The sequence below is a fragment of the Leclercia adecarboxylata genome, assembly GCF_006171285.1.
Lineage (GTDB): Bacteria > Pseudomonadota > Gammaproteobacteria > Enterobacterales > Enterobacteriaceae > Enterobacter > Enterobacter barmai.
Window position 1 is genome coordinate 56,749 of sequence record NZ_CP040889.1, and the last position, 56,076, is coordinate 112,824.

Genomic DNA, 56,076 nt, shown 5'->3' on the forward strand with positions numbered 1-56,076 from the left:
TCCAGTCGTTTCTTCGAGTGCTCGCGGGCCTTTTCCTCTGTCATCTGAATAATCAGCATGTCAGACGGGTCGCAGACCACGTTATAAACCACCCACCCGTCAATCAGGCCTATAGTCTTACCTGTTCGCGCCGGGCCGACAAACACCACTGCGTCATACTCGCGCGACGCCAGGCAGTTCATTGGCTCAAGTACATACGGAGCCAGGTTCGGATCCCAGGGAACGGAGTTACCGGCGCCCATTGGCACGCGCATAAATTTACTGACTGCATCGGCCACCAGCATGCGGCGTGGGGCACGAAGTATTCCAGGGATATCCTTGCGGATCCCCCGGGCAGATGCCCGCTTCGCCATCAGTCCTCCTCTGGCTCGTCCTCCTCCGGTTCTGCGTCCAGAACGCGCTGCGCAATCTGGTCGCGAAGGTCATCAATAACACTCTGTACCCGGCTGATAGCCGAGGGGCTCATGGCGCAGTCACGCTCCAGAATGTCCGGCAACGTTTCCAGCACCTGCACCACAGCTTTTGCCATGACAGAAAATTCACGGGCCACCTCATCAGCCGGGATTAGCTGGCCGGTATCCTGCTCGAATTTGAGCCGCTCGTTTTCCGCTTTCCAGTGGGCGAGCCTGTCCGAGGGCGTCATATCTTCGGCGCTGGACGCGACGACGGGCGCCATCAGCTCGGTCAGCACATCGGTGATGAGATAGAGTTTGAGTTTGTTGTTACTGCCCAGCGCAGGCTCGAGTTGCTTAAGCCTGGCGGCAACGGTCTGGCGATGAACGCCGGTGATCCCTGCCAGCTGATTAATGTTCAGCTTCAGGGTGGAGAGTTCCTGGTCCATGATGGTGAACACTTTTTGAACGATTCGACATCATTGCAAAACGGCACTGTTAAAAATCATACAGTTATGCACATGATGATGATGACCCTGGATCACGAAAACTAGCCGTTTTCCGCGTGCCCGCCGCCTCGTGGCAGGCCACCCCTCCGGGAGGACCCATTCAAATGAGAATGATTATTACTTTAATTTATTAAGGGCTGGACTGACGACGGTGAACAGCTTGAGCGGTCGCATTACCCTCTCAGAATCCAAGCCTGACACGGCCTTCAGCGTCGTTAGGGTTAGTCGTGATCCATGCAGTACCAGCCAGGACGTTATCATCCGTACCGTCTTTCGCGCTGCTGGTGAGCTTGCCATCCTTCGTCAGCCACAGGCGGGCACCACGCTGCCAGGTTTCAGCTGCCACCTTTGGTAATACAAACACCCCGGTCATCATCAGAACGCCATCACTGTCGACAGCAATATCATGCTGAGCAATACCAGTAATCGCACCCACAATAACCGGCTGGCCCGAAACCACTGCTTTTGTGGTCCCTTTATGCCAGTCCATCGTATTGCCATCCTGATAGTAGTTCTTTGCCATTTTGATCACCTTTTAAAGCGCTAAAAAAGCCCCGACTAAGCGAGGCTGTGTTTTATCCCCTAGAGGGTATATTTGCGATTTATCCCCTATAGCCATTACGATGGGTCTGCCCATGGTGATGGCGCCTGAGGAAATTCTTAATGACCCACGCTTACGCTTGTTGTTAGGCGCTTCAGTGCCAGACTGTACAGGACTCTGATGCGGAGAATGCCAACTCCGGGGAAACATCAATAAAAAGAGAAATGAAACTGAGACTCCTGCAGCCCTCAAATGAGGGCTTTTTTTGACCATTCGGTCATTAACCGCTTCGCTTATGAGATATGTCCTATAACCACCTACGGTTAGCAATCACATAATAAATCCGTAACGAATATGCACTTGCATGCCCTCACGAGCAGACCGGATTTCCTGCCCATGAGGGTTTTATTTTATGAATACCGATTTGATTGTGATAAATGCATAAAAAATAATGAACAATCACTGGTGTAATTAATTTTAATTGTCCTTATCTGATATATGCAAAAAAACATACCCCTGCCTGAATTAATTACCGAAGCTTAATAATTGCCGCCTCATTGATTAATATTCTTATTATCAACCGCTAAAGCTTTACCTTTAATATTTACCACACTAAAAGCATGGTTTATATTTTGTATGCCATTAACAAAAGGATGTTATCCATGCTTAAAAATGTAAATCTAAAGGTTATATGTCCATATTGCGGCAGTCCGTTTCTGACGATGCCCAATGACTTTGACTTTGATTTTGAAACTAATTTTGCTGACGTCAGTTGTGTCGAGTGTGGTCGAGAAATTAATAAGGACGATGTTGTTCAGCAAGATATAGCGGAAACAAGAAAACGTGATGATGAAACCATGAAGGCCATTTTTAAGGGAACCATGTGGGACCGTAAATAACTCTTAATTTATCTGTCTTACCCATAACTTGCTGGCGACCACTGTAAGTGGTAGTGGCGCCTTTTAAACCAGCCGATTAAATCCTCGTAACCTTCGCTTGTCGCTTTCTATCACGCACCATGGTCCCATTATCAAGCCCACCCGCAGATGAGCTTTGGAATGGCTACTTCTGGCAGTTCGCTTGCCACGCTTTGTTGTGCGCCAGGATGTCTTTCTTCGTCTGCCGGTCCAGCGCATCAATGTCAGGATCCGTAAGGTAGATTGGCTTTACCCAGTCACACGCAGTATCAACCACCACTGGGGCGCTTCCACGAGTCATGCAGCTCGCGATCAACATCGTCATCAGGCATATGGTTAACAGTCTGCTGTACATTGCTGGCCTCTTTCGTTGCTTCTACCCTGCGTTCTGCTGCTGCGACCGTTGCCGCGGCGTTATCTTCGGTACGCTGCTGATCAGCTTTTGCTTCCGCTTCGCTGGTGCCGCGTGAATGGCCTAATCCAAATGCGCCAGCGATAGCAGCGATCACCGTTGCAGCCAGCCCGATAATCATTTCGATACCCATTGTGACCTCACACCAGCACGGATTTTGCCAGGTTGAACAGGGTGCGCCGTTTATCCAGGCCGTTACGTCCGCCATTGATGATCAGCGTGACGCGCTCTACATCGCCCGAATAAAGCAGGCAGCCGTGGGACACGTAAAACCATGCTGCTGTTCGCGCGGCATAGACATCCTGCTCCAGCAGCTCGGGGTGAGTTACCAGATCCAGCTTCAGCGCCTGACCGCAGTTACGGTAGTTGCTGAGGCCTGTGATCTGCTTCAGACCGCGGCCCCGGTATTTCCAGCCGTCACCAGCCACCTGATTTCCCAGGTTCTTTCTACCCCACTCTCCGCCATAGACCAGATTTGCGATCGCTTTCTGGTTAGCTGGCTGCGTGGCCGTTCTGCCGAGGGCGGCAGCCTGTTGCGCTGTAATGCGGTGCTTACCGAACACTGACACCAGACTGTCTGCCGCATAGTTCAGGTTTTCCACCAGCCGGGCAAAGCCACCGGACTCATGGCCCATCTGAGCGATCAACATGGCCTGATCGAGCGGCGCGGTAATGCCGAACTCTTTCATAGCTGCGTTGATATGCGAATACCAGCGCGCAGCCATCCCGGCGCTGAGGTTAGCCGCCTTCTGAAATTGTGTTTGGTTCATTATTGCCTCAGATGATCAACCAGCCGCGCAACGTTGCCTCTGACGGCCACAAGCACGGAAAGGAAAATGACGTTGGCACCAATGGTGGCCCACGATGAATGAGGATATATGCCGCACAGATAGGCTAACGGCACCGCGCTGTACGTGACAGTAATCAACCACGCCAGGCGGGAAACCCACGGTCGATGTCGTGAATCACCCCGGCGGTAAAACATTAGAGTCAGCACTACGCCGGCGCAGAGTAGCGCGTTGATAGTTGCTGTAGGGTCATTTAGAACCACCAGAACCTCCCCGGCGCGTTATCAGCGCCACCAGCGAGCCGACATCCTGGTTATTCAGGAACGTCAGGATTTTGACGGCTAATGCAGAAACGATAACGGCACCAATGGCGTCCAGGGGTTTGTCGCTGTAACCGGTCAAGTTAGCCAGCTTCGACCCGACTAAGCCAGAGCACAGAATGCCAGCGATATAGGACACGATAAAATAAGCAAGTCGGCGTGCTGCGCCGAGGTCTGCGGCTGTGGCGATGTAGAATACAGCCCCTGCAAACGCGCCAAAAACCACACCGTAATCGGTCCCGGTCAACAGTCCATAAACGCTGGCACCCGCCAGAGTGCCACCGGCTAACCCCGTGCCGGAAATTGGATCGGACATTGGTCCCCCTCAGTGCTATGGTTCCTCTCAATATGAGGGGAGTAAGGCCGCCAAGCGCATCAGATTTAAAATTGAAACTCAGATATGGTGATCTCAATTGCATGGCGATAAAATAAACGGTCCACTATCGAATGGAGCGATTCATGATTTTTCTTCGAACAGAAAATGGCAGCGAAAAAGTTGGTGACTGGGCGTTAATCACTTCTAGACCAAACTTTGTAGCCAAAATAGCAAAAGGCGATCATCAGTTTGAGGAGATTATTGGTTACTATCAATTTAAGGAAGAAATCCACTGTAGTTTAACTGGATGTAACCAGCCACACCAGATGGGTTACATCGTCAAAACCTCAAGCGGTATAGAAACCAACATCGGCAACAAATGTGGAAAAAACGAATTTGGAGTTGAGTTCGGCGAAAACGTTCTTAGCTTCAATAAATTCATGCAACTTGAAACGAACCGGGAAATTATTAGTATCGCAAAAGAAAAGTGTGATACCTGGCAAAAAAATATAGAAGCGCTACGAGGCCTCAAACCCACTATTGATTATCTGTCTTTTGCTATCGAAAAGAGTAAAAACTCCAATTTTTCTGGCAGGCTTGGAGCCGCAGAAATCCGCCTTTTAGAAAAAACGCAGACTGGCGTTGTGACTCTTTCTGAAGTTGAAACAGATAAGAAGACCAGGACCATTCTTTTTGCGATGAATAAACATATGCGTGAATCGGGTGAGGCTACGAGTGAATACGACATGGGGAAAGTATCATTCAGCCACGTACTGTTACCTGAGAATAATATTCGCAACTTATTTGTATCAATAAATGAAGATCTAAAAAAAATTCGCGCCATTGGTCTATCAACAGCGCCAAGCCCTGAGATTGCTGAAGTTGCAAGAATCGCCGACACAATTGAAGAACGAATCAAGCAACTAAAAAACCTAAAACATCAAGTCAGCAAGTTCTTAACTAAAAAGAACCTAATGCCTATAGCCAATAAAATAAAATACTCTACGACAGCAGAAGAAATTGAGTTTCAAAACTTTTTGGACTTTTTAAATTGGCTTAAATAATGAAAAAGCCCCGAAAGGGGCTTCTTGTTGAAATCTTTTAGGCGTTACTTCGCATGATTAGAAGCATACACGACAACTTCGGACAAAATCAAGCTTTGTGTTACTAAAAACCTAAACTTTGCTGCTTTCTTCCATTGTACTGGTAGCCCTCTGAAATTCCTTAGCTGCTTTCCCTTCCTCCTGCTGACAGATGACTACCAGCGCGTCCAGAAATGGCTTCCAGTTACGGGTCCATGTTCTCACGTGCAGATCAGGGACGCGCTTCAGTATCGCTTTATAGGCAGCAGTAGACGGTACCGCAGAGAATCCGTTTCCACTGCAGCGCTCACAGGTTTTAAACACCGGCGCGCCGCGCTCGCTTGTGGCTTTGCGATCGAGTACCTCTCCTTTACCACCGCACCGACAGCGGGCGCTAATTGCGCCCTTGCCTTCGCAAACGTCACAGACAGACGGTACAACCTCTGTTACCTCTGTCCACTGCTCCCAGTCAGACGGACGAACGGCACGAGAGCGACTGGCCCAGTATGGCGCTTTACCCCAGGGGTACGAAACCTTGCGTGTAATCTGCTCGCGAGTTGTTCGTCCGGTACCGCCGCAGCTGTTACACGGCGCGCAGGTGGCCGCCGAACGGGAATACTCTGCAAAGGCGAATTGCGCCAGAAGCTGCATGCACCAACCGAACTCTGCACCCGCTGCTTTACGCACGTTCTTCGGTGCGGAATCCATTGCATGACGGGCCAGCGCCTGAACCGCCATCTGCTCATCCGTTTTGCTGATCCCGGCCTTGCCGAAGAATGCCGCCAGGCCGAAACTCGCACGGCTGCTGGTGGTGCCGATGGCCGCCATAACGTCAGTGCCAGTGAGGCGATCCGGTGATGTACCTTTCACACTGTCGCTGATGTGCATTCCCTGAGGGCTGAAATGTTTGAGTGATGCTTCCAGTTTCATGCGGCCACCTGCTGTTTTTTATAGAAAACCATTTCACGGACCTGATCGCCGTTCGTGAGCATGTCGTTGAAGTCTCCGTTATCCGGCCAGTAGATACTGACTTTCTCCAGATCGTTTTTTGCCAGCAAATTGGCATGGGCGCATTCCATAGCAGCCGCTAAACCAGTCGCGCTGTTGATGTCACGGTCTGCGAAGATGATGAAATTCTTCACGCCCGCCGGTACCCGGAATTTCTTCATAAATCCGCTGGTCATGGTTGCCCAGGTATTTACGCCGAAGATCTGGTGCGCTGACAGGGCTGTTTCGATGCCTTCGGCGATGCCAAGCGTGCTGGCAACAGGGAACATACGGATCGCCACTGAACGGGCGTGATCCAGATAATTGTCCTCTTGCAGGGATTTCTGACGCTTTGCGCTGGTGCCGATGTCGGCCTTTTTTGAGCCGTCCAGAAGCGTCTGATGCAGATAGCAAAGCTCACCTTTATCATCAGTTGCCAGAGAGTAGAGGGACTGGTACACGCGGCCATCGTGACGCTGCTTATCATTGAAACGGATAGCTTCAGTCGGGAGCTTATAGATACCGCGCGCATTGAGGTAATCGGCACCAGTGGTCCCACGCAGCGGTGCCAGTTTGGAAAACTTGCTGAGCACCCTTTTACGCAAGCTGCCTGCGCTGGTGGTGACCGGTATTTTCAAACGAGTGAAGGTGTTGCCGATCAGCTCGTCGATTTCACGACAGATCTCATTGAAGGGTTTACCCTGGGTTTGCGTAACCAGTTTCAATCCATCGCCGCTGCCGCAGGTACAGATCCAAGTGCCGGCACCGTCACGGTCATCGATACGGAATTTGCCAGTTGAGTCACATAGCGGGCATTTGCCTTTGAAGTGATTTTTACCGGTGATCGGCGGCAGTCCGTAATGTTCAAAAATCATGGCCCACTGGCCCTTTGCTGCTTCTGCCGTCTTCATGCTCGTTTTCCTAACTGCTGTTTGATTTCTTTCATCTGGTTTCTCGCCAGCTGAATTCTGGTCGGCTCAGGCTGGCATTCTTGCTGCGCCTGCGCTTTCTCGCGCTGCTTAGCAAAAGCGATCTGTTTGTGCCTGATGAAGTTCGAAACCGTAGGGGTGATGTCCATCGGGTAATCGCTCAGGCCGTTTGGCCACTCCCCGAAACGCTCATGGAAAGTGTGTTTGCACCAACCATCGCTTACGGGCTTTTTGCCCAGCGACTGGCGCTGACGCTGGTAAAACTTAATCTGGCTCCACCAGGCCTGTTTCTCGGCCTTAGTTGGCTGACGCTGCTCGTTGCCCAGCTTTTTCAGTTTGCGCCCGGTGTCGGTATCGATATCTTCACCGCCCAGCGGCTTGTGACCGCATTTCGGGCAGACGTAGACGCCAGCTGGTTTCATGTAGTGGCATTGCGAGCATTCGTGCGGCCGCTTCTCTTCGCGTTCTTCAGCAGCCCGGCGCGCGCTTTCATCCATTCCGTCTGATTTGCCCGGGAGGTCGTCATACTCGATAGAGTCCGGGTAACCGAGGCGATGTACGGTGCCGCTGTGATCGAAGATGAGGCAGGATTCTTTACCCGGCGCGGCGCGAAGACCGCGGCCCAGCGCCTGCAGCCAGCGAATTTCGCTTTTGGTTGGCCTGGCGTAGATGATGCAACGAACGTCGCTGTCGAACCCGGCCACAAGAACACCCACACTCACGATGATTTTCGTGGCGCCAGTCTCGAAGCGATGAATGATGGTCTGGCGATCCTCCACCGGAGTGTCAGCGGTCATCACCTCGGCATTAACCCCAGCCTGGTTAAACTGGATGGTCAGGAAATTGGCGTGGGCAACGTTCACGCAGAACGCAATAGTCGGCAGGTCACGGCCATTCTCCAGCCAGTTCTGGACGATATCGCCCACCAGCGTGGAACCGCACATGATCTCCGCCAGCTGCGTCTCGTTGTAGTCGCTGCCGAACTCCAGTGATGAGGCCGTTCTAACGCCTTTCAGATCCGGTTTAGTCGGTGCGTAAAACTCGTATTTGCTCAAATCGCCGCGCTGGATCAGCTCGCCGATGGTGGTCGGCTTAATGAGCCGGTCATAGTATTTACCCAGGAACGGCGAAAATGGTGTACCCGACAGGCCGATCACTTTCACACCGCTAGCGCGCAGGCGTTCGATGTCCTGCAGGATGCGCTTTTTACGCAGGTGCGCTTCGTCGATAATCAGCAGATCGATGTTGTCAGGGAATACGCGGCGAATAAGCGTATCGGCGCTAGCAATCTGGATTTTCAACGACGGATCGTAGTTTGGATGGTCTGCCCATATGTAGCCGATTTCGTCACCCGGTAATCCATATTCAACAAAGCGGTTTGCCGTCTGACCGATCAGGATGGTGTATGGCGCGCAGAACAGAACGCGCTTGCCGCGGCTGACGAACCCGGCAACAATGAAAGCGGCCAGCCCTGTCTTGCCGCTACCGGTCGGCGAGTACACCATGAAGGTGTCGTTTGCCTTCCAGTCCCGGCGCAGCATATTAAGCGCGCGTTCCTGTGCAAAATTCGGTGTGATCGTCAGCTGCATTGTGCTGCCCCCGCGGTGATGAGATAATAATTTTGTGATGTGGTTTTCATAGATTCCCCTCACATGGCTGGCGGCCTCCCCAAAGGTTGCCAGCCTCCCTTCTGAATCAGCTCCCCTGAAATTCACTCTTCCAGGAAGAACCTTCCTCGTTTCTGTACGCTTTCAGCTTCCGTACTATCTTGCTGATACAGCGCTTTTTGTGGTTCAGTCCTTAAGACTGAGATCTACCTAACCTATGGATCTCTCCTGTTGGAAAAGGACCTATTCCTTCCCCTGCACCCAATCCCCCCTTTCCCCCCTTTCCCTCTTCCCCATAAAAACGTACTACTTTCCTAGTACAAATGGGGGTGAGGTTCTGGTGGTTGCCAACCTGAGCAGACACCTTTAAGCCTGCATCTGTCCGGGTACCTTCAAACCCGAAACAATCAAAAACGCGCTTGCGTTCCAGCCAAGGGAGGTTCGGCGGTATACCCCTGTAAAGCTCTGCCGTGATTTCTAACGAACAGGCGAAGCCGTGTGTTTGCTTTGTGCCTTGCCCGGTTCTCCTTGCGGTAAGAAACCAGCTCAGCTTCATACGATTCCTGGTACACAGCCGCATAACGCTGAATTGCTTTTTGTCGTGCGGATGGTGCCAGGGTTAATAGCTGCTGCTTAATCCATTCCGAATCTGCCTGGCTATGGTTGTCAGGCATAACCAGGTGCTCATTACGGTTGATATCCATCAGAGCTAAACCTTTCGGGATAGAGGATCTGAATTTCTGTCAATTCTGCGTCGAACAATTTGGCCAGCTTCTCAGCAACTTCTGGAGAAGGCCTCTGTATACCTCGCTCCATTCGACTAAGATTACCGGGGTCGCACTTAATGGATGATGCAACCTCCTGAATGGTCATCTTTGCTTTGAGGCGAGCTTTGCGTAGCGGTGTGAACATGCGCATAACTCCATTTGTGTTTTAGACATAATATGCGTCACAAACATATTATGCAAGTTGAGTTGTGTGAGTTGCAAAATTATGTATAAAATACAAATTAAATAACATTTGGCGGGGGTGCTTCGATGAACGTAGGGCAACGGATTAGAGAGCTGCGAAAAGCAAAGAAAATGACTATAAACCAGCTGGCGTCCCTGACTGATTGGGATGTCGGCAACATTTCACGGCTCGAAAGAGGTATGCAGGGCTACAGTGAAGCCAGCCTCAAAAAAATTGCCGAGGCGTTAGAGGTTCCACTCTCCGAACTATTTTCTTTCCAAGATAAAAAAGATACTGTAGAAACATACAGTATCAATTCACTTTCGTCGGAAAGGAGAAGGGACGTGTATCGGGTTGATGTAATGGACGTTTCTGCAAGCGCTGGCAATGGGAACTCTACCCGCGACTTCATCGAAGTTATTAGTTCGATAGAGTATGTTACCGAAGAAGCAAGAAACCTCTTTGGCCACAGGCCAGCAAATCAGGTCAAGCTCATTAACGTTCGCGGCGATAGCATGCAGGGCACAATCGAGCCTGGTGATCTCATTTTTGTTGATGTCGGTGTCAACCATTTCGACGGTGACGGCATATATGTTTTTGATTTTAGCGGCGATCTCTTTGTAAAACGCCTTCAGAAAATCAAAACTCAACTTCACGTGCTTTCTGACAATCCGCTGTATAGAGAATGGCAGATCACTGATGAAGAGATGGATATGCTCCACGTTTGCGGCAAGGTACTTTTAAGCCAATCACAACAGTTCCGACGCCACGCGTGACCCATCATCCCCGCACATACTAAAGAGCCTTCCGGCTCTTTTTTTTGCTTTTGAAACATATCTTTTAAAGTCAGGAAAACAGTTGGTTATACCCAAAATATGTTTATCACGCATAATTATGTTTGACAGACAATTTTGGTGATCGTATGCTTATTTCATCGGCATACAACGGAGTTAACTAAATGACCAGCGAGCCAACTACTAAAAAGTTTTACCAATTAGTTGATATCGAAGATTTTCGATTCAGTAAAGATTGCTCTCATATTCATTACGGTGATATTGCATCTGATTGCGATACCAAAACGACTTCAATCTTTGAAGCAATAAATCATCTCAGTTTAAGTATTTTTAGTTTGTCAGAAGAGGAAGCAATTAATAGAGACAAAATCCTCAGTCTCACCTGCGTTATCGCTGATCTTGCTGAACTCGGCGTTGCGACAAATAAAATATCTCATGCAGCTTCATATCTTTCTGGGTTAAAGGATGGGAATCATGGCGCATGAAATTTCATTAGAGCAGGTAGCTGAGCGAGCGCATCAAGCGGAAATTATTTGTCGAATGATGGAGTCTTATCCTGACAGAATGGCTGATTCCGAAGTGATAGCGATTGCCTCGCTACTGCGCAGGCTCACAGGCGATGTATGCGCTTGGTTGATTGAAGAGCAGGCTGTTAAAGTCAAAAACAAATAACCACACCGATAATTTAATCTGGAATAAATACAGCTTTATCGCTGGGGAATATTACATCCTTTTTATGGGTTTTTATTATGGTAAATAAAGCCGCTTTTAAAACAGCACAATTAATGCGCAGCGCTGGATATTGGCACATCGCCAATCTCTTTTTAAAGAAAGCATATGGGAGATAAGTTATGTCTATTCAAGAACGACAAGATATTCAGACGCTGAATATCAAAGCAGAACAACTCAATTTCCTTATGCAAACTATCCATGCCCATCATAAGGATTTCGATTGCTACCAGCTTGATGGCCTTTTAGGTCTGGCTTATGACCTCGCTGGCTCCGTTTATTCATGGACCGAGAAAGAGGAGAAAATTGTACTGGCGAATGAAGACGCGCAAAGAAGGATTATTTAGATGGATAAATTAATCGAAACATACCGCCGTCGAATTCTTAAAACAGCGTTACTCCGCCACCAGCGTAAAACCGGTAGTAACTGCATCATTATTAACCAGCCAAAAGGAGAAATAAAAACTATCGAATTAACAGAGATTCTACTCGATGGCCTATTGAGCAGATTTGAAAAACAGGCCGTGAGCGAATTCGGAAATATTGAAGGGATTAAGGCGGTCAGGGGAATTTATAGCAGCGCTGTAGACGTGAATGGCCGCGGTGAGTTCCTGACGGAAAGCGGCAAAGAGTTAATCGACGATCTCATTGCAGAACTGGTCGATTTTGCCAAAAAGCATAAACCAGCAGCTGCGGAGGCTAAGCATGATCAGTCAACAAAATGTTAGCCAGAGTGGTCGCCCGGTTCTGAACGTAGATCTGCATGTTCTGCCTGACTTCACTGGCCGCGTCGTTCTCTACATCGAAAACGGCCAGGTTAAATGTGATCGGCGGTTATCTCCCGACGAGCATATCTGTGCTTTGGACACGTTTATTGAAATGGCTCGTGATATGGAGCTGCGGATCGCGGAGGTGAAAAGTGGCCCTGACTGCAATTCGAATTCCTGAGTGGATTCATCTTAAAGCTGCGCACGTCCTGCGCCAGTTTAGAGCCAGGCGGATTCACCCCTGCCGCATGCATGGCTCCGGGAACCTGAGCCTAAAGGTAAACCACCGCTGGCGGCTACTTTCCCGCGATGGGGGCCGGAACTGGGAAGTAATGAGCCATGAAACTTATAACCGGGAGAAAGACAGATGATCGACAACGATAAAGACAATGTGAAGCAGCTTGTTAACCGACTAAAGGAAATGCAGGAACAGTCCGGTACGCATATCCCAGCCTGGATGCTTGATGAAAATCGTTATGGGAAGGGTGAGCTGACAGATGAAGAACAGCATGAGTGGGCAGAAACCGTCGTCCAGTCCATGCGCGGGACGGTCGCTCTGCTCTATCTCCTCAGTTGCGAAAACCGCTGGGGACTTCGCAACGGCGAATACCAGTTTAAAACCGGGGAGTTTGCTTTCGGCTTAACGTGGGAACTCATCGAAAATCTGCTTGTTGAGCATGTAGAAGGCGCGCTGATCGAACACAAGCCCAAGGAACGGTATCTGGCTGTGTTCCAGTTCTACAGCGCCAATTATCAGCGCCTGAAAGAAGATGGTAATTCATGGTTCACAGCCTTTCTCGACGAGATGTTTGTGGATCTTGCAAATCGCCTTCGCCCAGGCGAATCGGCACCCGTTCAGCACATTTTGCATTGAGGATAATGACGATGAACACAGTAACCATCAATAACAAACAGCTCCCGGCAGTTGAATATCGCGGCCAGCGCGTTGTGACTCTGGCAATGATTGATGAAGTCCACCAGCGCCCGGAAGGTACAGCTCGTGCCGCGTTTAACCGTAACCGCTCACACTTTATTGAAGGTGTGGATTTTCTTGAATTGACTGCGGACGTAATACGTACGGAGTCACTATCAGAGGTTTTTGCCGCTCGTACTGCCAAAGGCATCATTCTGTTCGAGTCTGGCTACCTGATGCTGACGAAACCTTTTAATGACGACCTGGCCTGGCAGATTCAGCGCGAGCTGGTTAACAGCTACTTCCGTACTCACCGACAACAACCCCTGACCGAAATCGAAATGATCGCCGCGATGGCCGCCGACGCAGTTCGCCAGCAGAAGCGCCTGAATCATGTGGAAGAGCAGATCGAAACAGTAACCGAAGCTGTAGAGAATATTAAGCGTGGCAACATGCGTGCAGGCTATGTCGGTTATCGGCAGGTGGTCGCCAAAAGTGGCATGACTGACTCGAAATGCCGCAACCTGGTAAACGCCTACCGCATCCCGACAGACACGCACGAGTTCATGACGCCAGATGGCCTTCTCTCCCGCCGCGCCATCGTGGAACTTGAGCCATTTATGGCAGCGTTCCGCCAGATGATGTCCGAAGCGGAACCCCGGGGCACCCGCTGGTATCACCCAAAAATGGGTTTGTTTCAGGCTATCGGGTGGGAGGGTTAACAGTGACGAGCAATGATATCTGTCTGCCAGCTGGTTCAATCGAGCAGGCCCACCAGCAGGCGCTGACATGGGTGTGTGATGCATACCTGTTTCACCTGGTCTGCCTGCACCGTCGGCCCGTATATCGCCACCAGTACGGCGACATCTCGCTTAATCAGCCAGCTCTGCGGGGCTTTATTGATTCATACCTCACTGATAGGGGCTGGAGCGTGGAGCGCCGACGGGCGCATTACATCAATATTCTCGATCTCATCAAATACATGCATCGCAGCAATTCTGATTTTATCGACTGGGGTACGGTGCCGGTCCTTACGTCGAGAGGGATCCGCTGGATGAATGCCTGCTTCTCCCGCCTGGGCGAAATGGTTAACAGTTACGGTGGCTGGGAAAACGTCGTCAGGGTAAGCGATGAGGTTAAGCGATGAAACAGTTCATTAACTCATTTCTGATCGCCATTCTTCTGGTGTTCATCGTGATTGGTACGTTGATTGAGTACACATTTTTGGCAGATTTCTGAGGTGAATCATGCGTAATACATCGGACATCGTTCTCCTGGTCCCGAACGACTGGGTCTGTGAAAGCGTACTTATCGCGGTAACCGGGCTTAAGCCCGGAACTATCCTCCGGGCCAGAAAGGAATGCTGGATGGTCGGCCAGGAATACGTGCACGTTTCACCGGACGGGAACCCGAAACCGTCCAGCGAGTGCATGTACAACCGCAAAGCGGTCGATGCATGGGTGGACTCGATGAAAAACAAACAGCCCGGGTGATTTGATGCCATGAAAAAGGTAAGCTCAGATCGCTCTTGGGCGTCTGGAGGAATCAATGGATAAGTTTGACTATCCAACAGGCGTCGAAAACCACGGCGGCTCGTTGCGCATCTGGTTCAGTTACAAAGGTAAGCGTGTCAGGGAAAACCTCGGTGTCCCTGACACCATTAAAAACAGGAAGATCGCCGGGGAACTGCGGACATCGGTATGTTTCGCTATCCGCACAGGGACGTTCGACTATGCGTCAAGGTTCCCCGAATCACCTCATCTCAAAACTTTTGGGATAGGTAAGAAAGAAATCACAGTGAAAGAACTTGAAGAAAAGTGGCTGGATCTGAAAAAGATGGAAATTTCTTCGAACGCCCTCAATCGCTATGAGTCGGTCGTAAGAAATGTAGTGCCGAGGATCGGAGGGGGTCGGCTGGTAGCCTCGGTGACCAAAGAGGAACTGCTGTATATCAGGAAAGATTTACTGACCGGTCACCAGACGCCAATGAAGGGGAAGGCCCCGGCGAAGGGACGAAGTGTTGTTACCGTGAATTATTACATGACAACAATCGCCGGAATGTTCCAGTTTGCGGCTGATCACGGCTACTTAGAAGCGAATCCGTTTGAAGGTATTAAGCCGCTTAAGAAAGCCAGGGTAGAGCCAGATCCGCTTTCTCGTGACGAATTTATCCGTCTTATTGATGCATGCCGGCATCAACAGACGAAAAACCTGTGGTCACTGGCAGTGTACACAGGGGTGCGTCACGGGGAGCTGCTCTCCCTGGCCTGGGAGGATATCGATCTTAAAGCGGGAACAATAACAGTACGCCGCAATTATACGAAACTGGGCGAGTTCACTCTACCAAAAACTGAGGCCAGCACGAACAGAGTGATTCACCTGATAGAACCCGCGGTTAGCGTCCTGAGAAATCAGGCTGAAATGACAAGGCTGGGTAAGCAGCACCACATCGATGTTCAGTTGCGCGAGTATGGCCGAACCGAGCGGCATGACTGTACCTTTGTCTTTAACCCTCAGTTAGTCAGGCGCAGCGAGCAGGTGGGTTTTGTTTATAAGGTCGATTCGATAGGTGACTCCTGGGACGCAGCGGTTAAGCGAGCAGGCATTAGGCACAGGAAAGCCTATCAGTCGCGTCATACGTACGCATGCTGGTCATTGTCCGCTGGAGCTAACCCCAGCTTCATTGCCAGCCAGATGGGCCACGCTAGCGCCCAGATGGTGTTCAATGTGTACGGAGCGTGGATGGCTGACAGTAGCTCAGAGCAAATAGCGATGCTCAATCAGAAACTGGCCGCCTTTGCCCCATCAATGCCCCATAGCCTACAGGGGAGCGATGGGGCATTATTAAAATCAGTAAGTTAGTTAGCGTTACCCCACATGTTAACTGTGTGGAGGGTAATACCACGCTGTACGCGCTGCCTAAACCTGAGGTGGTGGCGCGCTGGCGGGAGCAGACCGGCGACGACTTCCGCTTCTGCTTTAAATTCCCGGCCACCATCTCCCATCAGGCCGCGCTGCGTAACTGCGACGATTTAACCGCCGAGTTTTTCACCCGCCTGTCGCCGCTGGCCGACCGCATCGGACAGTACTGGGTGCAACTGCCTGCCACCTTTGACCCGCGCGATCTGCCCGCGCTCTGGCAGTTTCTCGACGCCCTGCCCCGGGAATTTACCTACGGCGTAGAGGTCCGTCATCCTGAGTTCTTTATGAAAGGCGAAGCGGAGCAAGCGCTTAACCGCGGCCTGCACGAGCGCGGCGTCAACCGGACGATTCTCGACAGCCGTCCCGTTCATGCCGCCGTTGCGCATAACGAAGCCATCATCGAAGCGCAGCGCAAAAAACCGAAGGTGCCGGTGCATGCGGTGATGACCGCCAGTAATCCGATGGTGCGGTTTATCGGCAGCGACAATATGCCGCAAAACCAGGCGCTGTTTGCCGTCTGGCTGCAGACCCTGGCGAAGTGGGAACTGACCGCCACCCCCTATCTTTTTTTACATACTCCCGATATCGCCCAGGCGCCGGAACTGGTCGATGCTCTCTGGCAGGCCTTGCAGGCCGTGGCGCCGTCCATTGGCGATGCCCCCACTATTCCGCAGCAATCTTCTCTTTTCTAATCTCAGCCCCTATCATATGAAATGCCATCTGCCAAAAAACAGGGAGTTTGTATGGTTTGCGCGCTGTATGCGGTGCTGGGTGCGTTACTGTTAATCAAGTTTTCGTTCGATGTTGCGCGCCTGCGGATGTTGTACCGCGTCTCTTATGGCGACGGGGGTTTCTCTGAGCTGCAAACCGCGATCCGCATTCACGGCAATGCGGTGGAGTACATTCCGGCGGCGCTGATTTTGCTGTTGTTTATGGAAATGAACGGCGCGGAGACCTGGATGGTGCATGTCTGCGGCCTGCTGCTGATCCTTGGACGCCTGATGCACTACTACGGCCTCCATCAGCGCCTGTTCCGCTGGCGTCGTTCCGGCATGAGCGCCACCTGGTGTTCGCTTGTGCTAATGGTGCTGGCTAACCTGTGGTATATGCCGTGGGAGTTGGTTTTCTCCCTGCATTAGCGCACAATACGCCCCTTTATTTTTCCCGGATTTTTACGTTATGTCAGATCGCGACACGCTTTTTTCTGCGCCTATCGCCAGTCTGGGCGACTGGACCTTCGATGAACGGGTGGCTGAAGTCTTCCCGGATATGATCCAGCGCTCGGTCCCCGGCTACTCCAATATCATCTCCATGATCGGCATGCTGGCGGAACGTTTTGTTCAGCCAGATACGCAGGTCTACGATCTGGGATGCTCGCTGGGCGCAGCCACGCTGTCGGTTCGTCGTAACATCAAGCACGACGGGTGCAACATTATCGCCGTAGACAACTCGCCGGCGATGGTCGAACGCTGCCGCCGTCATATCGACGCCTGGAAAGCGCCTACCCCGGTAGAGGTGGTCGAGGGCGATATTCGCCATATCGAAATTAAAAACGCCTCAATGGTGGTGCTGAATTTTACCCTGCAATTCCTGGTGCCCGAAGATCGTCAGCTGTTGCTGGACAAAATTTATCAGGGGCTGAACCCCGGCGGCGCGCTGGTGCTGTCGGAAAAATTCAGCTTTGAAGATGCCACCGTCGGCGAACTGCTGTTCAACATGCATCACGATTTCAAACGCGCCAACGGCTATAGCGAACTGGAGATCAGCCAGAAGCGCAGCATGCTGGAGAACGTGATGCTGACCGACTCGGTTGAGGCCCATAAGGCCCGCCTGCACAAGGCCGGCTTCGAGCACAGCGAGCTGTGGTTCCAGTGCTTCAACTTTGGCTCGCTGGTGGCGCTGAAGGGCGGTGACGCATGATTGATTTCGGTAACTTTTATCAGCTGATTGCCAAAAACCACCTCTCCCACTGGCTGGAAACCCTGCCCGCGCAGATCGCCGCCTGGCAGCGTGAGTCGCTGCACGGTCAGTTTAAGCAGTGGAAGAATGCGGTTGAATTTCTGCCGGAGATGACGCCGTATAAGCTGGATCTGCTGCACAGCGTGACCGCCGAGAGCGAAGAGCCGCTGAGCGAAGGCCATAAGCTGCGTCTTGAAAATCTGATGCGTAACCTGATGCCGTGGCGCAAAGGGCCGTTTTCGCTGTACGGCATGCAGATCGACACCGAATGGCGTTCAGACTGGAAGTGGGATCGCGTCCTGCCGCACCTCTCCGATTTAACCGGGCGCACCATTCTCGATGTCGGCTGCGGCAGCGGCTATCACATGTGGCGCATGATTGGCGCGGGCGCGCATCTGGCGGTGGGCATCGACCCAACCCAGCTGTTCCTCTGCCAGTTCGAAGCCGTGCGCAAGCTACTTGGCAACGATCAGCGCGCGCACCTGCTGCCGCTGGGCATTGAGCAACTCCCTGCCCTGGCGGCGTTCGACACCGTCTTCTCAATGGGCGTGCTCTATCATCGCCGCTCCCCGCTGGAACACCTCTGGCAGCTGAAAGATCAGCTGGTCAGCGGCGGCGAACTGGTGCTGGAGACGCTGGTGGTTGAAGGGGATGAGAACACCGTTCTGGTGCCGGGGGATCGTTATGCCCAGATGCGTAACGTCTACTTTATTCCGTCGGCGCTGGCGCTGAAAAACTGGCTGGCGAAATGCGGTTTTGTGGATATTCGCATCGCGGACGTTTGCGTCACCACCACCGAAGAGCAGCGCCGTACAGAGTGGATGACCACCGAATCGCTGGCCGAGTTCCTCGACCCGAACGACAGCAGCAAAACGATCGAAGGTTATCCGGCCCCGGTCCGTGCGGTGTTGATTGCCACCAGGCCGTGATTTTTGCCGGGTGGCGGCTTCGCCTTACCCGGCCTACAAAACAACATCTGCCATTTTATCCGAAATATTTCGAGTTGCAGCAAGGCGGCAACGCAGCGAATCCCCGGGAGCTTACATCAGTAAGTGACCGGGGTGAGCGAGGCAGCCAACGCCGCTGCGGCTTGAAATATGAAGGATAAAGGATAAAAAAAGGCCCCTGTTGAAATTGCAGGGGCCTGGTACAAACAAGCATCACATTGGGCGACATGATGCGCGGTAAAAACTGGTTTTAGCGGCGATACTGCTCGATTATCGCCTTCATTCGGGCTACCGACTCTCCCTCAACGCCATAGCGGGAATATTCATCCGCTTCGGCATCAGTCGACATCGACAACCCTGTATTGCGATAGCGCATGGGTGATGGCCACCATTTCCCGGCCGAGCTGTGAAGCTCTTCAACCCCTGCCTGTAAAAACGTCTCCAGGTTGGCGGCGCGAACGCCAGCACCCGCCATTATTATTGGAACACCTGATTGCGCTTTTAGTTCCTTAATTAATGAAATACCTTTTTCAGCAGACGACTGCTGGCCGGATGTCAGCACACGCGCCACCCCCAGTTCCGCCAGCTTTTCAAAGCCTTGCTGCGGATTGATGCACATATCGAAGGCACGATGAAAAGTTACCGCCATCCCCTGTGCGGCGGCCATAATCTGGCGCATACGCGGCATATCGATGTCGCCGTCTTCATCCAGCAGGCCGGTCACCAGCCCCGGATACCCCAGCTCTTTCACAAGGGCGATATCCTCGAGCATGGCGTTAAACTCGCCGCTGCTGTAGCAAAAATCCCCGCCGCGGGGCCGGATAATCGGGTGAACCGGAATACGCACCGCCTGACGCACCGATTTCAGTACGCCATAAGACGGGGTCAGCCCACCCTCTTTCGGAGCGGCACAGAGCTCAATACGATCGGCACCCTGCTCCTGCGCGGTCAGGGCACACTCCATGCTGTAACAACAGATCTCAAGCAATGCCATAAAGCCTCCTTATTCTTCGCTGGCGACAATCTGCTCGATTGTCCAGGGGTGAAACTTCACCGTCACGTTGCCGTCGGTCACCGCCAGGGTGGGATTGGGTAGACGCTCATGCTCCCCTTTTGGCGAACTGGTTTTCACAAAGATCCCGGGCTGGCTTAACCCCTCGTCAGAGAGCAGCGCCAGGGCGCGGGCATTCAGGGTATCCGGGTCGCCGGGCAGGACGATTTCGATATGCTCCCAGCCTTCGTGCGGGTAGCGTTTTTCACCCGGCCAGGGCAGCTCGACCACAGTAAAGCGCCAGTGGTCGACGCACACCGGCTCGTGCAGCTTAAACAGGCAGATGGGACGGCCATTGATGATGTTTTCCGAGAGCAGCTCGCCGCACTGCTCAAACCCGCGCCGCCAGCGTTCCGCAGTGGCGTTCTGGTGGCAGCGCAGGGAGATGTGGTCCGCCGCGAGCGGGGCGATATCCAGACCCAGGCGAGCGGAAAGCGCCGTAAAGGCGTCGGTGAAACGCGGTAAATCGGCTGCAATGTCCTGCAGCTCGTCAACAGATTGCCAGTTCGCCATCGTTAATACTCTTATCGTCACGCAAAAGCGTTAATTTACTCTGTTGCCCGCCTGCGACCAACCGCTGATTTGAGCCAGTGCTGACGGCAACGGGCAATTGCAGTATACTCCCGGCCTAATTTCTTTAACTGATGCGACAGCATGATGGTCGCGTCAAAAATGTAAGGTATCCCGGTGAATATTCAGGCTCTTCTCTCAGAAAAAGTCAGTCAGGCACTGATTGCTGCAGGCGCACCTGCAGACTGTGAACCGCAGGTTCGTCAGTCAGCGAAAGTACAGTTTGGCGACTATCAGGCCAATGGCGTGATGGCAGTGGCTAAAAAACTGGGCATGGCGCCGCGACAACTCGCAGAGCAGGTCCTGACGCATCTGGATCTCAAGGGTATCGCCAGCAAAACCGAAATCGCCGGTCCGGGCTTTATCAATATCTTCCTCGACCCGGCTTTCCTGGCGCAGAACGTGGATGCCGCGCTGCAGTCCGACCGTCTGGGCGTGGCGCAGCCGCAGGCTCAGACCATCGTTGTCGACTACTCCGCCCCGAACGTGGCGAAAGAGATGCACGTCGGCCACCTGCGCTCCACCATCATCGGTGACGCCGCGGGGCGCACCCTGGAGTTCCTCGGCCACAACGTGATCCGTGCGAACCACGTCGGCGACTGGGGCACCCAGTTCGGCATGCTGATCGCCTGGCTGGAGAAACAGCAGCAGGAAAACGCCGGTGAGATGGCGCTGGCGGACCTCGAAGGCTTTTACCGCGACGCGAAAAAGCACTACGACGAAGACGAAGCCTTCGCCGAGCGCGCGCGCAGCTACGTGGTGAAACTGCAGGGTGGCGATGCCTACTTCCTCGAGATGTGGCGCAAGCTGGTGGACATCACCATGTCTCAGAACCAGATCACCTACGATCGTCTGAACGTGACCCTGACCCGCAAAGACGTGATGGGTGAAAGCCTCTACAACCCAATGCTGGCCGGTATCGTGGCCGATCTGAAGGCCAAAGGCCTGGCGGTCGAAAGCGAAGGCGCGACGGTGGTGTTCCTTGATGAGTACAAAAACAAGGAAGGCGAACCGATGGGCGTCATCATCCAGAAAAAGGATGGCGGCTTCCTCTACACCACCACCGATATCGCCTGCGCCAAGTATCGCTACGAGACGCTGCATGCGGATCGCGTGCTCTATTACATCGACTCCCGTCAGCACCAGCACCTGATGCAGGCGTGGACCATCGTGCGCAAAGCGGGCTACGTGCCGGATTCCGTACCGCTGGAACACCACATGTTCGGCATGATGCTGGGTAAAGACGGCAAGCCGTTCAAAACCCGTGCAGGCGGCACCGTGAAGCTGGCGGATCTGCTGGATGAGGCGCTGGAGCGTGCCCGTCGTCTGGTGGCCGAGAAAAACCCGGACATGCCTGCTGACGAGCTGGAAAAACTGGCCAACGCCGTCGGTATCGGTGCGGTGAAATATGCGGATCTGTCCAAGAACCGTACCACCGACTACGTTTTCGACTGGGATAACATGCTGGCGTTTGAAGGCAACACCGCGCCGTATATGCAGTATGCCTATACCCGCGTGCTGTCTGTCTTCCGTAAAGCTGACATCGATGAAAGCGCGCTGGCCCAGGCGCAGGTGACCATCACTGAAGATCGTGAGGCGCAGCTGGCGGCGCGTCTGCTGCAGTTCGAAGAGACGCTCTCCGTGGTCGCCCGCGACGGTACGCCGCATGTGATGTGTGCCTATCTGTACGATCTGGCAGGCCTGTTCTCTGGCTTCTATGAGCACTGCCCTATCCTCTCTGCCGAGAGCGAAGCGGTTCGCAACAGCCGCCTGAAGCTGGCGCAGTTGACGGCGAAGACCCTGAAGCTGGGTCTGGATACCCTGGGTATCGAAACCGTAGAACGTATGTAACATCTTTACCCGGGTCAATGCCTGATGGCGCTACGCTTATCAGGCCTACAAAACCCGGTAATGAAAACAATAAACCCGGCGAAAGCCGGGTTTATTGTTTTGTAGCCCCGGTAAGCGCAGCGCCACCGGGGAATTTCCACCAGATCAGAAGAATTTCCGCAGATATTCCGTCAGACACAATATCGCCATCGCCTGACCGTACGGCATCGAGGTCAACGGGATCTGGCGATAGAACTCCAGATCGCTACCCATCCCGGTACCAAACGAGGTTTGCAGCAGCTCACCTTCCGGGGAGATGTTTTTGACAATCCCGCGAATGGCTTTTTCAGCCACCTCAGCATACTCCGGCCCCACGTAGCGCTTGCGCACCGCTTTCAGGATCCCGTAGCTGAACCCTGCCGTGGCGGACGCTTCCAGGTAGGAGTTCGGATCGTCGAGCAGCGTATGCCACAGGCCGCTCTCGTCCTGGCACTTCGCCAGCGCGGCAATCTGCGCATTCAGCACCTGCACCAGATAACGGCGCACGGCGTTGTTTTCCGGCAGATCCACCAGCTCGAGGAAATCCGGGATCACGATAGTCAGCCAGCTGTTGCCGCGCGCCCAGCGGGCGTTTGCAAAGTTATGCTGACCGTCGTAACTCCAGCCGTGGAACCACAGGCCGGTCTCCCTGTCCATCAGGTTCTGCACGTGCAGCAGGAACTGATACACCGCCTCTTCCACATACTCTGGCTTGTTGAGCAGTTTGCCAATTTTCGCCAGCGGCAGGACGGTCATCATCAGGGTGTCGTCCCACATCTGCTGGTGGTTCTCTTCCGCCAGGGTGATGTGCTGCATGCCGCCATGATCGGTGCGCGGCATCTCGTTCATCGCCCACTCGGCCCAGCTCTCCAGCCACGGCAGCCAGGCCGGGTTGCGCGTCTCTTCATAGCGATACGCAAGGGTCAAAAACGGCGACATGGTGTTGACGTTTTTGGTCGTGGCCCCTTCGGCAAAGCGATCGGCAAACCAGCTGTCGATGATGTCGCGCATCGCTTCATCCCCGGTCTGGCAGTAATACTGCCAGATGCCGTAGAGACCGACCCCGTGGGTCCACTCCCAGCCCGCCCAGCCTTTGGTGTCGATTACCCGCCCGTCGTCCAGCCGCAGTAAAAACTCGCCGGTTTTATCGTGAATGTTCACCAGGTTATGCGTCACTTTTTGGATCAGCGTTTTCAGCTCATCCCGGGCGATAAAACGCTCTGGCTGACGCAGTAACGGGCTATGTTTGACAGGCCAAACCTTCATAATCTTAACCTCTGTTGTATGTCGAATTCAGTGGAGCACGTTCTTTCAGGGACGGTGCAGCGGGCTTATTACGATTCAGATAACCGATGTTGTTGTTACCCCACAGGCAGTCGTAAGGCATACCGGCTAGCATCTCAACCGTGGCGCGGGCCTGCGGTGTCGCGGTCTCCGGCATTGCCCGGCCAGACTCACGCATTTTGGCCGTCTCTTCACGCAGCGTGCTGTGCGTCTGTAAGTTCAGCTTGAAGCGCAGCGACACCAGGAAGCCGCAGATCAGCACCAGGATAGTGCCCACGCTCAGGATCATCAGAATGGTGTGACTTACCCCTTCCGGCTGCACCTTCTGGCCGCTCACGAAGCCGGACATCTGCATCACAATCCCCACCAGCATGATGGCACCCGCCTGGGAGGCCTTACGGGTCAGGGTCATGATCCCGGCGAAGATCCCTTCACGGCGCTGGCCGGTGATGACTTCATCCACGTCAGCAATATAGGTGTAGGTGTTCCAGGGTACGTAGTTGATCCCGCCGCGGCCGAGACCCGCCAGCGCAGAAACCAGCAGCAGCAGCGCGTAGATGTCGCTCATACCGGCATAATAGAGCCCGGCGTAAGACATGGAGGCCAGCCCAAACAGCACCACTACCATGCGGTACGACGGCGCAGGTCCAAAGCGGATGCACAGCGGGATCATGGCGATAACGGCGAGGAACTGGAAGATAGCCATGGTGCCCAGCAGGTTGGAGGCCATGGAGGCTTCCTGCATCAGGACGAAGACCACGTAATAGGTGAAGACCGCGTTGAAGACGTCCTGGGCGATATAGCCCCCGAGGTACATCCCCAGATGCTGACGGAAAATTTTGATCCGCAGTGTGGAACTCAGTTCAACGAACAGACGGTTCAGGCTCTGGCCGAGGGTCAGCTTTTTCTTCTCCTCTTCGGCGCGCAGCGCGGCTTCGCTCCACTCTTCACGAGGACGTTCCCAGGTGAAGAACCAGACGAAGGTCAGCATCAGGGCGCAGAGCACAGAGAACACCAGGCTGGCGTAGAAGAAGGAGACGGCGTTGTCTTTACCGAAGTGGGTCAGGAGAATACCCGGCAGGAAAGAGGCCAGAATCGCCGACATCTGCGCCATAGAGATACGCGCGCCGGAGAATTTGGTTTTCTGTTTGAAATCGTCGGTCATCTCCGGCACCAGCGTTTCGTACGGGACCAGAATCATGGTGTAGACGATATCGAAGATCAGATAGGTCAGCAGGTAGTACCAGAAGCCCATATCCCCGACCCACATCAGCGAGTAGCTGAAGACGCACGGGATACCCAGCAGGATAAAGAACTTACGGCGGCCAAAACGTTTGCCAAGCCAGGTGGTGCCAAAGTTATCGGTCAGAAAGCCCATCAGCGGACTGACGACGGCATCAAGCACCCTTGCCGCCGCGAAGATGAAGGTGGCCTCAATCGGCGTAAGGCCGCAGAAGGTCGTGTAGAAATACAACAGCCAGGCAGCGGTCAGCGCTGTGGTTCCCGCCCCGAGAAAATCGCCCGATCCGTAAGCAAGATAGTTCGCGAGTCCAATTTTACGTGTTTTGATTACCGTCGACCCTGTAAGTTTCAGATGACTCCCGGTTAACCCGGAGCTAACGGGAGTGACTACAGGGTTACAGTAAGAGTATCGCTATCGGGATACCTTTCTGTTTCTGCCATCACGACGGGGCAACTGGCAAAAATGCAAAGAGATTTACTACGCGCGTCACTCTTTTATAAAACAGCGTTTCTCTTGCTTCAAAAGGCGGGGTCAAAAATGAGAGCCAGTCATCAGAATGGCCTGATAACTGGCGAAAAAGCGGGCATTTAGCGGTAATTCACAATCACTTCGTTACGCTGGACCTTCAGAGCGGGGATCAGGCGACCGCCGCCGGGGACTTCCCAGATAAAGCGCAGCGGCTCTACGGCGGGCACGTTATTAAAGGCATTTGTCGTGCCGCTGGCCCCGTCCAGTTCGGTGCAGCGAGCCTGGGAGCAGAGCCGCACCCTAAGCCCGGCGGGGATCGGGCCATTCAGCTCGTAGCGCCAGGCCACCAGGGTCATCAGGCCAGACACCGGCTGCTTCGCCGACAGCGGGCGTGACGACGCCGCCACGCCACGGTTGGTGAGGGTCAGGCCGATACTGCTGTCCTGCCATGCCCCCTCCCCTGCGGCCTGAGCCATCATCGGCAAAACCAGTACCCAGAGTAATTTACGCATCACTGGCCTCCAATGCTGGCGGTCATGCGGATGTGGCGATTGTCCGACAGCTCCATATTCGACAGCACCACCAGCTGTGTCAGGCTGCGGCGCAGGAAGCGCGAGAGCAGCGGACGCAGGGCGTGATTGACCAGCAGCACCGGCGGTGCGCCGAGCATCTCCTGACGCTGTAACGCCTCCTGGGTTTGCGCCAGCAGACGATCCGCCAGCCCCGGCTCCAGACCGCCGCCGCCCTGCAGCGCCTGCAGGAGCAGACGTTCAAGCGGCGTGTCGAGGCCAATAACCTGCACTTCGCCGGTGCCCGGGAACCACTGCTGGGTGATGGCGCGGCCCAGCGCCACGCGCACCACCGCCGTCAGTTCGTGCGGATCGTTTTGCAGCGGCGCATGTTCGGCCAGGGTCTCCAGAATGGTACGCATATCGCGGATCGGCACTTTCTCGTCGAGCAGGTTCTGCAGGACCTTGTGCAGCGTGGTCAGGGTCAGGACGCCCGGAACCAGATCTTCGGTCAGCTTCGGCATCTCCTGGGTCACGCGATCGAGGAGCTGCTGCGCCTCCTGGCGGCCAAACAGCTCTGCCGAGAACTGGCCAATCAGGTGGTTAAGGTGCGTTGCCACGACGGTACTGGCTTCCACCACGGTATAGCCCTGGATTTGCGCCTGCTCTTTCAGGGCGCTTTCAATCCAGATAGCCGCCAGGCCAAAGGCCGGGTCAATGGTCTGTTCACCCGGCAGCGTCCCCGCCGCGGTGCCCGGGTTAATCGCCAGCCAGCGCCCCGGATAGGCGTCACCGCTGCCGATCTCAACCCCTTTCATCAGGATACGGTAGCGCGCAGGAGGCAGATCCATATTGTCGCGGATATGCACCACCGGCGGCAGGAAGCCCATGTCCTGGGCGAATTTTTTACGGATACTGCGGATACGCCCCAGCAGTTCGCCGTCCTGCTGGAAATCAACCATCGGGATCAGGCGATAGCCCACTTCCATGCCCAGGGAGTCTTCCAGCTGAACGTCATTCCAGGTGGCTTCCACCGCCTGGGTGTTTTCCGGCATTTTAACCGGTGCAGGCTCGCTCTTCGGTTTGGTTTCGCGGCCACGTATCCACCAGGCCAGCCCCAGCAGCGCGGCGGTAAACAGCAGAAAGACGAAGTTCGGCATGCCCGGCACCAGGCCCAGCAGACCGAGAACCCCCGCCGACAGCATCAGCACGTTCGGGTTGGCGAACAGCTGAGTCACCATTTGCTCGCCGACGTCCTGATCGGTGGCGACGCGGGTCACGATCACACCGGCTGCGGTGGAGATCACCAGCGCCGGGATCTGGGCGACCAGGCCGTCACCGATGGTCAGCAGGGTGTAGCTCTCTGCCGCCTGCCCCATCGCCATCCCGTGCTGGAGAACCCCAACCAGCAGGCCGCCCACCACGTTGATCACCATGATCAGGATCCCGGCGATGGCGTCGCCGCGAACAAACTTACTCGCACCGTCCATCGAGCCGTAGAAGTCCGCTTCCTGGGTCACTTCGGCACGGCGTTTTTTCGCTTCATCTTCGCCAATCAGACCGGCGTTCAGATCGGCGTCAATCGCCATCTGTTTACCGGGCATCCCGTCCAGCACGAAACGCGCGCCAACTTCTGCGATACGCCCCGCACCTTTGGTGATCACCATAAAGTTGATGATCACGAGGATGATGAACACCACGATCCCGATGGCAAAGTTGCCACCCACCAGGAAGTGGCCAAAGGCCTCAACCACCTTACCTGCCGCAGCGCCGCCGGTATGGCCCTCCATCAGAATGATACGGGTGGAGGCCACGTTCAGCGCCAGACGCAGCAGCGTGGTGAACAGCAGGATCGTCGGGAAGGCAGCAAACTCCAGCGTGCGCTGGGTGAACATTGCCACCAGCAGCACCATAATGGAGAGCGCGATGTTGAAGGTGAAAAGCAGGTCGAGGATAAATGCCGGCAGCGGCAATACCATCATCGACAGAATTAGCAGGATGAGGATCGGCCCGGCCATAATCTGCCATTGGGTCGATTTCAGGTTGCTCGGCAAGCGCAACATTGCCACCAGATTAGCCATCAGAGTCCTTCTCGTTCATAAAATCCAGCGCGGCAGGCACCGGGAGATTCTCAGGTTTCACAGGCCGTTGACCGCCCGCCAGACGCCAGCGTTTCAACTGCCATACCCACGCCAGTACTTCCGCTACCGCGGCGTACAACTGGCCCGGGATTTGTTGTCCAATTTCTGCATGCCGGTAGAGCGCACGCGCCAGCGGCGGAGCTTCCAGCATCGGAATACGATTTTCATTACCAATTTCACGGATGCGCAGCGCGATAAGCCCTGCCCCTTTCGCCACCACTTTTGGCGCGCTCATTTTGTCTTCGTCATACTGCAGCGCAACGGAGTAGTGGGTCGGGTTGGTGACAATCACATCCGCTTTCGGCACATCTTCCATCATCCGGCGACGTGCGGCGGCGCGCTGCATCTGGCGAATACGCCCTTTAACGTGCGGGTCGCCTTCCATCTGCTTATGTTCGTCACGAATGTCCTGGCGGGACATGCGCAGTTTTTTAATGTGGCTGTAAATCTGGAAGAAAACGTCAAAGCCGACCATCGGGATAATGGAGAGCACCACCAGCAGCGAACAGAGCCCCACCAGATTGAGCGCGTTGCGCATGGCGGTGAACGGTGATTCGCTGATCAGGCGCATCATCTCCGGCCAGTTGTGCCAGATAAAAAATCCCGCCACGCTGCCCATTAGCGTCGCTTTCATCAACGCTTTCAGCAGTTCGGCAGCGGTCTGGGCCGAGAACATCTTCGCGATACCGGGCAGCGGGTTCAGTTTAGAAAATTTAAACTGCAGCGATTTACCGCTAAACACCAGCCCGCCCAGCATCACCGGCGACACGATAGCCACCAGCACCACGCCGGTAATGAGCGGCAGCAGCGCGACCATCGCGCCTTTGATCAGCAGGATAATCTGGCTGAGGATCAGGTTAGGGTCGTTGACCATGCTGTGATCGAAGCGCAACCCGGCCGAGAGCATACCGGCCAGCCTGCGGGCAAGGGACTCCCCGCCTATCCAGATAATGCACACGCCAACTAATAAAATCAGCAGCGAGGTGAGTTCTCGGGATCGGGGTATTTGCCCGTCCTCACGCGCTTTTTCAAGTCGGTGGGGTGTGGGGGCTTCTGTTTTGTCGTCGCTGTCTTCTGCCACGGCAAGCATCTCGCAGGTAGAGGTCTGGACGATATGATGCCAAAGCCGCGCGTGACCAATGGGTTAATTAGGGGCGATAAAAGGGCTGATTTAGGCTATTCGGTCGTATCAGCGAGGGGATTACCCCTGCAAAGCCTGTTTGCGACGGCGTGCCACCAGCGATGCGGCGAGGGAGCCAATCTCTTCAAAGTCCGTTGAGACGCTGTTTCTTAATATCAGGTTCCACTTGCTGAGCACCCGCGCGTTCACCACCAGCTCGCTCTCCTCGGTTAACCGTCCATTGCTGGCAAGCCAGTTCGCCACATCTGCCCACTCCCAAAGCGGGGACTGGCCAGCGATCCGCTGAATGGGGCAAGGGAAATCGCCGCCGCCACGCGTGCCATCTTTCAGCATGGCGATAGCCTGACGGGACATATCAGTCATCTCCGCGATGTCGCTCAGGCCGACCAGAGCAGAGTCGACAGACTGTACGATCGCCCCGACGCCAGCAGATTCAATGTTGTCGACCGCAGAGGCGATAGCGTCATTTAATGTTTCAGCCTCCCGATCAAAGGTGAGATAGACGGAGTTGCCATATGCGCAGATCAGCGCATCGCCACAGCCGCTTGCATACAGTGCGTCTTCCAGTCCTTCAGTCCCGCAGGTTACGCCTGAGAGGGTCAGAGTGAAGTTAAACAGCGCCATAATACCTCTTTATTTTGTTGTTAGCGTTTCTTTGTATTCGATAAGGCATGGCCGCAACCACGCCTTACCGGGCGAAATCAAAGGCAATGATTTACGTTGCGAATGATTTGCATGGCATGGTTTTCCGCATTTTTCGGCGTCGACCATACGCTCATCTGGTGATCCCGATGTTCACCTTCTGGGTTACCACAGCGTAGCTTGCAAAAGCAGTGCGCTGAATGTCCTGGTGGCACCCAAACCCAGCCCTTACTCAGGGCATATTCAACAGCCTCCTGAATATGCTTGTTCGGATGTTTCTTCATTTGCCTCCGTTAACAGGATCCTATTGCATGTGTTGACAACTGTCAACGGCAATATTTCATGCACGTCCGTGTCGCCACGTTCCCGCTTTTGCTGTCTACGGCCAGCAAAAGCCCTGCAAAGACTAACAGAATTAATGCATTAGAAAGGGTTGATGTCACGGCGAAATATCGGTTCTGGAAGGCGGGTCGTAAAGAGGGATGAAACGGATGTATAAAGAAAAACGCCACCTTTGCAGGTGGCATTTCTGCAAGGCTCAGAAGCCTAAGCTGTCCAGCAGGTCGTCCACCTGGTCCTGGCTTGCCACGACACCGGCTTTGGTGGTGTCGAGCTGTGGGCCATTCAGCAGGCTTTCGTTTTCGCGTTGCGGACGCGCGGAAGGCTCCGGCATGTTCTCCAGCAGCACCATCAACAGCTGGCGCTCAATCTCCTGGATCACGTCCATCATGCGCTTGATCACCTGACCGGTAAGGTCCTGGAAATCCTGCGCCATCATGATCTCCAGCAGCTGCGCATTGGTGAAGCTGGTATGACCCGGCACGGCACCCAGGTACTGACGCGTATCGGTGACCAGTTCGCGGGCGTCGGACAGTTCGATTGGGTTTTCGAACCAGTCGTCCCAGCGTTTGGTCAGCGCTTTTGCGCCCTTTTCCATCTCGTCCTGATGCGGCTGTGACGCTTCAACACTGTTCAGCGCACGCTCTGCCGCCTGGGCAGTCATCTGTACAACATAATCAAGACGGTCACGGGCATCAGGAATTGCTTCCGCCGCCTCTGCAATCGCCTGATCCAGTCCCAGCTCACGCAGGCTGTCGCGCAACATGCGCGTCAGGCTGCCGATCCGGGCAATTATGTCGCCGGGTGAATGCTCATCCGTAGGTTTAATCGAAGGCTGCATCATCTCCCGTACCTCACATGCCGAGTTTCTCGAAGATCTTACCGAGTTTTTCTTCCAAAGTTGCAGCGGTGAATGGCTTCACCACATACCCGCTTGCGCCAGCCTGTGCCGCAGCAATGATGTTCTCTTTCTTCGCTTCGGCGGTCACCATCAGCACAGGCAGAGAGGCCATGGCGCCATTTGCACGAATGGTTTTGAGCAGTTCCAGACCGTCCATGTTCGGCATGTTCCAGTCGGAAATGACAAAACCAAAGCCGCCGGCGTTCAGTTTGTTCAGCGCATCAACGCCGTCTTCTGCTTCTTCAACGTTGTTAAAACCCAGCTCTTTCAGCAGGTTGCGCACAATGCGACGCATGGTGGAAAAGTCATCCACAACCAAAAACTTGAGCTCTTTGTCCGCCATAAAACTACACTCCTCGTTAAATACGTATTGCCTGTCCGGCACTGATTTTCGCCAGCATTTGCTGACTAACCTGACTAAGATCGACCACTTCGCTGACGCCACCCATATTGATGGCCTCGCGCGGCATGCCGAACACCACACAACTTGCTTCATTCTGGGCGATGGTCCAGGCGCCAGCCTGGTGCATCGCCAGCATTCCGGCGGCTCCGTCGTTGCCCATCCCCGTCAGGATCACCCCAACGGCGTTGCGCCCCGCGTGTTTCGCCACCGAATGAAACAGCACATCCACCGACGGACGGTGCCGGTTAACCGGCGGCCCGTCATGAATTTTGATTTGATAGTTTGCGCCGCTGCGCGTCAGCTCCATATGCTTGTCGCCCGGGGCGATATAGGCATGCCCCGGCAGAACGCGCTCGCCATCTTCCGCCTCTTTCACGCTGATCTGGCACAGCTTGTTCAGACGTTCCGCGAACGAACGGGTAAAGCCTGGCGGCATATGCTGAGTAATCAGAATACCGGGGCTTGAGAGCGGCAATGGCTGGAGTACATGGCGAATTGCCTCTGTTCCCCCGGTAGAGGCACCGATAACCAGCAATTTTTCCGAGCTCAGCAGCGGGCCGGCTTTCAGCGTAGTCGGCGTTGCCAGCGGCTTGTGCGTGGCAACCCGGGCGCGGGCCGCGGTACGGATCTTCTCCGCGATCATCTCGCTGTACGCCAGCATCCCCTCACGAATGCCGAGCTGCGGTTTGGTGACAAAATCCACCGCCCCCAGCTCCAGCGCCCGCAGGGTGATTTCGGACCCTTTGCCGGTCAGCGAAGAGACCATCACCACCGGCATCGGGCGCAGACGCATTAACTTCTCCAGGAAATCGATGCCGTCCATGCGCGGCATTTCGACATCCAGCGTCAGCACGTCGGGGTTATATTTTTTGATTAAATCCCGGGCTACCAGCGGATCGGGGGCCGTCGCCACCATTTCCATGTCGCTGTGGCTGTTGATAATCTCGGTCATGATCTGGCGCATTAACGCCGAATCATCAACTGACAAGACCCTGATTTTACTCATGCTTTATCCTTACTCAGCGCATATACCGTCTGGCCACGCAGGCTAAACTCGCGCACAAGATTGCTGAAGTTCTCCGAGTGCCCGGCAAACAGTAAACCGTCAGGTTTGAGCAACGGAACAAAGCGGCGCAGGATCTCCTGCTGCGTCGTTTTGTCAAAATAAATCATCACGTTACGACAGAAAATGGCGTCAAACGGCCCCGCCACGTTGTACTGCTTCTCCAGCAGGTTGAGCATGGAGAACTCCACCGCATTCGCCAGCTCACTGCGCACCCGCACCAGCCCTTCGTGCGGACCGGTACCGCGCATGAAGTAGCGCTGAAGCTGCTGGGGTGACAGCGTCTTCAGCTCTTCCTGGCGGTAGATCCCGCTCTGCGCTTTTTGCAGCACTTCGGTATCGATATCGCTGGCGATCACCTTCCAGCGGCCCGGCGCGGTGCCAAGGGTGTCGGCCAGGGTAATGGCGAGCGAGTAAGGCTCCTCCCCGGTCGACGCCGCCGCGCTCCAGACGCGGTACTCACCGCTGCGACGGCGCGCATGCTCCGCCAGCACCGGGAAGTGATGCGCTTCGCGGAAAAAGGCGGTCAGGTTGGTGGTCAGGGAGTTGATAAACGCCTGCCACTCCGCGCTGTTCGGGTTGGCTTCCAGCATCCCCAGATAGCGGCCAAAATCATCCAGTTCGAGCGTTCGCAGGCGACGCACAAGACGGTTGTAGACCATGTCCCGCTTGTGATCGGCAAGCACAATCCCCGCACGCTGGTAGATTAACTGACATATCCGACGGAAATGCGCATCGGACAGCGCAAGGCGCTGTGTCATCTGTAACAATAATGACGATTGCCCTGAGGGCAGTGGTGATGTCATAGCGCCTTCTTAATCACTTTCAGGATCCGACTGGCACGGTCTGCGACCGTCCGACTTCTGTTACTGCTTCAACACGTTCATTCACATTAAAAACAGCCACCAGCGAGGTGAGATGATCCGCCTGGCCGGCTAACTGGTCGGTGGCCGCCGCGGCCTCTTCTACCAGCGCGGCGTTCTGCTGGGTCACCTGATCCATCTGGCTTACCGCCAGCGCCACCTGCTCAATGCCGCGGCGCTGTTCATCGGATGCTGAGGCGATTTCGCCCATGATGTCGTTCACCTGGGTGACCGAACTGACGATCTCGGTCATGGTTTTCGCCGCGGTATCCACCAGCTCAGAACCCTGCTGGACGCGCGACACCGACTCTTCAATCAGCACCTTAATCTCTTTCGCCGCGTTGGCGCTGCGGCTCGCCAGGTTACGTACCTCACCGGCTACCACCGCAAAACCACGCCCCTGTTCTCCCGCGCGGGCGGCTTCGACGGCGGCGTTCAGCGCCAGGATGTTGGTCTGGAACGCAATGCCGTCGATAACGCTTATAATGTCGCCAATCTTTTGCGAACTGGTGGCGATCTCATTCATGGTGTTCGCCACCCGGGAAGCCTGTTCGCCCCCCTTCTTCGCCGTCTGCGCCGCGCTCTTCGCCAGGCCGGACGCCTGACGGGCGTTGTCGGCGTTCTGGCCGACGGTGGCGGTCAACTGCTCCATGCTGGCCGCCGTTTGCGCCAGGGACGCCGCCTGCTGCTCGGTGCGCGAAGAGAGATCGTTATTGCCTTCGGCAATTTCGGAGATCCCGGTGTGCATGGCGTAGCTGCCCTGACGCACCTCGGATACCGTCTCACGCAACGAGCCCTGCATCGTTTTCAGGCTGGCGAAAATGGCCGAAATTTCGTTTTTGCCGTACACCGCCACCGGCCGCGCCAGATCGCCTTTCGCAATGCTGTCGAAATGGCTGCTGATGATCGCCAGCGGCTGGACAATCATCTTGCGCGACCAGAGCAGCGCGGCGCTGGTCAGTAACGCCGCCAGCACAATCATGGTGGCGAAAATCACCCCGGACATGTGGTAGCTGTTGCGGCTGTCGTTGCTCGCCATCTGCACAAAGCCGTTCATCTCCTGCTGCCAGGCGTCAGTGCTGGCGTCAAACGCCGCCTGCGACTCCTGCACTGGCGCGGTCAGAAAATCGGACAGCTGGTTGTTCTCAAGCCAGGTGGCCTGGTGCTCCAGATCGCCATACCACTGGCTGAAGGCGCCCTGCATGGCCTTTTTCAGCTCGGCGTCTTTGACGCTTATCGCCGCCTGTTGGTTAAACGTCTTATAGAGCTCGCCCGCCTGCTTCAGGCTGCTGCGCGCGGTGGTCATCAGCCCCTTGATGTCATCGGGCGGATAGCTCAGCGCGGTTAAGGTGCCCGCTTTATTCAGTGCCGTACTGGCCTGCAGCAATACTGCCCGGCTCTGGGTAAGCAGCGCGCGCTGTTGATTGCTGCTCTCCATCTCCTGCAAATTCTGATAACCATCGCGAAAAGCCCAGAACGACAAGCCATTACTGCCAACCTGCAACACCCCGCACAGAATCAAAATCAAAAACAGGGTGGTCGAGATACGAATACGATTTAACATCCACGCTCCCATTTAGCGGCCAGCAGCCGCGATTTAACGTACGATCAAAATGTTTCCCAGTTCTCATCTTTTCCGGTTGCCACTGCGCGTGCGTAAGCCGGTGCATTAACCGGCGCGGCCGGTTGCTGGCTGACGCGCGAGGAAACTGTTTTTGTTGGTTCAGAGGTAAGACGAAACGCCGAGACGGCCATCTTCAGACGGCTCGCCTGCTCTTCCAGCTGTGCCGCCGCGGCGGCGGACTCCTGAACCAGCGAGGCGTTTTGTTGTGTGACGCGATCCATTTCCGATACTGCCAGGGCGACCTGGTCGATACCCCGACTCTGCTCATCCGACGCAGAGGCGATTTCACCCATGATGTCCGTTACGCGGGTAACGGCATTCACGATGTCATTCATGGTCTCGCCCGCGCTCTCCACCAGCACCGAGCCGGTGTCGACGCGTGCGACAGAGTCTTCAATCAGGGCTTTAATCTCTTTCGCCGCGTTGGCGCTGCGGCTGGCGAGGTTACGCACTTCACCGGCCACCACCGCAAAGCCACGGCCCTGTTCACCGGCGCGCGCCGCTTCCACCGCCGCGTTCAGCGCCAGGATATTGGTCTGGAAGGCGATGCCGTCGATGACGCTGATGATGTCGGCGATCTTCTTCGAGCTGCCGGCGATGTCGTGCATGGTTTTCACCACGCCGTCCACCACCTTGCCGCCGCGCTGGGCGGTTTCCGAGGCACTGTTCGCCAGCTGTGACGCCTGACGGGCGTTGTCCGCATTCTGCTTCACGGTAGCGGTTAACTGCTCCATGCTGGCCGCGGTCTCTTCCAGCGCCGACGCCTGCTGCTCGGTGCGGGAGGAGAGATCGTTGTTGCCCATGGCGATTTCGCTGGTGCCGGTATAGATGGCATCGGAACCCTGGCGCACGTTGGCCACTGTCTCGCTGAGCGAGCGCTGCATATGGTCAACGCTGACCGCCAGCTGGGTGATTTCGCTGCGCCCGGCGATGGTCAGGGTATGGGTCAGATCGCCGCTGGCAATGTGACGGATATGGTCGATGACGCGGTTTAACGGGTTCAGCAGGGTATGACGAATGCCGTACCAGACGCCCACCAGCACGACGACCAGCGCCAGAGCGAGGATCCCCATTTGCCATTTGGCGAAGGTGTAATCCTTCACGCTGGCATTGAACGCCTCCTGGTTACGCGCGTCGGACGCGGCGACGTATTCACGCAGGGCGGTACCCAGCGCGTTCTGTTTTGACTGCGTTGCCTGGGCGAAGTAGGCGTCCATATTGCCGCTATCAAGGAACTGGATCAGCTCCGTCAGCGCCGCGGCATAGTCCCGGTATTTGTCATTGATGGTCTGGCTCACCTGCTCCATCGAAGGCTGTGGCGCGATGGCGCTATAAGCTTTGAAGTGTTTGTCCGCTTCGGCAAGCGTCGTGCGGGCGCTGTTCATCAGCTCCGTTTGCTGATGCGAAGGGTCGGAAACCATGCGCGCGGAGGCGCGGCTCAGGTTAATGCGCGTTTGTAGCAGGTAATCCCAGGTAGAGGTGATTTCACTTTGTTGAACCCGGAACTCGTTAGAGACCGCAAAACTGTCCTGGTTGGCCTTAATAGAAGAGAAAAACAGACTGCCGGAAACGAGCTGCAGCAAAGCGAACACAGCCAGCACTAACATCAGCATGGTGACAACGCGCATACGGTTCAACATACAACACCTTCTCATAGATTTGTTCTCGGTGTTATCGGCACAACTGACAGGAACTTTACATTTGCGAAAGGGAAAAGCGCGGGTCAGAACGCGACGTCGACCACGAGGGTATCGCTGTAGTTGCCAGCGGGAGGGGTTGTCTGGTTGGGGAGGACACGGGCGGTGTAGTTATAGCTGCGTAACAGGCCGTCGGCGCTGACCTGAGAGGAGGCACCGCTGGACCAGCGTTCGCTGCCGCTGCTGCCCCAACGGTTGGCGGTGGCTTCTTTATAGATCTCATAGCTCATGCGGTTGTTGCCGCTGGCCATCCGGCGCACGTTGTTACTGGCGTTGGCGCCGTTATTGATCCCGATGGTGTAGACGCTGCCCTTGGTGCAGGTGACGGAGATCGCCTGCGAGACGGTGGGAAAGTTCTGCACCAGCGGCGCGCTGTTGAAGTTGACGTTCGGGGTGGTCATCGCGCTACAGTCGTTGGTGACGGTCATATTGAGGGTGAGGCTGGTCAGGGCGGTACCGGTTTGCGGGGTGGTACAGAGCCCCAGCACGCCAACGGAGCAGACGTTATAGCTGACGCTGAAATTGAGGGTCACCTGATAGGGCCCGGCGCTGACGTTTTGTCCGGCGACGGTGCGGAAATAGAGCGGAATATTGTACTGCGCTGAACCGAGCAGGTTTAACAGCGTCGAGCCGCTCCAGGTGTAGGCCTTGCCAATCTGCACTTCGCTGCTGGTAGCACACCCGGCCAGGCCGCACAGCCGGGTGGGGATCACGTCGGTAATGGCGGCGTTATCGGTGCGCTTCATCGTCGCCCGGTTATTGGCCGAGATGGTGGCCCCGGTGAAGTTCAGGGTCACCGAATCACTGGTCAGCAAATTGAGCACCCGGTCGCAGTTCACCACCAGCGTGCCGGTGGTGGCCACTTCATTACTGCCGCTGAGGGCAAACGACGTCACGCTGCCAAAGCTGGCGTTGACGGTGCTGACCCGGCACGCCCCCCAGCTGGCGGCAGAGAACATCAACAGGAGCAGCACCAACAGCACGCGTTTCATGGCTCCACCCGGCAGGTCAGCGGTCCGTAGGTCTGCAGCTTATGATCCGGGTTGGCGGTCAGCGTCAGGGTCACGTGGCAGCGTTTCCCTTCCGGGGTGCTGATCTCTAGAGCGTTAACGTCCGCCAGATCTTCCAGCCAGGCGAGCCCGTCGTAGCCCACCACCACCGGCTCCCTCCCCTGACGCCGCACCTGGCTGCCCAGGGGAATCGCCTCCCCTGCGCCATCGTGGAGGATCACGCTGGCGACCCGCTCCTGCTCCATCGGGAAGTCGACCAGATAGCCGCTATTGCGCCGCAGGGCGATGCGCCGTTCGGTCTCTTTCAGGCGGGTGTCGGCGGGTAAGTTGAGGGTGTTGATGCTGTAGCTCGCCGGGTAGTAGGCCGATACGCCGCTGATCAGCAGATAGCCGTTGCGGTTGGTTTTGCCCACCGGCTGGTTTTCATAGCTGACCGGCACGTCCGGCTGCCCGTCGGTGCTGACCACCACAAAGGCGTCGTTGATTTTATTGGCGGCAAAGAGTTCCCCGTCCATCAGCACCAGCGAGCCCATCGCCTCGCCCCACCATGTCATCATGTCGCGCTCGCCGTAGCCACCGCCCTGGAGTTCAATATTGTTGTTACGCCAGCCCAGCGTCGCCTGCTGATAGTTGCTGGCCTGCGACTGGCGCGCCCACGCCATATTCCAGCTAAAACCGCCGTCGGTGGGCATCGAGTGGTTGTAGTTGAGGCGCTGGGTGCTGCCGGCATCTGGCGTGTTTTCAAAGGTGACGGCGGCGCTGTCGCGCTCGCCAAGGGGGATCTGCAGCGACAGGGCCACGGTCCAGTCGCCCTGCTGCTGATCCCGGCTGGCGGCGAGATAAATACTGCTGCTACCCCACAGGTTCCGGCTCCAGGAGAGGTTCAGCAGCTCGGTTTTCTGGTCTTCAAAACTCTGCACTCCGATCCAGGCCGCCCCGATATTGCCGTAATCGCCCATATTCAGGGTGAGCGAATACTGATCGGTATTACGGCTCAGGCTGGCGATGGGCTGGTCGTGTTCATCGTAGACGGTGGGCTGATCGTAAAGCGCCAGGTTGCCGAAGCCGCGATCCCGGCGGCTGTGCTGGGTGGCAATGCTGAAGGCGTTGGTGCTGTACTGGTAGCCCCAGTTGATCTGCCCCCCGGTATCGCCGCGCATTTTACTCTGGGTCCAGGCGCTGTTCACCACCCCGAAGCGCCCGAGCTTAACGATGGTTCCGGCTCCGCCGAGGGCCAGCTCCTCTGCCCCTTCGGCGTGGCCTTCCAGGGTCAGCCAGTCGGTCAGGCCGTAGCGATAGGAGCCGCTGCCCGCCGCCGGGCCGTAGTCAAAATTTTTAATGCCGTAATTACGCCGCAGGCTGCCCAGGGTTACGGCCCCGTCGCTGAGCCCCTGGCGCAGCAGATCGCTGGTGACGTAGAACGGCAGCGTGGTGCTCACCTGGCGACCCAGCGCATCGGTGGTGACCAGCACTGCATCCCCGGCACCGTTGATGTAAGGCAGATTGGTGAGGGTGAACGGCCCCGGCTGCAGGCGGGTGGAGCCCGCCCGATAGCCGTTGACGAACAGATCCACCGAGGTCGGCACCGCCGCTTCGCCGGAAAACTCCGGCAGCGGCCAGGTGACCAGATCCGGGCGCAGGGAGAAGTCCCGCCCGTAGCTGATCCCGCCCATGCGTACGCTGCTGCTCCAGCTCAGGGCGTCGCTGATCACATCCCCGGCGGTCCAGGTCGTGGCATCCTCTTCGTCGGTGAACATCAGGGTGGTGTCGTAGCGGACATACCCCTCCTGCTGCCCGCTGTCGCCGGAGAGATTTTCCCGTACGTAACCGGTGGAGGATAACGATCCCCGGTTGTCAAAATAGCGAAACTCATGCCACAGGGAGGCCTGGCCGCCGCTGTGTTCGGTGTGGTTAGTGTAAAAGTCGTAGTTGAGCAGCGCCCCTTTGCCAAAGTGGGGCGTGCTGCGGGCCATCTGGCCGCTGAAGGGGGTAACGCGCGCGCCGATCCACTCCCGGGGCACGCTGAGCAGTAGCCGTTGCCCGGTGCTGTCGTACTCGGTGCGCACCCCCTCAAGACGGCTGACGTTCACCTCCCCCGGCTGGACGTGCTCGGGGGGCAGTCCGGCGCGGCGCAAATCGGCGCTGGAGACCAGATACTCATCCTGACGCCGGGTAACGGGCACCACCAGCCCGGTGTCGTAGTGGTTGAGGATCAGCGCCAGCTGGAAGACCGCCTCGTCATTCACCGACTGCGGCACAGGCGGCGGAGGCAACATGTCGTCACCAGGATCGGCCCAGCTTGCTGAACTGACGCAGAGCAGGATAAGCATCGACGGCTTCAGTTGACGGGGGCCGACTGCCATTCGGTATCCCTGGCATTAATCTGCGCCCGCATCTGGCCCGGCTGGTCGATCCCTGACGGTAGCGGCCAGCTGCGGGTGCTGCCCGGGAGCACATACCCCAGCAGGCCGTCGGCAAGCGTGCGCTTCTGGCTCCCTTGTTGTAGCGTGACCTGGCTCAGCCGGACGTGCACATTGCCCTGATTGCGTACCTGCAGGGCCGGTTTGCCGTCGTCGCGGACCACCCGCCAGTTCAGATCCCGCGTCTCGACCAGGGCGTGGTGCGCCCCGTCCTTGATGGTGGCTATGCCCTGGCCGGGACGTTGCTCTGTTTGATAAGACGGATTAACTGTTTGCTGCCCTTCGCGATGGTCACGATCGGGGGGCTGGCGACCACCTCCTGCTGGGCGGTATAGCGTTCAAGACCGTTTTCCTGCCGCCAGCGCACGATCCTCACCTGCATGGTGGTGGCGCTGTTGCCCTGGTTCTGCACCCACAGCTCCGTCGCTTTGGTATCGGCGGAGAGCCAGGGGTCGATAGGCCACAGCAGAATGGTTGCCGCCCCGTGGGCGGTGTTGAGCGTGGCACCCAGCGCCATCAGCAGGCACAGCGTGCGGTATCCTGGAATTGCCTTCATCGTCCTTCTCCCTATCACCATGACAAGGTCACGGTGAGTTGATCGGAATAATTTCCGGCCGGGCTGAAGCCGGTCAGAAGCGCCACACCAAAAAGCGGTAGCGCAATGTTGTTGCTGTTGGTGTAGGCCACAGACACCGCCTGATTCACGCCGATCTCACTGTTGGCCGCCAGTGAACTGCTGCTGTACAGGCGATACGGCACCTGACTGGTCGCCCCGGCCCGCTGCATGTTGCGCACAGAGGTATAGTGCTGCCCGCCGTCAATGCTCATGCTCAGCGCCACCCCGGGGGTACAGGCGATGGTCAGCGATCCGTTCGGCACAAAGCTGGTGTTGACCTGCCCCCGCTCCACCCCGCTATGGGTACCAAAATCGAGGGTGCCCAGCAGGCCACCGCTGCCTGCGGCGACTGAACAGCCGGGGGTGATAGTGGCGCTCACCTGAAAGGATTGCGTCGTCACCGCATGGCCGTTTCCCGCTGCAAGCAGCATCATGCTCAGGATAAAAAAAGCGCGCACGTTGCCCTCTCCCACATAGCGGAGCGTTAGTCAGTTCACGCTCGTTAAAACGTGCTGACGCTAATAGGTGACGCTGACGTTGATGGTGTCGGTGTAGGTGCCGGGCACCACGGTGACGCTGTTGCCCCCGCCGGTGATGCGCCCGTACAGGGTGTAGCTGTCGACGCCTCCGGCGGTGGAAGTCACCGGCAGCGGCGCGTTGTTGGCGATGACGTTGTTAAACCCACCGTCGCTGAACAGGCTGTAGGCCACGCCCTGCCCGGTATTCGCCGTATTCACCAGATAGCGCGCGGGGGTGCCAGGCGTGCCGACCACGGTGCCGGGCGCCGTGGAGTTGGTGTTGCCGGTGATGGCGACGGTGTAGCTGGCGGTGGTGCACTGGATCGTGAAGGTGTTCCCGCCGCTGGCCCCGGTGAGCTGGGTGGTCAGCGTGGAAAAGGTGGCCGGATGGGTACCAAAATCAAGGGTACCGAAGTTAATGCCATCCTGAGTCGGCGAGCCGTTAATCAGGCAGCCGTTGGTCAACGTTAAGGTTGCGCCAATGGTGCCGCTGCTGGTGACGGCCTGGGTATTGCCGGACGCCACTGCCAGAAGACCGCCGCCTAACAGCATCAGGAGTTGTTTATTCATTTGTTGCCCTCCGGAACATGTCACATGGGGTTATCACCGTTTTCTGATAACGCTCAGACTGTTAGCACCCATCATGCTGCTGTCCGGGTGGTTATTGTGAAATTTAGTTTATGGTTCGTTGCTCAACCACTTTTCACGGCCCCTCTCATACTTTTACCGTATTGACATAAATTTACTAATTAAAACAATTGAGTAAGAAATTACTTCTCCGTATATCTAAGCAAAACGGGAAGATATATTGCTTAAAATGTGACCTTCATCACAATATATCGCCATCAAAGTTAGCAACAAAACTTATAAATATTAAAAAATTATTGAAATAGCCCGGAAATTACTTCAATTTAGCTAACGGATATATTCACGCGCTGAATAATAAAAAAGAGAGAAATCAGCAAATTCATTTTAACTTATTAAAATCGGGGTAATTTTGGTGGCAAGTGCAAACAGACTCACGGTCTTTATCGTGATCTTTATGCTGGCGGGCATTTTGTCCGGCGCAATGATTCATGAGTATGCATCAGCGGATGCAATCTCAGCCTGGTCAGACAACATTACGTTACTGACTGACATCTTTTTACGACTGATCAAAATGGTGATCGCCCCGCTGGTGTTCAGCACCCTGACGGTGGGCATTATGCGTCTGGGCGAGACCGCCACCATTGGCCGCGTGGGCGGTAAAGCGATGGTCTGGTTTATCAGCTCCTCAGTGCTCTCCATCCTGGTCGGTCTGTTTATTGTCACTCTGCTCCATCCGGGCAGCGGCCTGAACCTGGCGATCCCCGCCGGTACCGTAGAGACCGGGCTTGCCACCGGCGGCATGACCCTGAAAGGTTTTCTTTCCCATACCATTCCCACCAGCATTGCCGGGGCGATGGCCAATAACGAGATCCTGCAGATTGTGGTGTTCTCGATGTTCTTTGGCATTGCTGGCGCTTCACTCGGCGAGAAATTCAACGCCCCGCTGGTGGCCGCGCTGGACGTGGTTTCTCACATCATGCTCAAAGTGACCGGTTACGTGATGTACGTTGCGCCGCTGGCGATCTTTGCCGCCATCTCCTCGGTGATCGCCACCCAGGGGCTGGAGATTTTGCTGAATTATGCCTCGTTTATCGGCGGCTATTATCTGGCGATCGTTCTCACCTGCCTGGTGCTGCTGGCGGTGGGTTATATGGTGCTGAAAAACGAGATTTTCCGTCTGGTGAGCATGCTGAAAGATCCGGTGCTGGTGGCCTTCACCACCAGCAGCTCTGAAGCGGCCTACCCGAAAACGCTGGAGCAGCTGACCCGCTTTGGCTGTTCGCGCAATATCGTTTCGTTTGTGCTGCCGATTGGCTATTCATTTAACCTCGTCGGGTCGATGGTCTACTGCTCGTTTGCTTCGATGTTTATCGCCCAGGCCTACAATATTCACCTGACTTTCTCAGAAATCACCGTGCTGATGTTAACCCTGATGCTGGCGTCAAAAGGGATTGCCGGGGTACCGCGCTCGGCGCTGGTGGTGCTGGCGGCGACGATCCCGAGCTTCCATATTCCGGTGGCGGGGATCCTGCTGTTGATGGGGATCGATCACTTCCTGGATATGGGGCGTTCAGCGATTAACGTGTTGGGGAACGGCGTGGCGACGGCGATGCTGGCGCAGAATGAGGGGTTGCTGGAGGATGATCCGGGGCTCGTTGAGCAGGAAGTTTGATGGTTCGGTAGAAAGGTTACGTTCACCTTATCTTTAGCAGAATATGACGTTCCGGAACCTGTGAACGTGATAAGGGGGCCACCGCGGCCCCCTTATCAATCCCCGCGGCCCCGCGACGAAATCGGTGCTTCGCACTACGCTCACCTCCCGACCTGACGCCTGCGGTCGGCTCAACTCGACATCCTGTCTCGCTTCGCCTCTGGCCGCCATCCCTGGCGTCCAGCCCTTGGCATCCGGTCTCCGGTTCGCCGATTTCAGCGGGGACTCAACACCCGTGCCATATTCAGGCAGCGCTGGAACCGTAGGCCCGGCAAGCGTAGCGCCGCCGGGCGTTGCTGCAGCAGGCTACGCCGTGCAATAAGAAAGCCGGGTGGCGGCTACGCCTTACCCGGCCTACAGACTACTTTGCCGTTTTGCGTTTACCTAGGCAACGTGACTCGCCGCCACATCCAGCAGCGCCATCTCATCGCTGTTCAGCAGCTTCTCGATATTCACCAGAATCAACATACGGTCCCCGAGCGCTCCCAGACCGGTCAGGTATTCGGTGGACAGGGTAACGGCAAACTCCGGCGCCGGGCGGATCTGCTCGGCGGTGAGGGAGAGCACGTCGGACACGCCGTCAACTACGATCCCGACCACACGCTGGCCGAGGTTGAGCACGATCACCACCGTGTTGTCATCATACTCGACGTCGCCCTGGCTGAACTTCACGCGCAGGTCGACGATGGGCACGATAACGCCACGCAGGTTGGTCACGCCTTTAATGAAATCGGGCGTGTTGGCGATGCGGGTCACCTGATCATAGCCGCGGATCTCCTGCACCTTCAGAATATCGATACCGTATTCTTCGTCACCTAAGGTGAAAACCAGGAATTCCTGCCCTGATGGCTCGCCGGCCAGCTTGGTTACATTACTCATACCGGTCATTTTTTTACCTTCTTAACTGAATCAGGCGGCTGTGTGCGCCATACGTTGTTCACGATTTAATCCCTGAAGCGCCGAAACATCGACGATCAGCGCCACACTACCATCGCCGAGGATGGTGGCGGCTGAAATGCCAGGTACTTTGCGGTAGTTGCTCTCGAGGTTCTTCACCACCACCTGATGCTGACCAATCAGCTGATCGACCAGCAGCGCATAGCGGCGACCTGCGCTTTGCAGAATGACCACAATCCCCTGCGTGGCTTCGGTTTTGGCGCCGTCCACGTCAAACACTTTCCACAGTTCGACCAGCGGCAGGTATTCGCCACGCACTTCCAGCACGCGCTCACCGCCTGCCAGTGGATGCAGATCTTCTTCACGCGGCTGGAGTGATTCCATTACCGCATTCAGCGGCAGGATGAACACTTCGTCCGCCACTTTTACCGACATCCCGTCGAGGATCGCCAGCGTCAGCGGAAGCAGAATGCGAATGGTAGTACCTGAACCCTGCTTCGATTTGATCTCAACGTGGCCGCCCATCTCTTGGATGTTACGTTTCACCACGTCCATGCCCACGCCGCGCCCGGAGACGTCCGTCACCTGCTCAGCGGTGGAGAAGCCCGGGGCGAAGATCAGCATGCCCACTTCTTCGTCGGTCATGTTTTCGCTGACCGCCATCCCCTGGGAGATCGCCTTCGCCAGGATGCGCTCGCGGTTAAGGCCCGCGCCGTCATCGGTCACTTCGATGCAGATGTTACCGCCCTGGTGTTCCGCAGAGAGGATCAGGTTGCCGACCGGGGATTTCCCTGCCGCTACACGGTTCTCCGGCAGTTCGATCCCATGGTCAAGGCTGTTACGCACCAGGTGCGTTAACGGATCGATAATGCGCTCGATCAGGCTCTTATCCAGCTCGGTGGAGCTGCCCATCAGGGTCAGTTCAATCTGCTTGTTGAGCTTACCGGCGAGGTCGCGCACCAGACGCGGGAAGCGGCTGAAGACGTACTCCATCGGCATCATACGGATGGACATCACCGATTCCTGCAGGTCGCGGGCGTTGCGCTGCAGCTGGCCCATGCTGGTGATCAGATCCCCATGGTTGACCGGGTCCAGCTCGTTAGAGCGCTGGGCCAGCATCGACTGGGTGATCACCAGTTCGCCCACCAGGTTGATCAGCTGATCCACCTTTTCAACGGCCACGCGGATACTGGTCGATTCGCTGGAACGTGCGGCCGGCTTTTCGCGCTCGCTACGGTTTGGCGCGGCGGATTCGCCCGGCACGGCTTTCAGCGCCGGCGCGGCAGGTGCAACAGCCGGTACCGCAGGAGCAGCCACCACTTCAGCCTCTTCCACCGCCTCGGCCACCGGGGCATCGGTCACGGTTTCAAAGTCGATCTGCTCAGGTTCAATGACAAAACAGAGCACCGCGACCACGTCATCTTTACTGATGCCGCCGTCGAGGTTAGCCGCCAGCGTGTCTTTGCCTTTCACCACGTTGCTCAGGGTGGCGAGATTGCTCAGCTCTTCTTCCAGAAGGTTAACTTCGCTCTCTTTCAGACCGGACAGCACCACCCGCAGGCGGTCGTCAGCGGCAGGTGCGGCCACCGGGGCAGCATCCACAACGCTCAGTTTTGCCGGGCTGACGGCAACGGCTGCCGTTTCGCCTTTGGCTTCCAGCGCTAACTGACGCAGCGCGTTGCAGATGTATTCAAAGCTGGCAGCGTCCGGCTCTTCCGAGCTTTTATAGGCATCGAGCTGTTCCTGCATAATGTCTTTCGTTTCCAAAAACAGGTTAATAATGTCGGTATTGAGCTGCATCTCACCGCGTCGGGCTTCATCAAGCAGGTTCTCCATCAGATGGGTGGTCTCCTGCAAAATGGTAAAGCCAAACGTACCGGCGCCCCCTTTAATGGAGTGAGCTGCACGAAATATGGCGTTAAGCTGCTCTGAATCCGGCGCCTCAGGCACCAGATCCAGCAGATGTTGCTCCATATCCGCCAACAGTTCGTCGGCTTCATCAAAAAACGTCTGGTAAAAATCGCTAATATCCATGCTCACGCTATCACCTCGGATTGGCTGGTGGCGATGTTGGAACGGCAGCCGAAGGCTCAGGGCCTGGCTGTTTTAAATCATCCAGTGACTCATTCTGGCTTTCGGCGTTTTCATGCAGGATGGCCTGCTCCGCCTGCTGGTTGAGCACTAAGAGACTAATACGACGGTTGATGGCATCTTCCGGCCCGCGGTCGGTCATGCGCATGGTTGCCGCCATGCCGACGACCCGCAGCACTTTGCCATCGTCCAGCCCGCCGATCACCAGCTCACGACGGGATGCGTTGGCACGATCCGCGGAGAGCTCCCAGTTGCTGTACCCTTTTTCGCCACTGGCGTAAGGGAAGTCATCGGTGTGACCGGAAAGGCTGATTCGGTTCGGGATCCCGTTCAGCACCGGCGCAATCGCACGCAGGATGTCGCGCATGTAAGGCTCCACCTCGGCGCTGCCGGTTTTAAACATTGGACGGTTCTGGCTGTCGATAATCTGAATGCGCAGACCCTCCTGGACTAAATCGATCTTCAGGTGTGGACGCAGGGCGCGCAGTTTCGGATCTGCCTCGATCAGCTGATCCAGGTCGCCACGCACTTTTTTCAGGCGGCTCTGCTCCATGCGTCTTTTCAGCTCGTCGATGTTCGGCTCGCGCTTCACTTCGCCCTGCTTCTGCGTGTAATCATCTCCACCGCCCGGGATCGGACTGTCGCTGTTGGAGATGCGCGGACCACCCGACACCGCCGTGGCCAGCGGGGTACGGAAATATTCTGCGATCTGAATCAGCTCTTTCGGGCTGGAGATAGAGATCAGCCACATCACCAGGAAGAACGCCATCATCGCGGTCATAAAGTCCGCGTAGGCGATTTTCCAGGAGCCACCGTGATGGCCCCCGTGCCCTTTATGCTTGCGCTTTTTGACTATGACGATGGGATGGGACTGGTTTTTCATGCGTCCTCAGTGCTCGTCTGCTGGTTTGGGTTCTTCACCGCGCGCACGTGTTCTTCGAGTTCAATGAACGACGGACGCTCGCTGGAATAGAGGGTTTTACGACCAAACTCGACCGCGATCGGCGGGGCATAACCGTTGAGGTTAGAGAGCAGCGTGATCTTCACGCACTGCATCATTTTGGTGGTTTCGGCGCTCTTCTGGCGTAATACGCTGGCCAGCGGAGAGATAAAACCGTACGCCAGCAGGATCCCGAGGAAGGTTCCCACCATCGCGTGGGCGATAAGCGCCCCCAGCTCTGCCGCCGGACGATCCGCCGAGGCCAGGGCGTGTACTACCCCCATGACCGCCGCAACGATACCGAATGCCGGCAGGGAGTCGCCCACCATCGCCAGGCTGTTGGCAGGGACTTCGGCTTCGCTCTCGTGAGTCTCGATCTCTTCGTCCATCAACGCTTCGATTTCGAAGGTGTTCATGTTGCCGCTGATGATCAGACGCAGATAGTCGACGATAAATTCGAGCATCATCTTATCGGCGATAATGCGCGGGTAGCTGGCGAAGATCTCGCTCTCTTTCGGATTTTCAATATCGCGTTCGAGGGAGAACATCCCCTGTTGACGCGACTTGGCCATCAGGCGATAGAGCAGCGCCAGCAGGTCCATATACATACTTTTGGTGTATTTCGAACGACGGAACAGTAACGGCAACGCTTTTAACGTTCCCTTGATCGCCTTGCCGTTGTTGCCAACGATAAACGCCCCCACCCCTGCACCACCGATAATAATCAGTTCGGCCGGTTGATAGAGTGCCCCAAGGTGCCCGCCGGTCATCATGTAACCGCCGAAAACTGTACCGAGAACTACCAGGTAACCTAATACGATAAGCACGACATCATCCTTCCGCTAGTGACTTTAGCCAGGAGACAGAGTTCGGGGGTTTACCCACCCGCGGGGCAAAAAAAAGCAGCGGTAATCTCTTACCGCTGCTGGAATCTTGCCCACAGGTTCGGGTTAAACAGCCTGTTCGATCTGTTCATCCAGCAGTTGTGGATTACTATCGGCAACATCCCGGGAAAGTTTACGTCTTTTTACCGCTCGGGACGGTGGTTGGCACAAACTGCAGGCAAAGCTGCCGGCAGGCTGATGCGCGTGGGTGATAAAGTTACCGCTGCAGCAGTTGCAGCGAGACAGCTCAAGCAGTCCGCTCTCTACAAAACGCACCAGCGTCCATGCGCGGGTCAGGGCCAGCAGAGGACCTTCTTCAGGCTGCGGGCACTGCTCGAGGTAAAGCTTGTAGGCTTTAATCACCGCATCAACGCCGCTGCACAAGCCGGTTTTGAGCAGGTACTGCCAGGCATTACAGAACATGGAAGCATGGATATTTTGCTCCCAGGTCATAAACCAGTCGGTAGAAAATGGCAGCATGCCTTTTGGCGGCGGGCTGCCACGTAACTCTTTATAGAGTTTGATAAGACGACCACGGCTCAGCTGGGTTTCGCTTTCAAGCATCTGCAAACGAGCACCAAGCGTAATCAGTTCCATGGCCAGTTGAATGTCACGCGCTTCCTGAACAATGCTCTTCTCACTCATTTTTATGCTCTTTTCTTACGGGCTACGTCATCAGGCTGGCTGATTTCGTTAAGCAAACGGGTAGAAAGCAGAATGCCGGTGTGAACCTGTTGCAGGTCATCCACGCGGGATTCCTGGGTCAGCTGCGTAATGGTCTGGTGATTGTCAAAACGGAACTGGCAAACCAGCTGGTTAGTTTCAGCGAGTTTCACCATCTGCGGCAGCGTTAAACCGCCAAGCGTTGTGGCCATTTCTTCCTGAATGCCCAGCCGGAACATCGCGGAGGCTTTATCCTGGCTAATCAAACGTTGTGCAAGCAATAAATATGACAGGTTGATGTCATAAATGTGTTTTAGCAATTCGGATGTGTTCATTTATCCCTTCCCGAATAACACTTTAATTTCTTGTGCGGTCGACCCGCACCCCGTGATGTCGCCGGGAAAACCCCGGTAAAAAAAAGAAAAGGCTAAAACGCATAGTTGAATTAAGTTTTGTATCGATGAATCACGTCAAGAAAAACAAAGTTTGTCTCTTACACATTTATCACTTCTTACAATTAACTAAGATTTTTCCTAATTCGCGGCAACTTTACCCGTCCGGTGTAGGACATACAATGTGGCCCTGCCTGAAATTTAAAAAAAATGTGACGCAGATCACATAATTTGCGTGAATTCGAACCAAAAATCCATCAGCACTCCTTCTAATTTGGCTGTTTTATGAGCGATTAAGCGAAGAATATATTCTTCAGCCCCGAATATTCATGCAGAAGTATGAACTAAGACGGCATGTTACTTGCTGGTTATTGACATAACACAAATTTGTAACAATCGAGGATATATCTATCACAGAAACACTTTGTTTATTCCCATAAAAAACATAGCTTTACGAAGATAAATGATTGAAGTAATTGCTTTACGTTACCATTCAACAGCTGAAGGGTTCGCGGGGGTTTTGTTTAGAATTTGCAGACTTAAATTGTATGATTTACGTTAAGTGAGCGCATTTTGGACGTTTATGCAAGCCTTGCCCTATTCATTGCATAAGAATAATTAATGAATAATTATGATAAGCATCACACTAATGTCACCTTTGGCTCTTGCGCAAAAAAAGCAATCGCGCTAATGCTGAAGTATGTGCCTTAACCACACACTGAAGGTGGGTAAAATGAGCTATTCCCATATCCTTGTTTCTGTTTCGGTTTCTCCAGAAAGTCATCAATTGGTTGCCAAAGCGGTCGCCATCGCCAGGCCAACGCAGGGGCGTATCACGGTGGTCACGCTGATGGCCGAACCGGAGATGTATAATCAACTGGCAGCACCCATGCTGGAAGATATTCGTGGCGTATTACAGGAAGAAACCAGACAATTTCTCGAGGACCTTATTACTCGTGCAGAATATCCCATCGCGCAAACAGTATGCGCAACGGGAGAATTAAGCGAGCAGATAAGTGATATATGTCAAAAGCAGAATATAGATTTAGTGATATGCGGAAATCATAACCACAGTTTTTTCTCGCGCGCAGCCTGTTCCGCGAAAACAATAATCAACAATGCTCAAGTTGACGTGCTTTTAATTCCACTCAGCGCAGAATAAAACGCTGAGTGGAATATATCAGGCCAGTTTAGGGAAGGTTGCGACCTTTTTTTGCAGATTGCTCTCCACGCTGCGGGGAGTAATCTGGTTCAAATCCTCAATGAAGCGGGCCTGCCAGCGGTCGATGTCATTTTCACGGATCACTTTCATCATCTCCGCGTGACGCGATATACGCTCGGTGAGCGGCATATTCAGCGCGCGATGCAGCGCGTTGGCCACGTCGTCCCGGTCGTACGGATTGACGATCAGCGCCGAGGTCAGCTCATTGGCCGCACCGGCAAACTGCGACAGCACCAGCACGCCCGGGTCGGCCGGATCCTGTGCCGCCACGTACTCTTTCGCCACCAGGTTCATGCCGTCACGCAGCGGCGTCACCAGCCCGACATCGGCATAGCGGAACACTTTCATCAGGATTTTGCGCTCAAAGTGCTGGTTCAGGTAGAAGAGCGGCGTCCAGCCCAGCTGGCCGTAACGACCATTAATGCGGCCGGCTTCGGTTTCAAGCTGGTGACGGATGTCCTGATAGGCCTGCACCTCGCCGCGTGAGGTTGGCGCGATTTGGGTATAGCGGATCTTACCGTGGTGCTCGGGGTATTTTTCCAGCAGCGTCTCATAGGCATGAAAACGTTCCGGGAGCCCTTTTGAGTAGTCCAGACGCTCAACGGAAAAGATGTTTTTTACGTTCTTGAGCTCTTCTTTAAGTTGAGCCAGTTTAGGTGGTAACGGCCCGGATGCCTGGGTAGCGATGTCGTCCGGCTCAATGCCGATGGGATAGACCTCGGTGCGAAAACGCTTACCCCATGCGGAGTGTGAATCGTCGTCATGAGCGGTCAGCCGCGTTTTACTGGCGACGCAGTCGAGGAAGGCCAGACGGTCGTTTTCGGTCTGGAAGCCCAGCAGATCGTAATCGCAAAGCTGCTCGAGCAGTTCATCGCCCGGCGGCAGCGCGTTGAAGATCTCAGGCGTCGGGAACGGAATATGCAGGAAGAAGCCAATCCGGTTGTTGACGCCGCGCTTGCGCAGCTCTGCGGCAAACGGCAGCAGATGGTAGTCGTGTACCCACACCACGTCATCCTGTTTGACTAACGGTTGCAGCTTATCGGCCAGCAGGCCGTTGACCCGCTGATACCCTTCCCAGGCTTCACGCTTAAACTTCACCAGGTCCAGGCGATAGTGAAACGCTGGCCACAGTACGGCATTGGAGAACTGGCTGTAATACTCGTCGTAATTCTGTTCACTCAGATTAAACGAGGCCCAGGTGATGTTCCCGCGTGTCACCTTTTTTAGCGGTTTATGCTCATCACCGATATCCCCACTCCAGCCAAACCAGAGCCCACCCGTACTTTTTAACGCCCCCAGCACCCCAACGGCCAGGCCACCTGCGCTGGCTTTTTTATCATCCGGGGGAGCGATGCGGTTAGAAACTACGATCAAGCGACCCATAAGGTTTTCTCCTGTTAATTTGCGCTAATTGTTGTTCTTGTTGATGGTTAGCGGCTTTTATTACCCATTGCCAGACGTCAGGTACCGTTGCCAGCCGCCAGCTGGCTTTGGTCACACCTGCGCCGACCTTTACAGATACCCCTTTAAGCTGATTCACAACGTCAAAGCCATGCTCATCGGTGAGGTCATCACCAAAGAAAATCGGCGTTCTGCCGAGGAAAGGTGCTTCATGCATAAAGGTCGAGATAGCCTCGCCTTTGTGGATCCCCCTCGGTTTAATTTCGACCACGCATTTACCCGGCTGGAGCGACAGCTGCGGGTTGTCGTGCACAATCTGTTCCGCCAGCGCGAAAATATTCTGCTCATATTGCTGGGCCTGACGGTAGTGGATTGCAAATGCCATCCCTTTGGCTTCAAGTTCGGTGCCAGGCATATACAAAAGCGCCGTCGTCAGCTGCGCATGCAGCGTCTGGATCAAATCCGGAGGGAGTGAAACGGATTGCGAATGACCATGGATGTCGCGGCGCTCCGCCCCGTGTACACCGGCAAGGGGGAAACGGTAAGGTCCGGCGAGCTTGTCCAGCTCGTCCATTGAACGCCCTGATATCAATGCCAGTGCCCCTTCATTCAGCTGTGCCAGCTGATTCAATGCCTGGAGTACTTCTGCGGGAACCACTACCTCATCGGGATGCGGCTTGATGGTGGCAAGGGTCCCGTCGAGGTCAAAAAAGTACGCAACGTTTTCTGATAATACAGGCGGTGAAGTTAACGTATCGGCCACCCTGATCCTCCTTACAGTTGGCGAGATGAAAAACTGTTAACATCTCAGTAGCCATGTAAGTATAGACAGTGTGACGGGGCTCGCCATTTGACACCCCCTTCCCGCTACGGCTGGAAAGGGGGGCTACACTTAAAAGTTAGGTCTGGAAAGGAAGGAAAAAACGGTTAAACGGTACGCTTCGCTTTTTGTTTGTAACGGTCGAAGATCACCGCCGCCAGCAGGATGAGGCCACGTACCACGTACTGGGAGAACGGGGAGATGTTCAGCAGATTCATCGCGTTCTCAACGGTCCCCAGGATCAGGATCCCCGCTACCACATATGAGATTTTTCCGATGCCGCCTTTGAGCGATACACCACCCAATACGCAGGCAGAGATAACGATCAGCTCATAACCGATGGAGGTCATCGGCTGTCCGCTGGTCATACGCGAGGCCAGAATAATCCCTGCCGCCGCCGACACCAGACCGGACAGTACGAAGATGATGATCTTGGTACGTACCACCGGAACACCGGCCAGACGCGCCGCCTCTTCATTACCGCCAATCGCCAGGGTATTACGGCCAAAGGTGGTTCTGTTCAGCAGGAAACCAAAGATAATCAGGCAGCCGACGGTCAGCCAGATGGGTGCTGGCAGCCCGAACCAGTTAGCATAGCCGAGGGTGAAGAAGCGCTCGTCTTCGATCCCCACCGCTTTACCGTCAGAGATGATGTAGGCCAGGCCGCGCACAATCTGCATGGTGGCAAGGGTAGTGATCAGGGCGTTGATTTTCAGACGCGCAATCACGAAGCCGTTCACCAGCCCGCTGAGCACGCCGAGCAGCAGCCCCGCCGCCACGCCAATCCACAGGCTTTCAGTCATGTTAATGACCACGGCGGTGGTGACACCGGCACAGGCGATAACCGAGGCGACCGACAGGTCGAAGTCGCCGGAAGCCAGGCAGAACAGCATCCCACAGGCGACCATCCCGGACATGGAGATCGCCAGGCCCAGCCCCTTCATATTAATAAAGGTGGCGAAGTTAGGAACAAAGATAGCGCAGCCGAGGAACAGCACGGCAAACACCACCAGCATGCCGTATTGATCCCAGATCCGCCCAAAGCTGAAGGCCGACTTCGGCGCTCCGGATGTAGTGACAGAGGACATCTTATTCTCCTTACTCAGGCGACAGCCTGGCTGACTTTAGGCATGGCGAGGCTTAACGCCTGCTGTTCATTCGCCTGTTCATGTAGTAGTTCACCGGCAATGGCCCCTTCACGCATCACCACGATACGGTCGGCCACGCCCAGCACTTCCGGCAGATCGCTGGAGGCGAAGAGCACCGCCACGCCACGTTTTGCCAGGGCATAAATCACGTTATAGATTTCGTGCTTGGCCCCCACGTCGATACCGCGGGTGGGTTCATCAAGCAGGATCACTTTCATCTCTTCCGACAGCCAGCGGCCAAGTATGGCTTTCTGCTGGTTACCGCCGGAGAGGTTCATGATCAGCTGTTCCGCCCCCGGCGTTTTGATATTGAGGGAACGGATGTGGTGATCGGCATTGCTGACCTCCCATGTGTCGTTAATCAGACATCCGGCGCGAATGGTCTTGCGGCGGGCCGAAATATTGATGTTGTCCCGCACCGAGTGCACCGGAATGATCCCTTCGGCTTTACGGTCCTCCGGGCAGAGCATCATCCCGGCGCGAATGGCGTGGGCCGGTTTCTGAATGTCGACAGGCTCGCCGTCGATAAACACCCGTCCTCCGGTGATGCGGGTGCCGCCAAACAGCCCTTTCATCAGCTCGCTGCGCCCTGCCCCCACCAGCCCGAACAGGCCGACGATTTCACCGCTGCGCACGGTGAGGCTGATCGGCGTGCGCACGCCCGGGGCTTTCACCTCGTCGAGGCGCAGCAGCTCGCCGCCGTACTGGCGCGGCTCCCAGTGATAGATATCACCCAGCTCGCGTCCCACCATCGCCTGCACCAGCTGGTCATGGTTGACCTGCTGCATATCGGTGAAGGTGCGAACATAACGGCCATCTTTAAAGACGGTGATCGCGTCGCTAAGGGCGAAGATCTCTTCCATACGGTGCGACACGTACAGAATGATGCGCCCCTCTTTACGCAGCTCGCGGATCACGCGGAACAGGTTCTCGATTTCACGCGCCGACAGCGAACTGGTCGGTTCATCAAAGGCAATGACTTTGGCATTGCGCGCCAGCGCTTTGGCAATTTCCACCATCTGCCACTGGCCGATGGAGAGGTATTTGAGCGGGGTCTGCGGGTCAATATCGAGCCCAAGGTGCTTGAGCTGCAGACCGGCTTCATAGTTGAGCAGCGACCGGTTAACGAACCCGCCTTTATGGGGAAGCTGCCCAAGATAGATGTTTTCCGCCACGGTCATCTCCGGCACCAGATGCAGCTCCTGGTAGATGATGGCGACACCGGCGTTCAGCGCGGCGGTGGTATCCGCGAAGGCCACCTCTTTGCCCTGCAACGCCAGGGTGCCCGTGGTGGGGGCGTAGTTGCCGCTGAGGATCTTCAGCAGCGTGGATTTTCCGGCGCCGTTCTCCCCCATCAGGGCATGAACCTGACCGGCGTAGCAGTCAAAGCTGATGTCGGTCAGCGCGTTGACACCGGGAAAGGTTTTGCCGATGCCACGAAAAGAGAGATAGGGTGCAGACTGTTGCATAACGTCTCCGAGGATCGAGTAGTGAACGTCTGGCCCCCCGCGACTGCGGGGGGCACAATCACAGTAAGTTACTTACCGCCCAGTCCTTTTTTCTCCAGCTCTGCTTTGAAGTTGTCACGGGTGATCAGCACCACGTCGGTCACTTCGGTGAATTTCGCAGGCTCGGCACCTTTGGTGACCCAGTTGTAGAGCATTTCGCTGGATTTATAGCCGTGTACGTCCGGGCTTGGCAGCAGGGAACCGTAGAAACCGGTGGCCTGGGCTTTAGACAGTTCGCTCACCGCATCCACGCCGTTGATGCCGATACCGATAACGTCAGCGGCTTTGAAGCCCTGGCCTTCGGTGGCGCGCACGCCGCCCAGCACGGTGTTGTCGTTCATCCCGACGACCAGCCAGTGTTTCACTTCAGAGTGCTGCACCAGCATGGAGTTAGCTGCGTCGAAGGCGCCCGGGATGTCGTTAGATTTGGTTGGCACTTTGTAGATCTGTTTTTCCGGGAAGCCGGCCGCTTTCAGGGCATCCATCGAGCCAGTGGTACGACGACGCGCGGTATCCAGTTCGTCGGCGGTGATCGCCATCACCGCAGTATCTTTCACGTCCCAGCCGCGTTTTTGCATCTCTTTATACAGTTCCTGGCCCTGACGCTCGCCGATTTTGGTCGCCGCCATCATCACCAGCGGGACGGTATCCATCGGC

63 protein-coding genes and 1 pseudogene (2 of these 64 cut by a window edge) are annotated in these 56,076 nt (G+C 55.5%); 21 read left to right on the forward strand and 43 right to left on the reverse strand.

Annotated features, from left to right (window positions below):
* The 3 genes from FHN83_RS02060 to FHN83_RS02070 form a co-directional block, all read right to left on the reverse strand.
* On the reverse strand, positions 1-353 hold the beginning of the coding sequence (locus FHN83_RS02060; protein WP_139563108.1) for a phage terminase large subunit family protein. It extends 1,750 nt beyond the left edge of the window; 353 of the gene's 2,103 nt are visible here — the first part of the coding sequence; the start codon lies at positions 351-353; its stop codon lies beyond the left edge, outside the window.
* Positions 353-841 (reverse strand): DUF1441 family protein, encoded by a 489-nt coding sequence (locus FHN83_RS02065; RefSeq protein WP_097455171.1) that lies wholly within the window; start codon positions 839-841, stop codon positions 353-355. Before FHN83_RS02065 ends, FHN83_RS02060 begins: the two co-directional genes overlap by 1 nt.
* Positions 842-1,082: 241 nt before the next feature.
* Positions 1,083-1,424, reverse strand: a complete 342-nt coding sequence (locus tag FHN83_RS02070) for a DUF2190 family protein (RefSeq protein WP_139563109.1) — start codon at positions 1,422-1,424, stop codon at positions 1,083-1,085.
* 680 nt (positions 1,425-2,104) lie between these two features.
* On the opposite strand from FHN83_RS02070, the gene FHN83_RS02075 reads away from it, so the two are divergent.
* Entirely contained in the window at positions 2,105-2,341 is a 237-nt protein-coding gene (locus tag FHN83_RS02075) for an ECs_2282 family putative zinc-binding protein (RefSeq protein WP_139563110.1), read from the forward strand.
* Positions 2,342-2,628: 287 nt separating this feature from the next.
* On the opposite strand, the gene FHN83_RS02085 is transcribed toward FHN83_RS02075, so the two are convergent.
* The 4 genes from FHN83_RS02085 to FHN83_RS02100 are packed head-to-tail and all read right to left on the reverse strand — an operon-like array spanning position 2,629 to position 4,195.
* Positions 2,629-2,904 (reverse strand): hypothetical protein, encoded by a 276-nt coding sequence (locus FHN83_RS02085; RefSeq protein ID WP_139563112.1) that lies wholly within the window; start codon positions 2,902-2,904, stop codon positions 2,629-2,631.
* A gap of 7 nt (positions 2,905-2,911) precedes the next feature.
* Positions 2,912-3,541 (reverse strand): glycoside hydrolase family 19 protein, encoded by a 630-nt coding sequence (locus FHN83_RS02090; protein ID WP_139563113.1) that lies wholly within the window; start codon positions 3,539-3,541, stop codon positions 2,912-2,914.
* Positions 3,541-3,822: a phage holin family protein gene (locus FHN83_RS02095; protein WP_126125766.1), complete on the reverse strand. Its 282-nt coding sequence runs from the start codon at positions 3,820-3,822 to the stop codon at positions 3,541-3,543. Before FHN83_RS02095 ends, FHN83_RS02090 begins: the two co-directional genes overlap by 1 nt.
* Complete coding sequence (locus FHN83_RS02100) at positions 3,809-4,195, reverse strand: phage holin family protein (RefSeq protein ID WP_063136051.1); 387 nt, start codon at positions 4,193-4,195, stop codon at positions 3,809-3,811. The genes FHN83_RS02095 and FHN83_RS02100 overlap by 14 nt, the downstream gene beginning before the upstream one ends.
* A 143-nt stretch (positions 4,196-4,338) precedes the next feature.
* Here FHN83_RS02100 and FHN83_RS02105 point away from each other — a divergent pair, with 143 nt between their 5' ends.
* Positions 4,339-5,259: a hypothetical protein gene (locus FHN83_RS02105; protein ID WP_139563114.1), complete on the forward strand. Its 921-nt coding sequence runs from the start codon at positions 4,339-4,341 to the stop codon at positions 5,257-5,259.
* A 111-nt stretch (positions 5,260-5,370) separates the two neighbouring features.
* Here FHN83_RS02105 and FHN83_RS02110 read toward each other — a convergent pair whose 3' ends face one another.
* The 5 genes from FHN83_RS02110 to FHN83_RS02130 form a co-directional block, all read right to left on the reverse strand.
* Positions 5,371-6,207: an antitermination protein gene (locus FHN83_RS02110; protein WP_139563115.1), complete on the reverse strand. Its 837-nt coding sequence runs from the start codon at positions 6,205-6,207 to the stop codon at positions 5,371-5,373.
* Positions 6,204-7,175 (reverse strand): toprim domain-containing protein, encoded by a 972-nt coding sequence (locus tag FHN83_RS02115; protein ID WP_139563116.1) that lies wholly within the window; start codon positions 7,173-7,175, stop codon positions 6,204-6,206. The genes FHN83_RS02110 and FHN83_RS02115 overlap by 4 nt, the downstream gene beginning before the upstream one ends.
* Positions 7,172-8,782, reverse strand: a complete 1,611-nt coding sequence (locus FHN83_RS02120) for a DEAD/DEAH box helicase (RefSeq protein WP_139563117.1) — start codon at positions 8,780-8,782, stop codon at positions 7,172-7,174. The genes FHN83_RS02115 and FHN83_RS02120 overlap by 4 nt, the downstream gene beginning before the upstream one ends.
* A gap of 425 nt (positions 8,783-9,207) precedes the next feature.
* A complete protein-coding gene (locus FHN83_RS02125; RefSeq protein WP_139563118.1) occupies positions 9,208-9,504 on the reverse strand; it encodes a hypothetical protein in 297 nt (98 codons plus the stop codon).
* The gene (locus tag FHN83_RS02130; RefSeq protein WP_139563119.1) at positions 9,488-9,718 is read right to left on the reverse strand and encodes a helix-turn-helix domain-containing protein; all 231 of its coding nucleotides are present in this window, start codon (positions 9,716-9,718) and stop codon (positions 9,488-9,490) included. The genes FHN83_RS02125 and FHN83_RS02130 overlap by 17 nt, the downstream gene beginning before the upstream one ends.
* 119 nt (positions 9,719-9,837) lie before the next feature.
* Between FHN83_RS02130 and FHN83_RS02135 the strand changes: the two genes are divergently transcribed.
* From FHN83_RS02135 to cmoB, 16 genes are all read left to right on the forward strand, one after another.
* On the forward strand, positions 9,838-10,527 hold the full coding sequence (locus tag FHN83_RS02135) for an XRE family transcriptional regulator (protein WP_139563120.1): 690 nt from the start codon (positions 9,838-9,840) through the stop codon (positions 10,525-10,527).
* Between the two features lie 182 nt (positions 10,528-10,709).
* A complete protein-coding gene (locus FHN83_RS02140; protein WP_139563121.1) occupies positions 10,710-11,030 on the forward strand; it encodes a hypothetical protein in 321 nt (106 codons plus the stop codon).
* Positions 11,020-11,217: a hypothetical protein gene (locus tag FHN83_RS02145; protein ID WP_139563122.1), complete on the forward strand. Its 198-nt coding sequence runs from the start codon at positions 11,020-11,022 to the stop codon at positions 11,215-11,217. Before FHN83_RS02140 ends, FHN83_RS02145 begins: the two co-directional genes overlap by 11 nt.
* 179 nt (positions 11,218-11,396) lie before the next feature.
* Positions 11,397-11,621 carry a hypothetical protein gene (locus FHN83_RS02150; RefSeq protein ID WP_139563123.1) on the forward strand — a complete coding sequence of 75 codons (225 nt, stop codon included), beginning with the start codon at positions 11,397-11,399 and terminating at the stop codon, positions 11,619-11,621.
* Positions 11,622-12,002, forward strand: coding sequence for a hypothetical protein (locus FHN83_RS02155; RefSeq protein ID WP_139563124.1), 381 nt, complete (start codon positions 11,622-11,624; stop codon positions 12,000-12,002). It begins immediately after the preceding gene.
* Positions 11,980-12,222, forward strand: a complete 243-nt coding sequence (locus FHN83_RS02160; RefSeq protein ID WP_139563125.1) for a hypothetical protein — start codon at positions 11,980-11,982, stop codon at positions 12,220-12,222. Before FHN83_RS02155 ends, FHN83_RS02160 begins: the two co-directional genes overlap by 23 nt.
* Positions 12,194-12,412, forward strand: a complete 219-nt coding sequence (locus FHN83_RS28920; RefSeq protein ID WP_139563126.1) for a hypothetical protein — start codon at positions 12,194-12,196, stop codon at positions 12,410-12,412. The genes FHN83_RS02160 and FHN83_RS28920 overlap by 29 nt, the downstream gene beginning before the upstream one ends.
* Positions 12,409-12,915, forward strand: a complete 507-nt coding sequence (locus FHN83_RS02170) for a hypothetical protein (protein ID WP_139563127.1) — start codon at positions 12,409-12,411, stop codon at positions 12,913-12,915. The genes FHN83_RS28920 and FHN83_RS02170 overlap by 4 nt, the downstream gene beginning before the upstream one ends.
* Before the next feature lie 11 nt (positions 12,916-12,926).
* Positions 12,927-13,676: an ORF6N domain-containing protein gene (locus FHN83_RS02175; RefSeq protein ID WP_139563128.1), complete on the forward strand. Its 750-nt coding sequence runs from the start codon at positions 12,927-12,929 to the stop codon at positions 13,674-13,676.
* A 2-nt stretch (positions 13,677-13,678) separates the two neighbouring features.
* A complete protein-coding gene (locus FHN83_RS02180) occupies positions 13,679-14,101 on the forward strand; it encodes a hypothetical protein (RefSeq protein WP_139563129.1) in 423 nt (140 codons plus the stop codon).
* A gap of 100 nt (positions 14,102-14,201) precedes the next feature.
* A complete protein-coding gene (locus tag FHN83_RS02185; protein ID WP_139563130.1) occupies positions 14,202-14,447 on the forward strand; it encodes an excisionase family protein in 246 nt (81 codons plus the stop codon).
* A 55-nt stretch (positions 14,448-14,502) separates the two neighbouring features.
* Positions 14,503-15,816, forward strand: coding sequence for a tyrosine-type recombinase/integrase (locus FHN83_RS02190; protein ID WP_139563131.1), 1,314 nt, complete (start codon positions 14,503-14,505; stop codon positions 15,814-15,816).
* Positions 15,795-16,568 (forward strand): DUF72 domain-containing protein, encoded by a 774-nt coding sequence (locus tag FHN83_RS02195; protein WP_139563132.1) that lies wholly within the window; start codon positions 15,795-15,797, stop codon positions 16,566-16,568. Before FHN83_RS02190 ends, FHN83_RS02195 begins: the two co-directional genes overlap by 22 nt.
* A gap of 51 nt (positions 16,569-16,619) precedes the next feature.
* Positions 16,620-17,015, forward strand: coding sequence for an MAPEG family protein (locus tag FHN83_RS02200; RefSeq protein ID WP_138369354.1), 396 nt, complete (start codon positions 16,620-16,622; stop codon positions 17,013-17,015).
* Positions 17,016-17,055: 40 nt separating this feature from the next.
* On the forward strand, positions 17,056-17,796 hold the full coding sequence (gene cmoA / locus FHN83_RS02205; RefSeq protein WP_039030834.1) for a carboxy-S-adenosyl-L-methionine synthase CmoA: 741 nt from the start codon (positions 17,056-17,058) through the stop codon (positions 17,794-17,796).
* Positions 17,793-18,764 (forward strand): tRNA 5-methoxyuridine(34)/uridine 5-oxyacetic acid(34) synthase CmoB, encoded by a 972-nt coding sequence (gene cmoB, locus FHN83_RS02210; protein ID WP_039030835.1) that lies wholly within the window; start codon positions 17,793-17,795, stop codon positions 18,762-18,764. The genes cmoA and cmoB overlap by 4 nt, the downstream gene beginning before the upstream one ends.
* A 268-nt stretch (positions 18,765-19,032) precedes the next feature.
* Here cmoB and cutC read toward each other — a convergent pair whose 3' ends face one another.
* Together cutC and FHN83_RS02220 are read right to left on the reverse strand one after the other, a co-directional pair.
* On the reverse strand, positions 19,033-19,776 hold the full coding sequence (cutC, locus tag FHN83_RS02215) for a copper homeostasis protein CutC (protein WP_139563133.1): 744 nt from the start codon (positions 19,774-19,776) through the stop codon (positions 19,033-19,035).
* 9 nt (positions 19,777-19,785) lie between these two features.
* Complete coding sequence (locus tag FHN83_RS02220) at positions 19,786-20,346, reverse strand: VOC family protein (RefSeq protein WP_139563134.1); 561 nt, start codon at positions 20,344-20,346, stop codon at positions 19,786-19,788.
* Positions 20,347-20,520: 174 nt separating this feature from the next.
* Between FHN83_RS02220 and argS the strand changes: the two genes are divergently transcribed.
* Entirely contained in the window at positions 20,521-22,254 is a 1,734-nt protein-coding gene (argS, locus tag FHN83_RS02225; RefSeq protein ID WP_139563135.1) for an arginine--tRNA ligase, read from the forward strand.
* Between the two features lie 144 nt (positions 22,255-22,398).
* On the opposite strand, the gene FHN83_RS02230 is transcribed toward argS, so the two are convergent.
* The 18 genes and pseudogenes from FHN83_RS02230 to FHN83_RS02315 all read right to left on the reverse strand — a co-directional run bounded on the left by FHN83_RS02230 (position 22,399) and on the right by FHN83_RS02315 (position 41,706).
* Complete coding sequence (locus tag FHN83_RS02230) at positions 22,399-23,538, reverse strand: glycoside hydrolase family 88/105 protein (RefSeq protein WP_139563136.1); 1,140 nt, start codon at positions 23,536-23,538, stop codon at positions 22,399-22,401.
* Between the two features lie 4 nt (positions 23,539-23,542).
* Entirely contained in the window at positions 23,543-25,126 is a 1,584-nt protein-coding gene (locus FHN83_RS02235; protein ID WP_039030840.1) for an MFS transporter, read from the reverse strand.
* A gap of 260 nt (positions 25,127-25,386) precedes the next feature.
* Entirely contained in the window at positions 25,387-25,779 is a 393-nt protein-coding gene (gene flhE / locus FHN83_RS02240; RefSeq protein WP_139563137.1) for a flagellar protein FlhE, read from the reverse strand.
* On the reverse strand, positions 25,779-27,857 hold the full coding sequence (gene flhA / locus FHN83_RS02245; protein ID WP_138369357.1) for a flagellar biosynthesis protein FlhA: 2,079 nt from the start codon (positions 27,855-27,857) through the stop codon (positions 25,779-25,781). Before flhA ends, flhE begins: the two co-directional genes overlap by 1 nt.
* Positions 27,850-28,998, reverse strand: a complete 1,149-nt coding sequence (flhB, locus tag FHN83_RS02250) for a flagellar biosynthesis protein FlhB (RefSeq protein WP_039030923.1) — start codon at positions 28,996-28,998, stop codon at positions 27,850-27,852. Before flhB ends, flhA begins: the two co-directional genes overlap by 8 nt.
* Positions 28,999-29,118: 120 nt before the next feature.
* A complete protein-coding gene (locus tag FHN83_RS02255) occupies positions 29,119-29,682 on the reverse strand; it encodes a helix-turn-helix transcriptional regulator (protein WP_139563138.1) in 564 nt (187 codons plus the stop codon).
* 77 nt (positions 29,683-29,759) lie between these two features.
* A complete protein-coding gene (locus tag FHN83_RS28375) occupies positions 29,760-29,984 on the reverse strand; it encodes a hypothetical protein (protein ID WP_139563139.1) in 225 nt (74 codons plus the stop codon).
* Between the two features lie 254 nt (positions 29,985-30,238).
* Entirely contained in the window at positions 30,239-30,883 is a 645-nt protein-coding gene (gene cheZ / locus FHN83_RS02265) for a protein phosphatase CheZ (protein WP_039030843.1), read from the reverse strand.
* Between the two features lie 10 nt (positions 30,884-30,893).
* Positions 30,894-31,283 (reverse strand): chemotaxis response regulator CheY, encoded by a 390-nt coding sequence (cheY, locus tag FHN83_RS02270; protein WP_039030844.1) that lies wholly within the window; start codon positions 31,281-31,283, stop codon positions 30,894-30,896.
* A 16-nt stretch (positions 31,284-31,299) separates the two neighbouring features.
* Positions 31,300-32,349, reverse strand: a complete 1,050-nt coding sequence (locus FHN83_RS02275; RefSeq protein ID WP_039030845.1) for a protein-glutamate methylesterase/protein-glutamine glutaminase — start codon at positions 32,347-32,349, stop codon at positions 31,300-31,302.
* Positions 32,346-33,212 (reverse strand): protein-glutamate O-methyltransferase CheR, encoded by an 867-nt coding sequence (gene cheR, locus FHN83_RS02280; protein ID WP_039030846.1) that lies wholly within the window; start codon positions 33,210-33,212, stop codon positions 32,346-32,348. Before cheR ends, FHN83_RS02275 begins: the two co-directional genes overlap by 4 nt.
* A gap of 19 nt (positions 33,213-33,231) precedes the next feature.
* The gene (tap, locus tag FHN83_RS02285) at positions 33,232-34,833 is read right to left on the reverse strand and encodes a methyl-accepting chemotaxis protein IV (protein WP_139563140.1); all 1,602 of its coding nucleotides are present in this window, start codon (positions 34,831-34,833) and stop codon (positions 33,232-33,234) included.
* A 44-nt stretch (positions 34,834-34,877) separates the two neighbouring features.
* Positions 34,878-36,533: a methyl-accepting chemotaxis protein II gene (gene tar, locus FHN83_RS02290; protein ID WP_139563141.1), complete on the reverse strand. Its 1,656-nt coding sequence runs from the start codon at positions 36,531-36,533 to the stop codon at positions 34,878-34,880.
* An 83-nt stretch (positions 36,534-36,616) separates the two neighbouring features.
* Positions 36,617-37,582: a spore coat U domain-containing protein gene (locus tag FHN83_RS02295; protein WP_139563142.1), complete on the reverse strand. Its 966-nt coding sequence runs from the start codon at positions 37,580-37,582 to the stop codon at positions 36,617-36,619.
* Positions 37,579-39,963, reverse strand: coding sequence for a fimbria/pilus outer membrane usher protein (locus FHN83_RS02300; RefSeq protein WP_139563143.1), 2,385 nt, complete (start codon positions 39,961-39,963; stop codon positions 37,579-37,581). The genes FHN83_RS02295 and FHN83_RS02300 overlap by 4 nt, the downstream gene beginning before the upstream one ends.
* Positions 39,939-40,576: pseudogene (locus tag FHN83_RS02305) on the reverse strand (molecular chaperone). The gene FHN83_RS02300 and the pseudogene FHN83_RS02305 overlap by 25 nt, the downstream one beginning before the upstream one ends.
* Positions 40,577-40,590: 14 nt before the next feature.
* A complete protein-coding gene (locus FHN83_RS02310) occupies positions 40,591-41,070 on the reverse strand; it encodes a spore coat U domain-containing protein (protein WP_139565405.1) in 480 nt (159 codons plus the stop codon).
* Positions 41,071-41,154: 84 nt separating this feature from the next.
* Positions 41,155-41,706 carry a spore coat protein U domain-containing protein gene (locus FHN83_RS02315; RefSeq protein WP_231568148.1) on the reverse strand — a complete coding sequence of 184 codons (552 nt, stop codon included), beginning with the start codon at positions 41,704-41,706 and terminating at the stop codon, positions 41,155-41,157.
* A 448-nt stretch (positions 41,707-42,154) separates the two neighbouring features.
* On the opposite strand from FHN83_RS02315, the gene FHN83_RS02320 reads away from it, so the two are divergent.
* The gene (locus FHN83_RS02320; protein WP_139563144.1) at positions 42,155-43,414 is read left to right on the forward strand and encodes a dicarboxylate/amino acid:cation symporter; all 1,260 of its coding nucleotides are present in this window, start codon (positions 42,155-42,157) and stop codon (positions 43,412-43,414) included.
* A 423-nt stretch (positions 43,415-43,837) separates the two neighbouring features.
* Here the strand turns inward: FHN83_RS02320 and cheW are convergent, their stop codons facing one another.
* The 6 genes from cheW to flhD all read right to left on the reverse strand — a co-directional run bounded on the left by cheW (position 43,838) and on the right by flhD (position 49,263).
* Complete coding sequence (gene cheW, locus FHN83_RS02325) at positions 43,838-44,341, reverse strand: chemotaxis protein CheW (RefSeq protein ID WP_032611989.1); 504 nt, start codon at positions 44,339-44,341, stop codon at positions 43,838-43,840.
* Positions 44,342-44,362: 21 nt separating this feature from the next.
* Complete coding sequence (cheA, locus tag FHN83_RS02330) at positions 44,363-46,390, reverse strand: chemotaxis protein CheA (RefSeq protein WP_039030854.1); 2,028 nt, start codon at positions 46,388-46,390, stop codon at positions 44,363-44,365.
* A gap of 4 nt (positions 46,391-46,394) precedes the next feature.
* Positions 46,395-47,324 carry a flagellar motor protein MotB gene (motB, locus tag FHN83_RS02335; protein WP_039030855.1) on the reverse strand — a complete coding sequence of 310 codons (930 nt, stop codon included), beginning with the start codon at positions 47,322-47,324 and terminating at the stop codon, positions 46,395-46,397.
* Entirely contained in the window at positions 47,321-48,208 is an 888-nt protein-coding gene (gene motA, locus FHN83_RS02340; protein ID WP_039030856.1) for a flagellar motor stator protein MotA, read from the reverse strand. The genes motB and motA overlap by 4 nt, the downstream gene beginning before the upstream one ends.
* Positions 48,209-48,331: 123 nt before the next feature.
* Positions 48,332-48,910, reverse strand: a complete 579-nt coding sequence (flhC, locus tag FHN83_RS02345) for a flagellar transcriptional regulator FlhC (protein ID WP_039030857.1) — start codon at positions 48,908-48,910, stop codon at positions 48,332-48,334.
* A 2-nt stretch (positions 48,911-48,912) separates the two neighbouring features.
* Positions 48,913-49,263 (reverse strand): flagellar transcriptional regulator FlhD, encoded by a 351-nt coding sequence (gene flhD, locus FHN83_RS02350; protein WP_039030858.1) that lies wholly within the window; start codon positions 49,261-49,263, stop codon positions 48,913-48,915.
* Positions 49,264-50,053: 790 nt separating this feature from the next.
* Between flhD and uspC the strand changes: the two genes are divergently transcribed.
* Positions 50,054-50,482 (forward strand): universal stress protein UspC, encoded by a 429-nt coding sequence (gene uspC, locus FHN83_RS02355; protein ID WP_139563145.1) that lies wholly within the window; start codon positions 50,054-50,056, stop codon positions 50,480-50,482.
* Between the two features lie 18 nt (positions 50,483-50,500).
* Here the strand turns inward: uspC and otsA are convergent, their stop codons facing one another.
* From otsA to araF, 5 genes are all read right to left on the reverse strand, one after another.
* Positions 50,501-51,925 (reverse strand): alpha,alpha-trehalose-phosphate synthase, encoded by a 1,425-nt coding sequence (otsA, locus tag FHN83_RS02360; RefSeq protein WP_139563146.1) that lies wholly within the window; start codon positions 51,923-51,925, stop codon positions 50,501-50,503.
* A complete protein-coding gene (gene otsB, locus FHN83_RS02365) occupies positions 51,900-52,706 on the reverse strand; it encodes a trehalose-phosphatase (RefSeq protein WP_139563147.1) in 807 nt (268 codons plus the stop codon). The genes otsA and otsB overlap by 26 nt, the downstream gene beginning before the upstream one ends.
* Before the next feature lie 164 nt (positions 52,707-52,870).
* Entirely contained in the window at positions 52,871-53,851 is a 981-nt protein-coding gene (gene araH, locus FHN83_RS02370) for an arabinose ABC transporter permease AraH (RefSeq protein ID WP_039030862.1), read from the reverse strand.
* 14 nt (positions 53,852-53,865) lie between these two features.
* Entirely contained in the window at positions 53,866-55,380 is a 1,515-nt protein-coding gene (gene araG, locus FHN83_RS02375; RefSeq protein ID WP_138369370.1) for an L-arabinose ABC transporter ATP-binding protein AraG, read from the reverse strand.
* A 68-nt stretch (positions 55,381-55,448) separates the two neighbouring features.
* Positions 55,449-56,076: the 3' portion of an arabinose ABC transporter substrate-binding protein AraF gene (gene araF, locus FHN83_RS02380; protein WP_039030864.1), read on the reverse strand. 362 nt of this gene lie beyond the right edge of the window; the window shows 628 of its 990 coding nt (coding positions 363-990); the start codon falls outside the window, past its right edge; it ends in the stop codon at positions 55,449-55,451.

Coding starts and splice junctions, on each gene's coding strand:
- FHN83_RS02065 (WP_097455171.1), bottom strand. CDS start 841: ATGGACCAGGAACTCTCCACCCTGAAGCTGAACATTAATCAGCTGGCA.
- FHN83_RS02070 (WP_139563109.1), bottom strand. CDS start 1,424: ATGGCAAAGAACTACTATCAGGATGGCAATACGATGGACTGGCATAAA.
- FHN83_RS02075 (WP_139563110.1), top strand. CDS start 2,105: ATGCTTAAAAATGTAAATCTAAAGGTTATATGTCCATATTGCGGCAGT.
- FHN83_RS02085 (WP_139563112.1), bottom strand. CDS start 2,904: ATGGGTATCGAAATGATTATCGGGCTGGCTGCAACGGTGATCGCTGCT.
- FHN83_RS02090 (WP_139563113.1), bottom strand. CDS start 3,541: ATGAACCAAACACAATTTCAGAAGGCGGCTAACCTCAGCGCCGGGATG.
- FHN83_RS02100 (WP_063136051.1), bottom strand. CDS start 4,195: ATGTCCGATCCAATTTCCGGCACGGGGTTAGCCGGTGGCACTCTGGCG.
- FHN83_RS02105 (WP_139563114.1), top strand. CDS start 4,339: ATGATTTTTCTTCGAACAGAAAATGGCAGCGAAAAAGTTGGTGACTGG.
- FHN83_RS02110 (WP_139563115.1), bottom strand. CDS start 6,207: ATGAAACTGGAAGCATCACTCAAACATTTCAGCCCTCAGGGAATGCAC.
- FHN83_RS02115 (WP_139563116.1), bottom strand. CDS start 7,175: ATGAAGACGGCAGAAGCAGCAAAGGGCCAGTGGGCCATGATTTTTGAA.
- FHN83_RS02120 (WP_139563117.1), bottom strand. CDS start 8,782: ATGCAGCTGACGATCACACCGAATTTTGCACAGGAACGCGCGCTTAAT.
- FHN83_RS02125 (WP_139563118.1), bottom strand. CDS start 9,504: ATGGATATCAACCGTAATGAGCACCTGGTTATGCCTGACAACCATAGC.
- FHN83_RS02130 (WP_139563119.1), bottom strand. CDS start 9,718: ATGCGCATGTTCACACCGCTACGCAAAGCTCGCCTCAAAGCAAAGATG.
- FHN83_RS02135 (WP_139563120.1), top strand. CDS start 9,838: ATGAACGTAGGGCAACGGATTAGAGAGCTGCGAAAAGCAAAGAAAATG.
- FHN83_RS02140 (WP_139563121.1), top strand. CDS start 10,710: ATGACCAGCGAGCCAACTACTAAAAAGTTTTACCAATTAGTTGATATC.
- FHN83_RS02145 (WP_139563122.1), top strand. CDS start 11,020: ATGGCGCATGAAATTTCATTAGAGCAGGTAGCTGAGCGAGCGCATCAA.
- FHN83_RS02150 (WP_139563123.1), top strand. CDS start 11,397: ATGTCTATTCAAGAACGACAAGATATTCAGACGCTGAATATCAAAGCA.
- FHN83_RS02155 (WP_139563124.1), top strand. CDS start 11,622: ATGGATAAATTAATCGAAACATACCGCCGTCGAATTCTTAAAACAGCG.
- FHN83_RS02160 (WP_139563125.1), top strand. CDS start 11,980: ATGATCAGTCAACAAAATGTTAGCCAGAGTGGTCGCCCGGTTCTGAAC.
- FHN83_RS02170 (WP_139563127.1), top strand. CDS start 12,409: ATGATCGACAACGATAAAGACAATGTGAAGCAGCTTGTTAACCGACTA.
- FHN83_RS02175 (WP_139563128.1), top strand. CDS start 12,927: ATGAACACAGTAACCATCAATAACAAACAGCTCCCGGCAGTTGAATAT.
- FHN83_RS02185 (WP_139563130.1), top strand. CDS start 14,202: ATGCGTAATACATCGGACATCGTTCTCCTGGTCCCGAACGACTGGGTC.
- FHN83_RS02190 (WP_139563131.1), top strand. CDS start 14,503: ATGGATAAGTTTGACTATCCAACAGGCGTCGAAAACCACGGCGGCTCG.
- FHN83_RS02200 (WP_138369354.1), top strand. CDS start 16,620: ATGGTTTGCGCGCTGTATGCGGTGCTGGGTGCGTTACTGTTAATCAAG.
- cmoA (WP_039030834.1), top strand. CDS start 17,056: ATGTCAGATCGCGACACGCTTTTTTCTGCGCCTATCGCCAGTCTGGGC.
- cmoB (WP_039030835.1), top strand. CDS start 17,793: ATGATTGATTTCGGTAACTTTTATCAGCTGATTGCCAAAAACCACCTC.
- cutC (WP_139563133.1), bottom strand. CDS start 19,776: ATGGCATTGCTTGAGATCTGTTGTTACAGCATGGAGTGTGCCCTGACC.
- FHN83_RS02220 (WP_139563134.1), bottom strand. CDS start 20,346: ATGGCGAACTGGCAATCTGTTGACGAGCTGCAGGACATTGCAGCCGAT.
- FHN83_RS02230 (WP_139563136.1), bottom strand. CDS start 23,538: ATGAAGGTTTGGCCTGTCAAACATAGCCCGTTACTGCGTCAGCCAGAG.
- flhE (WP_139563137.1), bottom strand. CDS start 25,779: ATGCGTAAATTACTCTGGGTACTGGTTTTGCCGATGATGGCTCAGGCC.
- flhA (WP_138369357.1), bottom strand. CDS start 27,857: ATGGCTAATCTGGTGGCAATGTTGCGCTTGCCGAGCAACCTGAAATCG.
- FHN83_RS02255 (WP_139563138.1), bottom strand. CDS start 29,682: ATGGCGCTGTTTAACTTCACTCTGACCCTCTCAGGCGTAACCTGCGGG.
- FHN83_RS28375 (WP_139563139.1), bottom strand. CDS start 29,984: ATGAAGAAACATCCGAACAAGCATATTCAGGAGGCTGTTGAATATGCC.
- cheZ (WP_039030843.1), bottom strand. CDS start 30,883: ATGATGCAGCCTTCGATTAAACCTACGGATGAGCATTCACCCGGCGAC.
- cheY (WP_039030844.1), bottom strand. CDS start 31,283: ATGGCGGACAAAGAGCTCAAGTTTTTGGTTGTGGATGACTTTTCCACC.
- FHN83_RS02275 (WP_039030845.1), bottom strand. CDS start 32,349: ATGAGTAAAATCAGGGTCTTGTCAGTTGATGATTCGGCGTTAATGCGC.
- cheR (WP_039030846.1), bottom strand. CDS start 33,212: ATGACATCACCACTGCCCTCAGGGCAATCGTCATTATTGTTACAGATG.
- tap (WP_139563140.1), bottom strand. CDS start 34,833: ATGTTAAATCGTATTCGTATCTCGACCACCCTGTTTTTGATTTTGATT.
- tar (WP_139563141.1), bottom strand. CDS start 36,533: ATGTTGAACCGTATGCGCGTTGTCACCATGCTGATGTTAGTGCTGGCT.
- FHN83_RS02295 (WP_139563142.1), bottom strand. CDS start 37,582: ATGAAACGCGTGCTGTTGGTGCTGCTCCTGTTGATGTTCTCTGCCGCC.
- FHN83_RS02300 (WP_139563143.1), bottom strand. CDS start 39,963: ATGGCAGTCGGCCCCCGTCAACTGAAGCCGTCGATGCTTATCCTGCTC.
- FHN83_RS02310 (WP_139565405.1), bottom strand. CDS start 41,070: ATGATGCTGCTTGCAGCGGGAAACGGCCATGCGGTGACGACGCAATCC.
- FHN83_RS02315 (WP_231568148.1), bottom strand. CDS start 41,706: ATGCTGTTAGGCGGCGGTCTTCTGGCAGTGGCGTCCGGCAATACCCAG.
- cheW (WP_032611989.1), bottom strand. CDS start 44,341: ATGACCGGTATGAGTAATGTAACCAAGCTGGCCGGCGAGCCATCAGGG.
- motB (WP_039030855.1), bottom strand. CDS start 47,324: ATGAAAAACCAGTCCCATCCCATCGTCATAGTCAAAAAGCGCAAGCAT.
- flhC (WP_039030857.1), bottom strand. CDS start 48,910: ATGAGTGAGAAGAGCATTGTTCAGGAAGCGCGTGACATTCAACTGGCC.
- flhD (WP_039030858.1), bottom strand. CDS start 49,263: ATGAACACATCCGAATTGCTAAAACACATTTATGACATCAACCTGTCA.
- uspC (WP_139563145.1), top strand. CDS start 50,054: ATGAGCTATTCCCATATCCTTGTTTCTGTTTCGGTTTCTCCAGAAAGT.
- otsA (WP_139563146.1), bottom strand. CDS start 51,925: ATGGGTCGCTTGATCGTAGTTTCTAACCGCATCGCTCCCCCGGATGAT.
- araH (WP_039030862.1), bottom strand. CDS start 53,851: ATGTCCTCTGTCACTACATCCGGAGCGCCGAAGTCGGCCTTCAGCTTT.
- araG (WP_138369370.1), bottom strand. CDS start 55,380: ATGCAACAGTCTGCACCCTATCTCTCTTTTCGTGGCATCGGCAAAACC.